The sequence below is a fragment of the Methylobacterium sp. 092160098-2 genome, from assembly GCF_028920805.1.
Lineage (GTDB): Bacteria > Pseudomonadota > Alphaproteobacteria > Rhizobiales > Beijerinckiaceae > Methylobacterium > Methylobacterium fujisawaense.
Genome location: NZ_JAQPZJ010000001.1, coordinates 3,142,501 through 3,198,364 on the forward strand (window position 1 = coordinate 3,142,501; position 55,864 = coordinate 3,198,364).

General features: G+C 70.0%; 56 protein-coding genes (2 of these 56 running past the window's edge). 38 read left to right on the forward strand and 18 right to left on the reverse strand.

All coding sequences use genetic code 11. The annotated features are described in order from the left end of the window. On the forward strand, window positions 1-990 hold the 3' portion of the coding sequence (locus tag PQI07_RS14790) for a sensor histidine kinase (RefSeq protein WP_274926857.1). 519 nt of this gene lie to the left of the window's left edge; only the last 990 of its 1,509 coding nucleotides appear in the window; its start codon lies off the left edge, out of view; the stop codon is at window positions 988-990. 74 nt (window positions 991-1,064) lie between these two features. After that, entirely contained in the window at window positions 1,065-1,850 is a 786-nt protein-coding gene (locus PQI07_RS14795; RefSeq protein ID WP_075380728.1) for a 3-hydroxybutyrate dehydrogenase, read from the forward strand. A 171-nt stretch (window positions 1,851-2,021) separates the two neighbouring features. Here PQI07_RS14795 and PQI07_RS14800 read toward each other — a convergent pair whose 3' ends face one another. Beyond that, entirely contained in the window at window positions 2,022-2,399 is a 378-nt protein-coding gene (locus tag PQI07_RS14800; protein WP_274926858.1) for a CsbD family protein, read from the reverse strand. A gap of 144 nt (window positions 2,400-2,543) precedes the next feature. Beyond that, a complete protein-coding gene (meaB, locus tag PQI07_RS14805; protein WP_043387707.1) occupies window positions 2,544-3,530 on the reverse strand; it encodes a methylmalonyl Co-A mutase-associated GTPase MeaB in 987 nt (328 codons plus the stop codon). A gap of 190 nt (window positions 3,531-3,720) precedes the next feature. Between meaB and PQI07_RS14810 the strand changes: the two genes are divergently transcribed. After that, window positions 3,721-4,749: an alpha/beta hydrolase gene (locus tag PQI07_RS14810; RefSeq protein ID WP_043354580.1), complete on the forward strand. Its 1,029-nt coding sequence runs from the start codon at window positions 3,721-3,723 to the stop codon at window positions 4,747-4,749. Window positions 4,750-4,760: 11 nt separating this feature from the next. On the opposite strand, the gene PQI07_RS14815 is transcribed toward PQI07_RS14810, so the two are convergent. Further along, window positions 4,761-5,645, reverse strand: a complete 885-nt coding sequence (locus PQI07_RS14815; RefSeq protein WP_043387706.1) for a transglutaminase-like domain-containing protein — start codon at window positions 5,643-5,645, stop codon at window positions 4,761-4,763. A gap of 250 nt (window positions 5,646-5,895) precedes the next feature. On the opposite strand from PQI07_RS14815, the gene PQI07_RS14820 reads away from it, so the two are divergent. From PQI07_RS14820 to PQI07_RS14830, 3 genes are all read left to right on the forward strand, one after another. Beyond that, window positions 5,896-6,231 carry a hypothetical protein gene (locus tag PQI07_RS14820; RefSeq protein ID WP_043387705.1) on the forward strand — a complete coding sequence of 112 codons (336 nt, stop codon included), beginning with the start codon at window positions 5,896-5,898 and terminating at the stop codon, window positions 6,229-6,231. A gap of 69 nt (window positions 6,232-6,300) precedes the next feature. Next, the gene (locus PQI07_RS14825) at window positions 6,301-6,813 is read left to right on the forward strand and encodes a tellurite resistance TerB family protein (protein ID WP_075380727.1); all 513 of its coding nucleotides are present in this window, start codon (window positions 6,301-6,303) and stop codon (window positions 6,811-6,813) included. Between the two features lie 162 nt (window positions 6,814-6,975). Continuing rightward, window positions 6,976-7,986 carry an alpha/beta hydrolase family protein gene (locus PQI07_RS14830; RefSeq protein WP_274926859.1) on the forward strand — a complete coding sequence of 337 codons (1,011 nt, stop codon included), beginning with the start codon at window positions 6,976-6,978 and terminating at the stop codon, window positions 7,984-7,986. A 125-nt stretch (window positions 7,987-8,111) separates the two neighbouring features. On the opposite strand, the gene PQI07_RS14835 is transcribed toward PQI07_RS14830, so the two are convergent. Continuing rightward, window positions 8,112-9,338 carry a pyridoxal phosphate-dependent aminotransferase gene (locus PQI07_RS14835; protein ID WP_274926860.1) on the reverse strand — a complete coding sequence of 409 codons (1,227 nt, stop codon included), beginning with the start codon at window positions 9,336-9,338 and terminating at the stop codon, window positions 8,112-8,114. A gap of 23 nt (window positions 9,339-9,361) precedes the next feature. Further along, entirely contained in the window at window positions 9,362-9,553 is a 192-nt protein-coding gene (locus tag PQI07_RS14840; RefSeq protein ID WP_043354407.1) for a hypothetical protein, read from the reverse strand. Window positions 9,554-9,802: 249 nt separating this feature from the next. Between PQI07_RS14840 and PQI07_RS14845 the strand changes: the two genes are divergently transcribed. Continuing rightward, entirely contained in the window at window positions 9,803-10,036 is a 234-nt protein-coding gene (locus PQI07_RS14845; RefSeq protein ID WP_236952712.1) for a hypothetical protein, read from the forward strand. Between the two features lie 6 nt (window positions 10,037-10,042). On the opposite strand, the gene PQI07_RS14850 is transcribed toward PQI07_RS14845, so the two are convergent. Beyond that, entirely contained in the window at window positions 10,043-11,440 is a 1,398-nt protein-coding gene (locus PQI07_RS14850) for an ATP-binding protein (RefSeq protein WP_274927728.1), read from the reverse strand. 276 nt (window positions 11,441-11,716) lie between these two features. Between PQI07_RS14850 and PQI07_RS14855 the strand changes: the two genes are divergently transcribed. From PQI07_RS14855 to PQI07_RS14870, 4 genes are read left to right on the forward strand one after another with little or no spacing between them, the layout of a single operon-like run. Further along, window positions 11,717-12,040, forward strand: a complete 324-nt coding sequence (locus PQI07_RS14855; RefSeq protein ID WP_043354401.1) for an XdhC family protein — start codon at window positions 11,717-11,719, stop codon at window positions 12,038-12,040. Next, a complete protein-coding gene (locus PQI07_RS14860) occupies window positions 12,040-12,741 on the forward strand; it encodes an XdhC family protein (RefSeq protein WP_274926861.1) in 702 nt (233 codons plus the stop codon). Before PQI07_RS14855 ends, PQI07_RS14860 begins: the two co-directional genes overlap by 1 nt. Beyond that, entirely contained in the window at window positions 12,738-13,781 is a 1,044-nt protein-coding gene (locus PQI07_RS14865) for a molybdopterin-binding protein (protein ID WP_274926862.1), read from the forward strand. The genes PQI07_RS14860 and PQI07_RS14865 overlap by 4 nt, the downstream gene beginning before the upstream one ends. A 20-nt stretch (window positions 13,782-13,801) precedes the next feature. Then, a complete protein-coding gene (locus PQI07_RS14870) occupies window positions 13,802-14,401 on the forward strand; it encodes a nucleotidyltransferase family protein (RefSeq protein ID WP_274926863.1) in 600 nt (199 codons plus the stop codon). Between the two features lie 76 nt (window positions 14,402-14,477). Here the strand turns inward: PQI07_RS14870 and PQI07_RS14875 are convergent, their stop codons facing one another. Together PQI07_RS14875 and PQI07_RS14880 are read right to left on the reverse strand one after the other, a co-directional pair. Further along, window positions 14,478-14,684, reverse strand: a complete 207-nt coding sequence (locus PQI07_RS14875; RefSeq protein ID WP_179697045.1) for a DUF2256 domain-containing protein — start codon at window positions 14,682-14,684, stop codon at window positions 14,478-14,480. Window positions 14,685-14,700: 16 nt separating this feature from the next. After that, complete coding sequence (locus PQI07_RS14880) at window positions 14,701-15,894, reverse strand: OpgC family protein (protein ID WP_274926864.1); 1,194 nt, start codon at window positions 15,892-15,894, stop codon at window positions 14,701-14,703. 286 nt (window positions 15,895-16,180) lie between these two features. Here PQI07_RS14880 and PQI07_RS14885 point away from each other — a divergent pair, with 286 nt between their 5' ends. After that, a complete protein-coding gene (locus tag PQI07_RS14885; protein ID WP_274926865.1) occupies window positions 16,181-17,128 on the forward strand; it encodes an NAD-dependent epimerase/dehydratase family protein in 948 nt (315 codons plus the stop codon). 329 nt (window positions 17,129-17,457) lie between these two features. Here PQI07_RS14885 and ettA read toward each other — a convergent pair whose 3' ends face one another. The 4 genes from ettA to PQI07_RS14905 form a co-directional block, all read right to left on the reverse strand. Then, entirely contained in the window at window positions 17,458-19,110 is a 1,653-nt protein-coding gene (ettA, locus tag PQI07_RS14890; RefSeq protein WP_043354390.1) for an energy-dependent translational throttle protein EttA, read from the reverse strand. 182 nt (window positions 19,111-19,292) lie between these two features. Next, window positions 19,293-19,595, reverse strand: coding sequence for a hypothetical protein (locus PQI07_RS14895; protein ID WP_043758810.1), 303 nt, complete (start codon window positions 19,593-19,595; stop codon window positions 19,293-19,295). 8 nt (window positions 19,596-19,603) lie between these two features. After that, window positions 19,604-20,485, reverse strand: coding sequence for a DNA/RNA non-specific endonuclease (locus tag PQI07_RS14900; RefSeq protein ID WP_078947301.1), 882 nt, complete (start codon window positions 20,483-20,485; stop codon window positions 19,604-19,606). Further along, window positions 20,485-20,739 carry a hypothetical protein gene (locus PQI07_RS14905; protein ID WP_274926866.1) on the reverse strand — a complete coding sequence of 85 codons (255 nt, stop codon included), beginning with the start codon at window positions 20,737-20,739 and terminating at the stop codon, window positions 20,485-20,487. Before PQI07_RS14905 ends, PQI07_RS14900 begins: the two co-directional genes overlap by 1 nt. A 202-nt stretch (window positions 20,740-20,941) precedes the next feature. Between PQI07_RS14905 and dxs the strand changes: the two genes are divergently transcribed. The 15 genes from dxs to dxr all read left to right on the forward strand — a co-directional run bounded on the left by dxs (window position 20,942) and on the right by dxr (window position 35,243). Further along, the gene (dxs, locus tag PQI07_RS14910; RefSeq protein WP_274926867.1) at window positions 20,942-22,921 is read left to right on the forward strand and encodes a 1-deoxy-D-xylulose-5-phosphate synthase; all 1,980 of its coding nucleotides are present in this window, start codon (window positions 20,942-20,944) and stop codon (window positions 22,919-22,921) included. A gap of 312 nt (window positions 22,922-23,233) precedes the next feature. Next, the gene (locus PQI07_RS14915) at window positions 23,234-23,983 is read left to right on the forward strand and encodes a pyridoxine 5'-phosphate synthase (RefSeq protein ID WP_274926868.1); all 750 of its coding nucleotides are present in this window, start codon (window positions 23,234-23,236) and stop codon (window positions 23,981-23,983) included. Continuing rightward, window positions 23,980-24,390 carry a holo-ACP synthase gene (gene acpS / locus PQI07_RS14920; RefSeq protein WP_043382779.1) on the forward strand — a complete coding sequence of 137 codons (411 nt, stop codon included), beginning with the start codon at window positions 23,980-23,982 and terminating at the stop codon, window positions 24,388-24,390. Before PQI07_RS14915 ends, acpS begins: the two co-directional genes overlap by 4 nt. Before the next feature lie 191 nt (window positions 24,391-24,581). Further along, window positions 24,582-25,367, forward strand: coding sequence for a signal peptidase I (lepB, locus tag PQI07_RS14925; RefSeq protein WP_100793996.1), 786 nt, complete (start codon window positions 24,582-24,584; stop codon window positions 25,365-25,367). Beyond that, window positions 25,364-26,143: a ribonuclease III gene (rnc, locus tag PQI07_RS14930; protein WP_100793995.1), complete on the forward strand. Its 780-nt coding sequence runs from the start codon at window positions 25,364-25,366 to the stop codon at window positions 26,141-26,143. The genes lepB and rnc overlap by 4 nt, the downstream gene beginning before the upstream one ends. Further along, entirely contained in the window at window positions 26,140-27,138 is a 999-nt protein-coding gene (gene era, locus PQI07_RS14935; RefSeq protein WP_043351189.1) for a GTPase Era, read from the forward strand. Before rnc ends, era begins: the two co-directional genes overlap by 4 nt. Before the next feature lie 149 nt (window positions 27,139-27,287). Beyond that, complete coding sequence (locus tag PQI07_RS14940) at window positions 27,288-28,193, forward strand: class I SAM-dependent methyltransferase (RefSeq protein WP_043351191.1); 906 nt, start codon at window positions 27,288-27,290, stop codon at window positions 28,191-28,193. After that, window positions 28,190-28,930, forward strand: a complete 741-nt coding sequence (locus PQI07_RS14945; RefSeq protein WP_274926869.1) for a pseudouridine synthase — start codon at window positions 28,190-28,192, stop codon at window positions 28,928-28,930. The genes PQI07_RS14940 and PQI07_RS14945 overlap by 4 nt, the downstream gene beginning before the upstream one ends. 265 nt (window positions 28,931-29,195) lie before the next feature. Then, window positions 29,196-30,263 (forward strand): 30S ribosomal protein S2, encoded by a 1,068-nt coding sequence (locus tag PQI07_RS14950; protein WP_012320390.1) that lies wholly within the window; start codon window positions 29,196-29,198, stop codon window positions 30,261-30,263. Between the two features lie 118 nt (window positions 30,264-30,381). Continuing rightward, window positions 30,382-31,308 carry a translation elongation factor Ts gene (gene tsf / locus PQI07_RS14955; protein WP_043382788.1) on the forward strand — a complete coding sequence of 309 codons (927 nt, stop codon included), beginning with the start codon at window positions 30,382-30,384 and terminating at the stop codon, window positions 31,306-31,308. A gap of 115 nt (window positions 31,309-31,423) precedes the next feature. Next, on the forward strand, window positions 31,424-31,567 hold the full coding sequence (locus tag PQI07_RS14960; RefSeq protein WP_158498464.1) for a hypothetical protein: 144 nt from the start codon (window positions 31,424-31,426) through the stop codon (window positions 31,565-31,567). A 198-nt stretch (window positions 31,568-31,765) separates the two neighbouring features. Next, on the forward strand, window positions 31,766-32,488 hold the full coding sequence (gene pyrH, locus PQI07_RS14965) for a UMP kinase (protein ID WP_043351203.1): 723 nt from the start codon (window positions 31,766-31,768) through the stop codon (window positions 32,486-32,488). 115 nt (window positions 32,489-32,603) lie between these two features. Continuing rightward, the gene (gene frr / locus PQI07_RS14970; protein ID WP_043351205.1) at window positions 32,604-33,167 is read left to right on the forward strand and encodes a ribosome recycling factor; all 564 of its coding nucleotides are present in this window, start codon (window positions 32,604-32,606) and stop codon (window positions 33,165-33,167) included. Between the two features lie 20 nt (window positions 33,168-33,187). Next, window positions 33,188-34,045, forward strand: coding sequence for a phosphatidate cytidylyltransferase (locus PQI07_RS14975; RefSeq protein ID WP_043758800.1), 858 nt, complete (start codon window positions 33,188-33,190; stop codon window positions 34,043-34,045). A gap of 19 nt (window positions 34,046-34,064) precedes the next feature. Then, window positions 34,065-35,243 (forward strand): 1-deoxy-D-xylulose-5-phosphate reductoisomerase, encoded by a 1,179-nt coding sequence (dxr, locus tag PQI07_RS14980; RefSeq protein WP_043351207.1) that lies wholly within the window; start codon window positions 34,065-34,067, stop codon window positions 35,241-35,243. A 9-nt stretch (window positions 35,244-35,252) separates the two neighbouring features. Here the strand turns inward: dxr and PQI07_RS14985 are convergent, their stop codons facing one another. Next, window positions 35,253-35,891 (reverse strand): TetR/AcrR family transcriptional regulator, encoded by a 639-nt coding sequence (locus tag PQI07_RS14985; RefSeq protein ID WP_179697041.1) that lies wholly within the window; start codon window positions 35,889-35,891, stop codon window positions 35,253-35,255. 138 nt (window positions 35,892-36,029) lie between these two features. On the opposite strand from PQI07_RS14985, the gene PQI07_RS14990 reads away from it, so the two are divergent. The 9 genes from PQI07_RS14990 to lpxB all read left to right on the forward strand — a co-directional run bounded on the left by PQI07_RS14990 (window position 36,030) and on the right by lpxB (window position 47,765). Then, window positions 36,030-37,271, forward strand: a complete 1,242-nt coding sequence (locus tag PQI07_RS14990; protein WP_274926870.1) for an HlyD family secretion protein — start codon at window positions 36,030-36,032, stop codon at window positions 37,269-37,271. 8 nt (window positions 37,272-37,279) lie between these two features. Continuing rightward, on the forward strand, window positions 37,280-38,890 hold the full coding sequence (locus tag PQI07_RS14995; RefSeq protein WP_274926871.1) for a DHA2 family efflux MFS transporter permease subunit: 1,611 nt from the start codon (window positions 37,280-37,282) through the stop codon (window positions 38,888-38,890). A 166-nt stretch (window positions 38,891-39,056) separates the two neighbouring features. Next, window positions 39,057-40,211 (forward strand): M50 family metallopeptidase, encoded by a 1,155-nt coding sequence (locus PQI07_RS15000; protein WP_043351211.1) that lies wholly within the window; start codon window positions 39,057-39,059, stop codon window positions 40,209-40,211. A gap of 420 nt (window positions 40,212-40,631) precedes the next feature. Then, window positions 40,632-43,202 carry an outer membrane protein assembly factor BamA gene (gene bamA, locus PQI07_RS15005; RefSeq protein WP_053609505.1) on the forward strand — a complete coding sequence of 857 codons (2,571 nt, stop codon included), beginning with the start codon at window positions 40,632-40,634 and terminating at the stop codon, window positions 43,200-43,202. 50 nt (window positions 43,203-43,252) lie between these two features. Beyond that, the gene (gene lpxD / locus PQI07_RS15010; RefSeq protein ID WP_043351214.1) at window positions 43,253-44,314 is read left to right on the forward strand and encodes a UDP-3-O-(3-hydroxymyristoyl)glucosamine N-acyltransferase; all 1,062 of its coding nucleotides are present in this window, start codon (window positions 43,253-43,255) and stop codon (window positions 44,312-44,314) included. 109 nt (window positions 44,315-44,423) lie between these two features. Continuing rightward, window positions 44,424-44,900 (forward strand): 3-hydroxyacyl-ACP dehydratase FabZ, encoded by a 477-nt coding sequence (gene fabZ, locus PQI07_RS15015; RefSeq protein WP_043351216.1) that lies wholly within the window; start codon window positions 44,424-44,426, stop codon window positions 44,898-44,900. Beyond that, the gene (lpxA, locus tag PQI07_RS15020; RefSeq protein ID WP_043351218.1) at window positions 44,897-45,715 is read left to right on the forward strand and encodes an acyl-ACP--UDP-N-acetylglucosamine O-acyltransferase; all 819 of its coding nucleotides are present in this window, start codon (window positions 44,897-44,899) and stop codon (window positions 45,713-45,715) included. Before fabZ ends, lpxA begins: the two co-directional genes overlap by 4 nt. A gap of 11 nt (window positions 45,716-45,726) precedes the next feature. Then, window positions 45,727-46,590, forward strand: coding sequence for an LpxI family protein (locus PQI07_RS15025; protein WP_274926872.1), 864 nt, complete (start codon window positions 45,727-45,729; stop codon window positions 46,588-46,590). Then, on the forward strand, window positions 46,587-47,765 hold the full coding sequence (gene lpxB / locus PQI07_RS15030; protein WP_274926873.1) for a lipid-A-disaccharide synthase: 1,179 nt from the start codon (window positions 46,587-46,589) through the stop codon (window positions 47,763-47,765). Before PQI07_RS15025 ends, lpxB begins: the two co-directional genes overlap by 4 nt. Before the next feature lie 9 nt (window positions 47,766-47,774). Here the strand turns inward: lpxB and PQI07_RS15035 are convergent, their stop codons facing one another. Both PQI07_RS15035 and PQI07_RS15040 read right to left on the reverse strand, forming a co-directional pair. Next, a complete protein-coding gene (locus PQI07_RS15035; RefSeq protein ID WP_274926874.1) occupies window positions 47,775-48,461 on the reverse strand; it encodes a peptidase inhibitor family I36 protein in 687 nt (228 codons plus the stop codon). 22 nt (window positions 48,462-48,483) lie between these two features. Next, the gene (locus tag PQI07_RS15040; protein ID WP_043382815.1) at window positions 48,484-49,116 is read right to left on the reverse strand and encodes a 2OG-Fe(II) oxygenase; all 633 of its coding nucleotides are present in this window, start codon (window positions 49,114-49,116) and stop codon (window positions 48,484-48,486) included. A gap of 290 nt (window positions 49,117-49,406) precedes the next feature. Between PQI07_RS15040 and PQI07_RS15045 the strand changes: the two genes are divergently transcribed. Further along, a complete protein-coding gene (locus tag PQI07_RS15045; RefSeq protein WP_043758785.1) occupies window positions 49,407-49,724 on the forward strand; it encodes a hypothetical protein in 318 nt (105 codons plus the stop codon). Window positions 49,725-49,873: 149 nt separating this feature from the next. Then, window positions 49,874-51,985 carry an ABC transporter ATP-binding protein/permease gene (locus tag PQI07_RS15050; RefSeq protein ID WP_043382818.1) on the forward strand — a complete coding sequence of 704 codons (2,112 nt, stop codon included), beginning with the start codon at window positions 49,874-49,876 and terminating at the stop codon, window positions 51,983-51,985. Window positions 51,986-52,190: 205 nt separating this feature from the next. Here PQI07_RS15050 and eda read toward each other — a convergent pair whose 3' ends face one another. The 3 genes from eda to PQI07_RS15065 form a co-directional block, all read right to left on the reverse strand. Beyond that, complete coding sequence (eda, locus tag PQI07_RS15055; protein WP_170867496.1) at window positions 52,191-52,826, reverse strand: bifunctional 4-hydroxy-2-oxoglutarate aldolase/2-dehydro-3-deoxy-phosphogluconate aldolase; 636 nt, start codon at window positions 52,824-52,826, stop codon at window positions 52,191-52,193. Window positions 52,827-52,848: 22 nt separating this feature from the next. Next, entirely contained in the window at window positions 52,849-54,675 is a 1,827-nt protein-coding gene (gene edd / locus PQI07_RS15060) for a phosphogluconate dehydratase (RefSeq protein WP_274926875.1), read from the reverse strand. Window positions 54,676-55,014: 339 nt separating this feature from the next. Beyond that, window positions 55,015-55,864 carry the 3' portion of a type II asparaginase gene (locus tag PQI07_RS15065; protein ID WP_043350954.1) on the reverse strand. The gene runs 272 nt beyond the window's last position, so 850 of the gene's 1,122 nt are visible here — the last part of the coding sequence; the start codon falls outside the window, past its right edge; its stop codon occupies window positions 55,015-55,017.

Here is a 55,864-nt window from a genome sequence, read left to right on the forward strand (position 1 = left end):
GGGCGCGCCTTCCTCACCTCGCTCGCCGCCGTCGTGCTCCTCGGCGTGATCGGCGGCTGGCTGGCAGCGAGCCGGGTGCTGCGCCGGGTCGATGCCATGACCCAAACCACCCGCGCGATCATGGCGGGCGATCTCGACGACCGGCTCCCTGTGGCGGGAAACGGCGACGAACTCGACCGCCTCGCGTCGAGCCTCAACCTGATGCTGGAGCGGATCGGCGAGCTGATGCGCGGCATGCGGGAGGTCTCCGACAACATCGCCCACGACCTCAAGACGCCGTTGACCCGCCTGCGCAACCGCGCCGACGAGGCCCTGCGCCGGGCCTCGACGACGGAGGAATTGCGCGCGGCGCTGGAAGCCGTGATCGACGAAGGCGACGGATTGATCCGGGTGTTCAATGCCCTCCTGATGATCGCGCGGCTCGAAGCCGGGTCTGCCGGGGAGATGCTGGGACCGCTGGATATCGGCCAGACGGTGCGGAGCGTCGGCGAACTCTACGAGGCGGTCGCCGAGGATCAGGGGCTGACGCTCGCGGTGCGCGCGCAGGACGACCTCACCATCGCGGGCAACCGCGAGCTGATCGGGCAGGCCCTCGCCAACCTGATCGACAACGCCTTGAAATATGGGGCCGAATCCGCCGGAGCGGAGGCCAGCGTGACGCTGGAGGCATGGCGCGACGGCGAGACGATCCGCCTTGCCGTGTCCGATCATGGACCGGGCATCCCCGAAGCGGAGCGGGCCCGCGTCCTCGGTCGCTTCGTGCGCCTGGAGGATGCCCGTTCGCGACCGGGCTTCGGGCTGGGCCTCAGCCTCGTCAACGCCGTGGTGCGCCTGCATCACGGGACCCTGCGGCTCTTCGACAACGCCCCAGGGCTGCGGGTCGAGATCGGCCTTCCGGCTTCACCGCGCCCGCAGACGGAAGCCGGTGACATCCTGCCCGCACCGGCATCGGGCGACCCTGTGCCGGCGTCCCCGTCCCGCGCTAGTTAGGTCGCGACCTGTCCCGCTGCGACCGCGCCGTCTTCCCATTCGCTCGGCAGCGCGCCCGAGTTCCAGGAGGCTCCATGACCCTCAAGACCAAGACCGCCCTCGTCACCGGCTCGACCAGCGGCATCGGACTTGCCATCGCGCGCGCCCTTGCGGCCGAGGGAGCCAACGTCGTGCTCAACGGGTTCGGGGACGCGACCGCCATCGAGGAAACGCGAGCCGGGATCGAAAGCGCCTACGGGGTCAAGGTCCACTATTCGTCCGCCGACATGAGCAAGCCCGAGGCGATCAACGCCATGGTGCGCGAGGCGGAGGGCGCTTTCGGATCCGTCGACGTGCTGGTCAACAATGCCGGGATCCAGTTCGTATCGCCGATCGAGGACTTTCCGGCCGAGAAGTGGGAGCAGATCATCGCGATCAACCTGTCCTCGGCCTTCCACACGATGCATGCGGCAATTCCCGGGATGAAGGCACGCGGCTGGGGCCGGATCATCAACACCGCTTCGGCCCATTCGCTGGTGGCCTCGCCGTTCAAGTCGGCCTACGTGGCGGCCAAGCACGGGATCGCGGGCCTGAGCAAGGCGGCGGCACTGGAACTCGCGCCCCACAAGATCACGGTGAACTGCATTTCGCCCGGTTACGTCTGGACGCCCCTCGTGGAGTCGCAGATTCCCGACACGATGAAGGCCCGCGGTCTGACCAAGGAGCAGGTGATCGAAGACGTGATGCTGAAGGCGCAGCCGACCAAGGAATTCGTCACCGTCGATCAGGTCGCCGCACTGGCGGTGTTCCTGTGCTCCGATGCGGCGAGCCAGATCACCGGCGCCAATATCAGCATGGATGGCGGCTGGACCGCGCAGTAGCGGCGTCCACTGATGCGTTCCGGAAGGCAGCGCCCGTCGCCCGGGGCCTGACACCTTTCCGTATCGACACCTTCGGTATCATGGGCGTTCCGCAGCCGTCAGATCAGCCGCCACGGTCGGGCGGAGCCTCTGGGATGGCCCCGCCCGGCTTCAGGTGGGGCCGCTCCTCGGTCAGCGGCGGCCGTGGACCAGCAGGGCGAGGCCGTAGCCCACCGCGCCGGCGATCAGCAGGGCGACCAGGGGATTCTCCTCCACGCGGGCGCCGACGGCGGCACGCCCGTCGCGCAGGTAGGAACCGCTCCGCTCATAGGCCTCACCCGCGATGTCGCCGGCGCGGTCATACGCGTCGCTGGCGACGTCGCCGGCCCGGTCGGCGATGTCGCGCGCCTTGTCCTTCACCTGGCCGTAGACGTTCTGCGCCTCGCCCTGGGCCTCGCGGAACCGACCCTCGACCGAGTCGCGGTTCGAGCCCGCTAAATCTCCGGCCGCGCCCTGAACCTTGCCGACGGCCTCCTTGGCGCCGCCGACGATCCGATCCGTATCCACCATGGCACTCTCCTGGACGTGAGCGCGGCGCCGCGACGCGGGCGTCGCTCGTTACGCCGTCGTCCACCGAACGCGCGAGATGGCGTTTGTGCCCCCGGCCGCCATGAAATTATGCGCGGCCAGCGTCTCCGCGGTAGACGGGACAGGTCAGAGGCCGATCAGCTCGGCGATGGCCGCGGCGCCGGCGGCGGGGGATGTCTCGCCCCGCGCCACACCCGCCTCCGCCTCGGCCGTGCGGCGCCGGACCTCCGGGGACCCGACGAGGCGCTGGTGCAGACGCTCGTCCACTAGCGCCCACATCCACTTCACGTCCTGGGTCCGGCGCTTCGCCTGGATCTCTCCGGTGGCGGTGAGCTTCTCCCGGTGGTCGACGATCTTCGCCCACAGCGCGTCGAGACGCAGATTGTGGAAGCCCGAGATCGTCACCACCGGCGGCGTCCAGGTGGCGGAGGCCGGGGTGAGGATGTGCAACGCCGCACGGTATTCCGAAGCCGCTGCATTGGCCCGCTGCTCGGCCTCGCCAACATCGGCCTTGTTGACCGCGATCATATCGGCGAGTTCGAGGATGCCCTTCTTGATGCCCTGGAGCTCGTCGCCCGCTCCGGGCAGCATCAGCACCAGGAAGAAGTCGGTCAGGTCGGCCACCGCCGTCTCCGACTGGCCAACGCCGACCGTCTCGACGAGGATCACGTCGAAGCCCGCGGCCTCGCAGAGAAGCATGGTCTCGCGGGTCTTGGCCGCCACGCCGCCGAGCGTTCCGGAGGACGGGGAGGGGCGGATGAAGGCGTTGGGATCGTGCGACAGCCGCGCCATCCGGGTCTTGTCGCCCAGGATCGAGCCGCCGGTCCGGGAAGAGGACGGATCGACCGCCAGCACCGCCACCTTGTGGCCGGCCTCGGTCAGGTTCGAGCCCAGGGCGTCGATGGTGGTCGACTTGCCGACGCCGGGCACGCCGGTGATCCCGACGCGGATCGCCCGACCGGTTTCGGGCAGAACCGAATCGATGAGATCCGCCGCCAGGGCCCGGTGATCGGCGCGCTTGGACTCGGCCAGCGTGATGGCCCGGGCCAGCGCGGCGCGGTCGCCGCGCAGCAGGCGCTCGCGAAGGCTCTGAATGTCGATGGACGGCGTCATGGTCCCTTCATGGCCGCGGCGACGGCTGCCGTCGAGGGGGAGGGCACCGGCACCGGGGGATGGGCCGGCTGTGGCCCGTCCACCACAAGCCCGGTCATGCCCGCTATTCACGCCGACCTGCCGTGATCGTGCCCCGCGATGGTCACGATCCTGGGCGACGGAGGGCACCCCGCCCGAGCGCAACCGGATCATGTCGAGCCAGATCGTCTCACGTCGCGTCCTTCTCCGGTTCGGAGCTCTCGCGGGCGCCGCGGGTCTCGCCCCGTCGCTCGGCGCCTGCGTCACCGACGATCTCGGGACCGGCGCGGCCTTGCCCGAAAAGCAATCGGCCCTCGACGTCATGCCGGTGTTGCTGGTCGCCACGACCCGCAAGCCCGTGGGCAATCCGCCCCGGCCGCCGTATTTCAGCAGCGACCGCGGCCGCGGCCTGAGCTTCGCGGAGGTGCGCCTGTCGCCGCCCGACCGCTCGCTCCTCGGCAAGGTCTCGTCCGTCATCACCGGCGACTGGACGATCGGCGCGGTGCCGAAATTCGAGACGGGATCCGGTGCCGCCACAGCCTTCTCGCAGGCGGCCCTCGGGCGGGACGTGCTGATCTACGTCCACGGCTACCGCGAATCGTTCGAATCGGCCGCGATCAGCGCGGCCAGGCTCTCGGACGGCATCCGCTTCGGCGGCGTCTCCGGCCTGTTCACGTGGCCGTCGGCGGCTGCGACCCTCGATTACAATTACGATCGCGAGAGCGCCCTCTGGTCGCGCGACGCCTTCGAGGACCTGCTCAAGGCGCTGGCCGCCTCGCCGAGCGGCGGCCGCATCAACATCGTCGCGCACTCGATGGGCACGCTTCTCACGCTCGAGACCCTGCGCTTGCTCCGCGCCGAGGCCGGCGAGGCCGCGATGGCGCGGATCGGAGCCGTGGTGCTGGCCGCACCCGACATCGATTTCGACCTGTTCTCCAACGGCGTCGCCCGCCTCGGACCCGACGTCTCGAAGATCACGGTGATCTCCTCCACCAACGACCGGGCGCTCGAACTCTCCGCCGCCCTGGCGGGGGGCGTTCGGGCGGGCGCGGCCGATCGCGCCAAGCTCGAGGCACTCGGCGTGCGCGTCGCCGACGCCTCCGATTACGGCGGCGGCCTGATCAACCACGACCTGTTCCTCTCGAATCCGGATGTGCAGGGGGTGGTCAAGCGCGCCATCGCCCGGGGCGCCGGGGTGTAGGCGCGCGGCGCTCACCCCATCCGGGTCGTCATGCTCTGCGGCGGCAGGGGTTCCTCCGGCAGGATCGGCGCGTCGCCGGAGGCGTCCAGATGGTCGATCCGGTCGGCCCAGACCCGGAAGCCCACGAGGGGATTCGGTCCGAACGTGTGGGTCAGCGGCACATCCGCGGCGTCGCGACCGTAGGCGACCATGACCCGGCCGATCCGCGGGGCGTTGTTGCGCGGGTCGAACACGTGCCAGCGCCCGCCGAGATAGACCTCCATCCAGGCGGCGAAATCGCCCGCCGGGTGCGGCTCGGGCTCGCCGATGAAGCTGACATAACCGGTGCAGTAGCGGGTCGGGATGTTCAGCGCGCGACAGAAGGCCACGGCCAGGTGGGTGAAGTCCCGGCAGACGCCGCGGCGACCCGCATAGGCATCCTGCGCCGTGCGGTCGCCGTGAGCGAATTCGTAGCCGAACGCGATGTGGTCGTGCACAAAATCGCAGACCGCCTGCACCCGGCTCCAGCCGGGCTCGGTATGACCGAACAAGCGCCACGCCTCGTCGGCCAGCAGATCCGATTCGCAGTACCGGCTGGGCAGCAGGAACACGATGGTTTCGGCCGGCAGGTCCTCGATCGCGTGCTGCTTGGCCTCCGGGTGCACCGGGTCCGGGCGCCCGTCATCGTCGATCACTGCGTCCGTGCCGATCGTGAAGCTCCCGGCCGGCGCGCTCAGCCGCGCGCACAGGTTGCCGAAGCCGTCGCGATAGAGGTCGACCGGCACGGGCGGCTCGGTGCGCAGCGTGTCGGGGGCCTCCAGGGCGCCCGCCCGGGTGGGATGCACGTTCAGCATGACCACCATCGGTACGGGATAGGGGAAGGCGTAGCGCATCTCGCAGCCGAGCCTGATCCGCATCCGCGGTGATCCTTCTTCGCGTCCGAGTTTCATCGCCACCGCTGCCCCGCAGGATCCGCGCCATGGCTTTCGGGCCGGTGGAGGCGGGATGGGCTTGGCGGCCGTCCGGTTCACCCCTACAGCATCCGCGCGCGGCGCTCATGGCTGCCGGGGGGAGCATCCGTGATTCTTCCCGGGGCAGCGCGTCGCACCCGTGGGTCAGCCTGCTGAATGGGCGCGCCTGAGGACGGTTACGAGAAGGATGCCGGCCATGTTCACGCTCGAGATCGACGGCACCGCCGTTGCGGTGATCAACAGCGACGAGGCGTCCGCCAAGGACCTCTTCACCTGTGACGGATTCAAGGAAGACATCCGGACCATGACGACGGGCGGCAAGCCGCTCTGGAACGGCACGTCGCCGCTCAAGGTCCGGGCGGCCACCGAGGACGAGGTCGAGATCTTCGAGGACGCGCTGGCAGAGGACGACGGCGAGGGCGATTTCGTCGACGATCCCCATCACACCGAGACCGATTCGGACGACGCCGATGAGGCCGACATCGTCTTCTTGGTGGATATCGACGAGGACGAGGATGAGGCCGATGCCTGAGCGCGGCTGAACCCGAGCGCCTCCCGGGTTGTTTCCGATCCGAATCGGATTCAATCCAGGGAGGTTGGCATGGCTGACAGCAGACGGATCGTCGACGCACTGGTGCGTTCCAGGAGCGGCGGTCTAGCCGCCGGCGTGGCCCTCGGAGGCTTGGCGCTGATCGGCAGCCTCGCCTACCGGGCCTTGCGCGGTGCCCCACCGCCCGAGTCGGGCGGCCCGGACTTCACCGAGATCGATGAGGACGAAGCCCGGCTGATGCTGCGAGCCATGGTGGCGGCCACGACGGCCGACGGCATGGTCGACGCGGCCGAGCGGAAGCGCCTCGATACGGCCGTCGCGGATGCGGGCCTCGATCCCGACGGGCGATCCTGGCTCGATCGGGAACTCGCGGATCCCGCCGACGTCGACGAGATCGCCGAGCGGGTCGCAAGTCCCGATGCGGCGGCGCGGATCTTCGCGGCGGCGCGGCTCGCCATCGATCCCGATACGCTCCAGGAGCGTCAATTCCTGAAGATGCTGGCCGAGGCCCTCGATCTTCCCGCCGACGCGATCGACCGGGTCGAGCGCAACATCGCGGCCTGACCGGCAACCGGACGGGCGCGGGGAACTCCCATTGCCGCCGAGCTTCATGCTAGGCTTCCGGTCGGGAACGGGTCCGGACTGGCCCTTCGCGGGAGGACGGGACATTTCATGTCGGGACTGTCAGTGCCTGCGCGCGGGCGCGTCTGGCGGAGCGCCTGTGCCTTGGTCAGTGCGATGCTGATCGGCGGCGGAATCGCCCGTGCCGCCGAACCGGCCGCCGGCCCCCTGACCATTGCCGAGCAGGGCAGTTTCTTCGTCGGCGGCCGTGACGTTCAGTCCGACACGCTGTCGACGCTGCCGGCCTACGCACCCTCCGGCACGATCAGCGTCGACCAAATCTATGTCCGCTATCAGGTTCCGGTGACGACCGGACGGCCGCCTCTGGTGCTGATCCACGGCTGCTGCCTCACCGGCAAGACCTGGGAGACGACGCCGGACGGACGCATGGGCTGGGACGAGTACTTCGTCCGGCGCGGCTTCCCGACCTACGTGATCGATCAGGCCTGGCGCGGTCGCTCGGCGGCGAGCCCGGCCCAGATCAACGCGGTGAAGATGGGGCGGGCCGACCCGAACGCGCTGCCGCCGGTCTTCTCGGCCGGGCGCGAGCCTGCCTGGGCGATCTTCCGGTTCGGGCCGGAATACCCGAAGGTGTTTCCCGACATGCAGTTCCCCCTGGAGGCCCAGGGCGAGTTCTGGAAGCAGATGGTCCCGGACTGGTCGGCCGCCCTCCCGGTGCCGAACCCCACTGTGCCGGCCCTGTCGGAACTGGCCAAGAAGCTCAAAGGTGCGGTGCTGATCTCCCACTCTCAATCGGGGATCTACCCGTTCCAGACCGCGTCCCTCGACCGGTCGGGCATCCGCGCCATCGTCGCCATCGAGCCGGCCGCGTGCCCGGACCCGGCGAAGGACGATCTCGCGCCCTACAGGGACCTGCCGATCCTCGTCCTCTTCGGCGATTACGTCGACGCCTCGCCCCGCTGGGCGCCGCGGCTCAAGCAGTGCCGCAGCTTCGTGGCGGCGGCGAATGCCGCGGGCGGCCGGGCGGAGCTGATCCTGCTGCCGGAGATCGGCATCCACGGCAATTCGCACATGCTGATGCAGGACAAGAACAGCCTCGATATCGCCGATTGGCTGTCGGGCTGGATCGACAAGCGGGCCCCCGGCAAGTCGTAGGGAAGCCCGGTCGGATACCCGGTCGATCCCACCCGTCGCCGCGCCTGCGGCAGCGGGCCTCAGGGGGGGCAGGAATCATCGAGGGATCCGGAAGCGCCTTCAGGCCTCCCCCGCGCTTCGGCGCCTCAGGGTGAGGGCGCGACGAGGGGCTTTTCCGACCCGTCGGAAAAACAGGCCGGCTTCTGCTCGCTGAGGAACGTGCTCATCCGGTCCAATGCACGTCGGATGTTCTCGGCCGAGTTGGCATAGGACAGACGGATGTAGCCCTCGCCGTGGACGCCGAAATCCGGGCCGCCGATCACCGCGACGCCCGCTTCTTCCAGAAGGGCCGACGCCAGCGCCTTCGCCTTCCAGCCGGTCCGGGAGATATTCGGGAAGGCGTAGAACGCGCCCTTGGGCGCGATGCACGACACGCCCGGCAAGGCGTTCAGACCGTCCACCACGATCGTCCGGCGCCGGTCGAATTCGGCGACCATCTCGGTCACGCAGTCCTGGGGGCCGTCCAGCGCCGCGATGCCGGCCCACTGGGTCGCCGCGTTGACGCAGGAATGCGCGTTGACGGCGAGCTTGCGGGCTGCGTCATAGAGCGGCTTCGGCCAGACCGACCAGCCGAGGCGCCAACCGGTCATCGCGTAGGTCTTGGACGCGCCGTCGAGGTAGACGAGCCGGTCGCGGATCTCGGGATACTTGAGCAGCGAGTGATGGGTCTCGCCGTCGTAGGTCATGGTGCCGTAGATCTCGTCCGACAGCACGGCGACCTCGGGGTGCTCGGCCAGGCCCTTCACCAGGGCGTCGATCTCGGCTTTCGGTGTCACGCCGCCCGTCGGGTTGGCGGGTGAGTTGACGATCAGCAGCCGGGTCTTCGGCGTGATCAGCGCCAGGGTCTCGGTCGCCGAGAAGGCGAAACCGTTCTCCTCGCGGATCGGCACGGGGACCGGCGTCGCGCCCGTGAACTCGATCATCGAGCGGTAGATCGGGAAGCCGGGGTCCGGATACAGGATCTCGGTTCCGGGCGCGCCGAACATCAGGATCGCCATGAACATGGTGACCTTGCCGCCGGGCACGATCATCACGGATTCGGGGGAGACCTCGACGCCGTGGCGGCGATGGATGTCGCGGGCCACCGCCTCGCGCAGCGGCGGAATGCCCACCGCCGGCGTGTAGCCGTGGTGGCCGTCGCGCAGGGCCTTGATGCCCGCCTCGACCACGTGCGCGGGGGTCGGCATGTCCGGCTGGCCGATACCGAGGTTGATCACGTCCCGGCCCTGCGCGGCGAGGGCTTGGGCGCGGGCCAGCACCGCGAAGGCGTTTTCCTCGCCGATCCGCGAGAAGGCCGGAACCACCTGCAGCATCGCGCCCTCCGGGCGGTGCGATCTCAGTGCTTGGACCGCTCGGAGAGCTTCATCGCACCGAACGACATCGCCACCGCGATCGCGCCCAGGATCACGAAGGTCTTCACCGAGGCGTAGAACAGGTCCGGGTTGATGCCTTCGTCGGTGTAGAGCACGAGCCCGATGGCCGCGAGCGGCAGCGAGAGCAGGATGAAGAGCGGGACGAGCGGGTTCATGTGCGGCACTCGAAATCCGGCGCGCGGCTGACCGCGGCCCTGGGAAAACGACCCTGCATACCACCGTGCTGCGAAGGTTGGGACCCCGGAATCGGCAGTTTTTCGCCGGCTCGTCCGAACGCTCATGGATGTGCAATCATTTGGCGCGAGAGTATCGCCTCTCAAAGGCGGGCATGTATGCGTCGGGCATCGGTCAGTGGGAATGGGAAGGGCACGGGGGCTTCGGACCCCGCGACCTCCGGCGTCGACATGCTGGTCCTCCATATCGGGAAGCTGCTGCGCCACCCCGCCTACCGGCGTGAATCGATCGTGAGCGCCCTCCTGCTGCGCCACCTGCCGCACGATGCCGGCTACGCGTGGCACGGTGAGGCGAGCCTGCGCACCCGGCTCGTCGGCGCCGGCCTCGACGAGGCCAGCCTCGATCATCTCATCCGGAATGTGCAGGCCGAGCACCTGCGCCTGCGCCGGCCCGCCGATGCCTGATCCGGCCTAGGCCGGAACCCGGACGGTGGCCCGCAGACCCCCCAGGGGGCTGTCGTGCAGGGTGATGTCGCCGCCATGGGCGCGGGCGATGTCCCGCGCGATCGAGAGGCCCAGCCCGGAGCCGCCGGCGTCCTGGCGGGCGTCGTCGAGCCGCAGGAACGGCTTGAACACGTCCTCGCGGCTCTCGGCCGGAATGCCCGGCCCGTCGTCGTCGATGGAGACGAAGAAGGTCCGGGCCTCCAGTCGGCCGGAGATCGCCACCGTCTCGCCGTAGCGCACGGCGTTGGCCGCGAGGTTGAACAGGCAACGCCGGAAGGCGCCCGGACGGACCGTGACCTCGGGCGTGCCGACGAGCTCCACGGCGGAGACATGGGCGCCGAGGCGCTCCACGTCGGTCTGCAGGTCCTCCAGCAGGGCGCGCATGTCCGTGGGCGTCGCGGGCTCGGCCGAGTCGCCCCGCGCGAAGGCGAGGTAGCCCTCCAGCATCCGGCTCATCTCATCCACGTCGCGGCTGAGATCCTCGATCTCGCTGGTCTGCTCGACCAGTGCCAGGGACAGGCGGAAGCGGGTGAGGATGGTGCGCAGGTCGTGGCTGACGCCGTTCAGCATCGTCGTGCGCTGCTCCATCGCTCGCTCGATCCGCCGCTTCATCTCGATGAAGGCGTGACCGGCTTGGCGCACCTCGCGGGCGCCGCGCGGCCGGAACTCGATCTCCCGGCCCTTGCCGAAGCCCTCCGCCACCGCGGCGAGGCGGAGGATGGGCTTGATCTGGTTGCGCAGGAACAGGATCGCGACCCCGAGCAGCACCAGCGAGGAGCCGATCATCCAGACGAGGAAGATGTGCGAATTCGACGCGTAGGCTTGGCTGCGCCGCGCGGTGATGCGCATCACGCCGTCGGGAATCGCCACCCGGATCTCGATCAGGTTGGAGCGGCCGACCGTGTCGATCCAGAAGGGCCGGCGGATCTGGCGCTTGATCTCGTCCGAGAGGGCCTCGTCGAGGATCGAGAAGAACGGGCGCGGGCCCGGCGGCGGGAGCTTGGCCCCCTTGAGGATGTCGAGGTCGAGGTTCAGCCGTTCCCCGGCGATGCGCGAGAGGGTCTCGGCATCCTTGTCCTGCGGGTAGCTCTCGTAGATGTCGATCAAGGCGGCCACGTCTGCGGTCACCGCCGCCGACAGGCGCTTGGTCACGAGCTGCCAGTGCCGCTCCATGAAGGTGTAGGCGATCACCGACTGGAGCAGGACGACCGGCGCGATGATGATGATCAGCGAACGGGCGTAGAGGCCTTTCGGCAGGACGTCGCCGATCGCCCGGCTGATGCGCCGCCACAGGCGGTGCGGCGCGGAGCGCGGCGGCGGATCCTTGCGCAGCCTGCGCGCCAGAGCGGGATCGGGGGCGTTCACGTCACCCGGAGCACGCGCCGCTCCCTCCCGCGAAAGCAGGGGCGGGTCGTCTGGCATGAACTCCGTTCGACGGTGGCGGACATGGTCTGAGCGGGGACGCTTGGCCGGCCTGTTATCGCATCCGCGCCGGGATCGGCCAAGGCGCGCGCACGGCCACAGGCCCGGTGCCCCGGGCGGTGGGCATGGTGTGCGAGTGGGAGGGCGCCTTGCACGGCGGCGCGTGGGCCATACCTGTGGGAAGCGGGGGCCACCCGCCGGCCGAAAGTCCACGAGGCCATGCTCAGCACCGATACAGACATCCTCTCCGCCGCCCAGTCCTGGCGGCGCGACGGTCGCGCCGTGGCGCTCGCCACCGTGATCGAGACCTGGGGCTCGGCGCCCCGGCCCGTGGGCAGCCACCTCGCGGTCGACGGCGACGGCAACTTCCTCGGCTCCGTCTCGGGAGGCTGCGTCGAGGGCGCGGTCATCACCGAGGCCCTCGAGGTGATCGAGGCCGGCACGCCGCGCGTCCTCGAATTCGGCGTCGCGGACGAGACGGCCTGGCGGGCCGGCCTGTCCTGCGGCGGGCGGATCCGGGTCTTCGTCGAGCGGGTCGACTGATGCGCAGCGACATCCTTGCGGCGCTGAACGACGAGCGCGCGGCCCGCCGCGCCGCGATCCTCGTCACCGACATCGCCGACGGCGCGCAGCGCCTCGTGCGCGAGTCGGACCTCGCCGTCGACCCCCTGGCCGACGTCCTGGCGAAACACCTTGCGTCCGGCAAGAGCGGCCTCGTCGAGGCTGACGGGCGGACCCTGTTCCTCACCGTGCAGGTGCCGCCGGTGCGGATCGTGGTCGTCGGCGCCGTCCACATCTCGCAGGCCATGGCGCCGATGGCGGCCGGGCTCGACCTCGCGCTCACGGTGATCGACCCCCGCACCGCATTCGCCACGCCGGAGCGTTTCCCGGGCATCGCGCTGGTCGCCGAGTGGCCGGACGCCGCCCTCGGCACAACCGTCCCGGTGCTGGATCGCTACTGCGCCCTCGCAGCCCTGACCCATGATCCCAAGATCGACGATCCTGCGCTGAAGGCGGCCCTGGCGGCCGAGTGCTTCTACGTGGGCGCCCTCGGCTCCCGGAAGACCCACGCGGCCCGCGTCGCGCGGCTCACCGAGGCGGGGTTCACGCCCGCGCAGATCGGCCGGATCCACGCGCCGATCGGGCTCCCGATCGGTGCCGTCAGTCCCGCCGAGATCGCGCTGGCCGTGCTCGCCGAGGTGGTGGCGTGCCTGCGCCGCGCGCCCCGTCCGGAGGTCGCGTGAGGTTCGGGACCGTCCCGCTCGCCGAGGCGGGCGGACTGATCAGCGCGCATACGGTCCGGCGGGCTGACATCACCCTGCGCAAGGGGGCGGTGATCGGCCCGGAGGAGGCCGCCGGTCTCGCGCGGACCGGCCTCTCGGAGATCGTGGTGGCCGCCCTGGAGCCGGGCGATGTCGGCGAGGACGACGCGGCCGCGCGGCTCGCCGGTTGTCTTCGCGGGCCGAACCTGCGCGTCGAGGCGCCCTTCACCGGCCGCTGCAACCTGTTCGCCGAGAGGCCCGGGGTGCTGACGCTCGACCCGACCCGGATCGAGGCCGTCAACGCCGTCGACGAGGCGGTGACGGTGGCGACGCTGCCGCGCTTCCGGCCGGTGATCGAGGGCGAAATGATCGCCACCGTGAAGATCATCCCCTACGCCGTGCCGGGCGCCGTGCTGGCCCGCGCCTGTGCGGCGGCCGGAGCCGACGCGCTGGCGGTGGCGACCTATCGCCGCCGCCGTGTGGGCGTGGTCTCGACGCGGCTGCCGAGCCTTAAGGAGGCCACCATCGACAAGACGCTCCGGGTTTTGGCCGAACGTCTCGCCCCCACGGGCGCCGCGATCGTCGCCGAAGCCCGGATCCCCCACACCGACGACGCCGTGGCTGCTGCGGTGACCGATCTCATCGACGGAGCCGGGGCGGACCTCGTGGTTGTGTTCGGTGCCTCGGCCATCGCCGACCGCCGCGACGTCATCCCGGCCGGAATCGAGGCGGCTGGCGGGCATGTCGCCCACCTCGGCATGCCGGTCGATCCCGGCAACCTGCTCCTTGTCGGTGCCCGGGGCGACGTGCCGGTGGTCGGCGCCCCGGGCTGCGCGCGCTCGCCGAAGGAGAACGGATTCGACTGGATTCTGCACCGTCTGCTCGCAGATCTGGCCGTAACCCGCGCCGACATCGTCGCCCTCGGTGTCGGCGGTCTGCTGATGGAGATCGTCTCGCGTCCTCAGCCCCGCGCCGGCGGCGCGGTGACGGGGGACGCGCGCGATCCGGCGACAGACGTTTGAGGCGGGAGAGGATCTCGGGGATGTCGGAGGTCGGCACGGTTCTGCTCGCCGCGGGCCTCGGCAGCCGGTTCGGCTCCGCGCCGAAGCTGCTCGCCCCCCTCGACGGCAAGCCGCTGGTGCGCCACGCCGCGGAGGCCGCCCTCGAGGCTTGTCCCCGCCCTGTGGTGGTCGTGCTGGGCGCGCACGCGGAGGCGGTCCGCGCGACGCTGGCCGGGCTGGACCTGATCCGGATCGACAATCCGGATTACCGTACCGGATTGGCATCCTCGCTGCGCGCCGGTCTCGCGGCGTTGCCACCCCGCTGCACGGGCGCCGTGATCGTGCTGGGCGACATGCCGCGGGTGACGGCCGCCCATATCGACCGTCTCGTGAGCGCCTTCACGGGGGCTGCGGTGGCTCCTGCTGCCGTGGTGCCGGTGCAGGACGGGCGGCGCGGCAATCCCGTACTGCTCAACCTGCGTCGTCTCGGGGAGGAGATCGGCCGCCTCGCCGGCGACCACGGGGCCGGACCGCTGCTCAGGGGGCGGCCCGACGTGCTGGAGATCCCAGGCGATCCGGCCACCGCCCTCGACATCGACACGCCGGCCGGGCTCGCCGCCCTGAGCCGTGGTCCGGCCTGAACCATCGGCGCCCTCGGTGTGGGACGGATCGCGCCGACGGCCGTCCGTGCCTGCGGTGGATCCGGCGGCGCGCCGCCTATCCCTGTCGCGCGGTCGTGGGGCGGGTTTCTGCGCTCGCCCCGACGGTGCGCCCGCGCCCTGCCTTGGCCTCGGCCCGGCATCGGTCGGAGCAGTAGCGGACCTCGTCCCAGACGCGTGCCCACTTCTTGCGCCACGCGAACGGGCGGCCGCACTGGGCACAGACCTTCTCGGGCAGGTCGCCCTTGCGGCGCATCGGCGGCATCGTCTCTCCTCGCGTCCTATCCCGGGCGGCGCAGGTCCGGGCCCGGAGCGGCGGCACCGCGGCGGCGCGCATCCAGGAGGTGCGCCAATCCGAGCATGACCGCGAGCCCGCCGAGATTGACCGCGATCTGCAGCGGCCATGTGGCGTCGAAGGTCCGATAGAGAATGCGGCCGATGAGCGCCGCCAGGCATCCGGCTGCGAAGATCTCGAGCGAGTGCCGGCCGCAGGCATCGATCAGGCGCAGCCGCCGCCACCGGCTGAGACGCGCCACCGCGGGCATGCTGAACAGCAGGTAGGCCAGGGTCAGCATGTTGATCAGGCGCAGGGGGCCGACATGGCTCTTGTCGGGGACCCCGATCGCCAGCGGCCGGAGGTCCGGCAGCCCCCATTCCGCCCAGGAGCCGCCCTGGAAGAAGGCGAAGGCGAGATAGGCCGAGGCCATGGCGACGGCCCAGCCACGCCACGGCAGCAATCCGTCCTGGGCCTGGACCCAGACGGCGAGGGCCGCTCCGAGCACGAACAGGAATTGCCACGCGAAGGGATTGAAGTACCAGCCCTCATCGACCGCCGCGGCGTTCGGCAGGTTCAGCTGATGATCGACGTTGGCGGCAATCCACAGGGTCGCCGACAGCGCCAGGACGCCCCAGATCCCGCGCCGCATCCCGAGATAGATCAGCGGGAACAGTGCCAGAAGGAGAATGTAGAGCGGCAGAATATCGAGGTAATTCGGGAGCGCGTTCAGCGCGAGGCCGCGCAGCAGGCCCGGCAGCAGCCCCATCTGCAGCAGGGGCGCGACGCCGAACCGCGGCGTGAGACCGGTGATGTCCATCCAGATCCGGACGATGACCAGGGTCGCCAAAAGCAGCCCCGCCTGGAACAGGTAGATGCGCAGACAGCGCTGCGCGATGCGCACCAGCGCCGTCCGGACGCCGGCTCGGCGGAAGAGGCCGCCATAGGCGATCATCGAGGAATAGCCGGCGAGCAGAACGAAGATCTCGGCCGCATCCGAGAATCCGAAATTGTGCAGCGTCAGCAGGGCCGGCGCGTTGCGCGGGATGTGGTCGACGAAGATCGTCAGCAGCGCCAGCCCGCGCACCACGTCGACCCGCGCGTCACGGACGGGCTTCGTGGGCCGCGTGCCGGCTTCCGGCGCGGGGATCGTCCGCTGCTTCGTGGCAGCGGGCCGCTCAAGATCGTCGACGCGCGTCACTCAGTTCATCACCGCGGCGGTCTCCGACCGGATGTGGGATACGGCAGAGTCCGCGGTGCAACAATAGCGCGCCTGCGGTGCGCGGCTGCGCCGATCACGCGCCTGTGTTCGGCCCGGCGCAGGGATCCGTCGCCCCGATGGTCCGACGCTCCGCGGAGCGCCTCGGGCCTCTCGCATCGCGGCCGAGCCCGGTATAGAGGCGGTGGGCGATCCCGGCTTTCCTCGCCCGCCACCGGGAGGGCCCAGGCCCGGGGCGCGCTACAGGGCAAGGTTCAGGGCAACGGCCATGCGCGTCCTCGTCACCGGAGCCGGAGACTATCTCGGCCGCCGCCTGCTCGAGGCGCTGCACAGGGGACTTCCGCCCGGCAGCTCCATCCTCGGCCTGGATCGGGCTCCGCAACCGCCCCTCGGCGGCGTGTCGCTGAGAGCCGTCGATCCGTTCGATGCCCACGAACTCGCCGAGACGATCGCCGCCTTCGACCCCACCATCGTGTTCCACTTGGCGGCGCTGGCGTCCGTGGCCCAGTCGAGCGAGACACCGTCCTATGCCTGGCGGGCCGAACTGCTCGGCACGCTGAACCTGGCCGAGGCGGTGGCGAAGACCCGCGCGGCCCTGGTGTTCCTCAGCTCGACCGTCGTCTACGGGGAGGCGTTCCGCGAGCAGGCACGTCCGGACGAGACCGTGACGCCGCGTCCCGACACCATCGCGGGCCGAACCAAGAACGCCTGCGAGTACATCCTGCGCGATGTCCTGGCGAATGCCGGCGTCAAGCATCTGGTGCTGCGACCATCGAACTACATCGGTGCGGGTCAGAGTGAGACGTTCGTGGTCGCCTCCTTCGCGGGGCAGATCGCCCGTATCGAGCGAGGCTTGGTGCCCCCGAGCCTGGAGGTTGGCGACCTCTCCGCCGGGCGCGATTTCGTCGACGTGGCCGATGTCACCGCGGCGTGCCTGCGCGTGATCGGACAGATCGACGATCTTCCGAATGGCGGAATCTTCAACGTGGGATCGGGGGTCGTGACGCCGGTCGCCGAGATCCTGGAGATGTTCCGCGGCATGACGGGCGCGCGCTTCACCCTTCGGGTCTCGCCCGATCGGGTCCGGGCGGCGGGCGTGCGTAGCGAGGGCTGTGATTCCACGGCCTTCGCAACCGCCACCGGATGGACTCCAGCCATCGCGCTCTCGCGAAGCCTGTCCACGATTCTGTCGGAGGCCCGGGCGCAACTCGGATGAGGGCATATCGGGCGGGCGGGCGTCGATGCCGTCCCGGTCCCCGGGGTGGCACGCTCCGGCTCTGCAAGCGCTCCGGGAGCCCGCGCATCCGCCTTTCCCCCCGGGCGCAGGGGGGCACGACATCCGATCTCCCGGTCGCTCCGGCAATCTGCATCGCCGGAGCGCCGCAGAGGCTTTGAACCGAGGTCAGGGACCGCGCGACCGGCCGATGGATTCCTCCCGGCCGTGTTCAGAGCGTACCCGGGCGAGGTCCAGGGCTGGACCTCGCCCGGGTACGGCTATTCGGTTCCGGTCTCGCCGTTACGGCCCCGGAACGACGGGGCCGGTCCTCAGCGCGAGAACCGCTTGTACTTGATCTTCTTCGGCATGATCGAATCCGCTCCGAGCCGGCGCACCTTGTCGGCTTCGTATTCGGAGAAGTTGCCCTCGAACCATTCCACGTGGCTGTCGCCCTCGAAGGCGAGGATGTGCGTCGCGATGCGGTTCAAGAACCAGCGATCGTGGCTGATGATGACGGCGCAGCCGGCGTAGTCCTCCAGCGCGTCTTCGAGGGCGCGCAGGGTCTCCATGTCGAGGTCGTTGGTCGGCTCGTCGAGGAGCAGCACATTGGCGCCGCCCTTCAGGGTCCGCGCGAGGTGCACCCGGTTGCGCTCGCCGCCCGAGAGCGTGCCGACCTTCTTCTGCTGGTCGGGCCCCTTGAAGGCGAAGGCCGCGCAATAGGCACGCGAATTGATTTCGCGCTTGTTGAAATAGATGATGTCGTTGCCGCCCGAGACCTCCTGCCAGACCGTGGCGTTCGGATCGAGGGCGTCGCGGGACTGGTCGACGTAGCCGAGCTTCACCGTCTCGCCGATGTCGATCTTCCCGTTGTCGGGCTTCTCCTGGCCGGTGATCATCTTGAACAGCGTGGTCTTGCCGGCGCCGTTCGGGCCGATCACCCCGACGATGCCGCCCGGCGGCAGCTTGAACGACAGATCCTCGATCAGCAGCCGGTCGCCGAACGCCTTGCTGAGATGCTCGAACTCGATGACGTTGTTGCCGAGCCGCTCGTCGATCGGAATGACGATCTGGGCCGCGGCGTCGATTTTCTGCGCCTGCTTGGCCACCAGCTCCTCGTAGCGGGTGATGCGGGCCTTCGACTTGGACTGGCGCGCCTTCGGGGAGGCGGCGATCCACTCCTGCTCGCGGGCGATGGAGCGCTGCCGGGCCATGTCCTCACGGCCCTCCTGCTCCAGGCGCTTCTGCTTCTGGACCAGCCACGCCGAATAGTTGCCCTCGTACGGGATGCCCTTTCCGCGATCGAGCTCCAGGATCCAGCTCGTGACGTTGTCGAGGAAGTAGCGATCGTGGGTCACGATCAGGATCGCGCCGGGATACTGGCGCAGGTGGCCCTCCAGCCAGTTCACCGTCTCGGCGTCGAGGTGGTTGGTCGGCTCGTCGAGGAGGAGCAGTTCCGGCTCCCACAGGAGGAGGCGGCACAGGGCGATGCGGCGCCGCTCGCCGCCCGACAGGGTGGCCACCGGCTGCTCGTCGCTCGGGCAGCCCAGGGCCTCCATGGCCTGATCGACCTTCGAATCGAGCTCCCAGAGACCTAGCGACTCGATCCGGTCCTGGAGCTCGGTCATCTCGTCGGCCGTCTCCTCCGAGTAGTTCATGGCGAGTTCGTTGTAGCGGTCGAGCATGGCCTGCTTCTCGGCCACGCCCTCCATCACGTTCTCGCGGACGGTCTTGTTCGGATCGAGCTGGGGCTCCTGCGGCAGATAGCCGACGCGCGCACCCTGCGCGACCCAGCCGTCACCGGTGTATTCCTTGTCGAGGCCCGCCATGATCTTGAGCAGCGTCGACTTGCCGGCGCCGTTGATGCCCAGGACGCCGATCTTGGCGTCCGGGTAGAACGACAGGTTGACGTTATCCAGGACCTTCTTGCCGCCGGTATAGGCCTTGGTCAGGCCCCGCATGTGGTAGATGAATTCGCGAGCCATCGCGGATCGTCCTCGGCGCGTTGTTCGGGACTGCGCGGATCGTGCCAGCGGCACGGGTCAGGCACGGGGCATCAGTCCCCGTCCTGGACGCGCGTCCCTAAGATATAGGAATGACCCTGTCGGAGTATCAGGCCCGCCGGGAAGCGGCAAGGACGGCCCGGCCGTCGCCGGGCGCCGATCTCTCAGGCGAACGGGTTCTTCACCGATCGCGGCGGCGCGTCCGGCGCCTCCGCCACCGCTTCGGGCAGATCGGAGGCCTCCAGGGTCTTCACGATCGCGTCCAGCGTCTTCCGGAGAAGCCGGGCCTGCTCCAGCCCGGTCCTGTCGCGGGTGATGTCGAGGGATCCGTGCAGGGCGATCCGGTCCGTGCCGTTCTCGAAGCTCAAGCTGCCGATGGTGCGCACGCCGGCATCGTCCGCGAAGGGCGTGAAGGCTTTCGGATCTTCCGTCGCGCCTCCGGAGGCGCGTTGCGTGTCCTTGGGCATGGGTCCTCTCAGAAGAACGAACGCAGCAGGTCGCGCAGGAATTTCCGCGCCGCTCGGGCCAGCTCGCGCTCCAGCCATTCCTGCCAGGTCTGCTCGTGCCGGGGCCGGCGCTCGTCCGCGCGGGCGGAGGCCTGGGGATCCGGGAGGCTCATCGCGGTCGCGCGAGCCGCTTGCGGCAGGCCGGGAAAGACGTCGATGCCGGATTCCCGGCGCAGATCGTCGATCGACAGCACGCGCCAATCCTTCGAATCGTCGTTCCGGGCGAGGTATGCTCCGGCCTCGCCGCTGGCCGGATCGTAGAGGGCCTTGAACAAGTGGGTCGGGACGAGCACGCCGCCCTTGATCTGCTGCACCGCGTCGCCGGAGAAGATCACCCCGGTGACCACGAAGAGCGCACCGCGCCGGCTGGTCAGGCGCCGGGTGCCCTCCTCGATATCGGCCCAGAGCCCCCGGTTCAGGACCCGGTTCTGCGGCGTGATGTTGGCGAGGCTGAACGACTCGGCCTGGGCGCTTGCCGTCGGCATGTCGCCGGCCGGCGCGAGATGGCCCCGGTCGAACCCACTGCGGACATAATCCTCAAGGGCGGCGCGCTGGTCTTCCGGCAGGCGCGCCTCTTCGTGGAAGGAATCGTCGCGTGCCACCGCGCGGGCCGCGGCGATGCTGGCGCGGGTGAGGTGCTCGGCGGCGTAGAGGGGCGTGCGGGTCACGCCGGAATGCAGCACCGCGAAGGCCTCGAAGCACAGGGGGGTCGCCCGAACGGCGAGCTTCGGATTGGTGAGGACGGGCATCCGCCCATCGGCGAACAGCCCCGGACAGGCATCCTGGGCGCCGACCGGAACCGATCCGAGCGCGAGAACCAGGGCTGTGGCGATGAGAGCCGGCGCGCGCATCACCAGCAGACGCGGACCCGGCGCACACCCTCCGGGGTCGGGCGATCCCGCCAGGCGCAGGGCCGGCCGAGGGTGCCGTTGAACGGGCGGACATCGCGGTCCGGGCCGCCCGGGGCGACCCGGGCCGGGCACTTGCCCAGGAAGTTGCACGCGAAGTCGAGATTGCCGTCCAGCGGCTGCGCCGCGGCGTAAGCTTGACCGTAAACCGTAATCGCGAGCGCGAGCAGGATTGTGCACAGACGAGCCGGATTCAAAGGCGAACCTCTTGTGGCGTTAAGGGCACGTGATTCAAAAAAGCGACGGCCCGACATTGATCGCGCCGCCGTTCATCCGTACCTGGCACTATCATGACAGCGGCGGACGGGCGGGTTCTAGCATGAACGCGTGCTCCCGGGGTGCTGGCGTTGCGGTTGCCACGGGCCCGTGACGGAGCCGTCGCCATATTCGAACGAACGGATGCGACCATTGGCACTCTCCCCTGAGCAATCGGCGTTGCTGGACCGTGTCCCGAATCCTGCGGCGCTGCGGCGTCTTCCGGAATCGGATCTTCCGGCTGTTGCGGAGGCGGTGCGCGCCGAGATGATCGACGCGGTGTCGATCACCGGCGGCCATCTGGGCTCGGGGCTCGGCGTGGTCGAGCTGACGGTGGCGCTGCACCACGTGTTCGACACCCCCGACGACCGCATCGTCTGGGACGTCGGCCACCAGTGCTACCCGCACAAGATCCTGACCGAGCGCCGCGACCGCATCCGGACCCTGCGCCAGGGCGGGGGGCTGTCGGGCTTCACCAAGCGCAGCGAGAGCGTCTACGACCCGTTCGGCGCCGCCCATTCCTCGACCTCGATCTCGGCGGCGCTGGGCATGGCGGTCGCGCGCGACCTCGACAACGCCACCGCCAAGGTGAAGGGCCGCCCGCAGAAGCGCCGCAACGCCATCGCGGTGATCGGCGACGGCTCGATGTCGGCCGGCATGGCCTACGAGGCGCTCAACAATGCCGGCGCCCTGCACTCGCGCCTGATCGTCATCCTCAACGACAACGACATGTCGATCGCCCCGCCGGTGGGCGCCATGTCGGCCTATCTGGCGCGGCTGGCCTCGGGGGGCGCCTACCAGTCCCTGCGCGAGACCGCCAAGCAGCTCGGCAAGCTGCTGCCGAAGGCGCTCTACCAGCGCGCCGCGGCGGCCGAGGAATACGCCCGCTCGCTGGTGGTCGGCGGCGGCACCATGTTCGAGGAGATGGGCTTCCACTATGTCGGCCCGGTGGACGGGCACAATCTCGACCACCTGCTGCCGGTGCTCAAGAACGTCCGCGACGCCGAGCACGGCCCGATCCTGCTGCACGTCGTCACCCAGAAGGGCAAGGGCTACGCGCCGGCCGAGGCGAGCGCCGACCGCTACCACGGCGTGGTCAAGTTCGACGTGATCTCGGGCGTGCAGGCCAAGGCCAAGCCGAACGCGCCGGCCTACACGCGGGTGTTCGGCGAGAGCCTGATCAAGGCGGCGGATGCCGACGACAAGGTGGTGGCGATCACCGCGGCGATGCCGGGCGGCACCGGCATCGACCTGTTCGGCAAGGCGCATCCGGACAAGACCTTCGACGTGGGCATCGCCGAGCAGCACGCGGTGACGTTCGCGGGCGGGCTGGCCACCGAGGGCTACCGGCCGTTCGTGGCGATCTACTCGACGTTCCTGCAGCGGGCCTACGACCAGGTGGTGCACGACGTGGCGCTGCAGAACCTGCCGGTGCGGTTCTGCCTGGACCGGGCGGGTCTGGTGGGCGCGGACGGGGCGACGCATGCCGGCGCGTTCGACCTGGCGTATCTGTGCTGCCTGCCGAACATGACCGTGATGGCGGCCTCCGACGAGGCCGAGCTGGTGCACATGGTGGCCACCGCCCACGCGCATGATTCGGGGCCGATCGCCCTGCGCTACCCGCGCGGCGAGGGCGTGGGGGTCGAGCTGCCGGAGCGGGGCGCGGTCCTGACGATCGGCAAGGGCCGGGTGGTGCGCCGGGACGCGGAGGCGCGGGTGGCGATCCTCAGCCTGGGCACGCGGCTGGCCGAGGCCTCGAAGGCGGCGGACACGCTGTCCGAGCAGGGCGTGGCGGTGACGGTGGCGGATGCGCGGTTCGCCAAGCCGCTGGACGAGGCGCTGATCCTGGATCTGGCGCGGGACCACGAGGTCCTGCTGACGATCGAGGAGGGCTCGCGGGGCGGGTTCGGCGCGATGGTGCTGCACCTGCTGTCGGAGACGGGGGCGCTGGACGCGGGCGGGGTCCGGGTGCGGACGCTGACGCTGCCGGACACCTACCAAGACCACGACAGCCCCGAGAAGATGTACGCCGAGGCGGGCCTCGACGCCAAAGCCATCGTCAAGGCCGCCCTCGATGTCCTGCCCGAGCGGAAGGACGGCCGGTCGCGCCTGCGCCTCGCCTGAGCGGGAGGGCCCTTCGGCCCCTTGGATGACCGGGCGGGCCGCCTGTCGGGAAGGCCCGCCCAGGGATCTTGCTCCCTCGGCGCCGCCAATCCCGGCGGCGCCAGATCCCCGGAGTGACGATCCTCGTCCCCCGGATCGCCGTCTTCCGCGATGACGGGCGCGCCAGCCGATCGGTAAGTGTCGCGGCCCCGGCCGTCTTGCCGGCGCGCGCGATCCTCCGCATATCGCCGACACGGGGTGAGGGCGCGCCGCGCCTTCCGAACCCTGCCGGTAAGCCTGTCGCATCGCGCCGACACGGGGACGAACGAGCGGATGACCTCCGAAAAGCTGCGCCTCGGCGTCAACATCGATCACGTCGCGACCGTCCGCAACGCCCGCGGCGGCGATTACCCGGACCCGGTGCGGGCGGCGCTGCTCGCCGTCGAGGCGGGCGCCGACGGCATCACCGCGCATCTGCGCGAGGACCGGCGCCATATCCGCGACACCGACATCGCCGCGCTGAAGCGCGGACTGTCCGTGCCGCTCAATTTCGAGATGGCGGCCACCGACGAAATGGTGGCGATCGCGCTGGCCACGCGGCCCCATGCCGCCTGCCTCGTCCCGGAGAAGCGCGAGGAGCGCACCACCGAGGGCGGGCTCGACATCGTCGGCGGCCGGGAGCACCTCGCGCCGCGCATCCGGACCCTCGCGGAAGCCGGTATCCGCGTCTCGCTGTTCGTCGAGCCGGAGCCCGCGGTGATGGACGCCGCCCATGCCCTGGGGGCGCCGGTGGTCGAGTTGCACACGGGCAGCTACTGCGAGGCCGCCCTTGAGGACGATGAGGGCCGCACGGCCCACGAACTCGCCCGCCTCCGGCGCGCAGCCGAGCACGGGGCCGGCCTCGGCTTAGAGATCCATGCGGGTCACGGGCTGACCCTCGGCAGCGTCGGGCCGGTGGCGGCGCTGCCGCAGATCTGGGAGCTCAATATCGGCCATTCGCTGATCGCCGACGCAATCTTCGTGGGGCTCGACCAAGCGGTGCGCGACATGCGGGCCGCCATGGATCGGGCCCGGCTCGCATGATCGTCGGGATTGGGTCGGATCTCTGCGACATCCGTCGGATCGCCCGGACCCTGGAGCGGCACGGCGCGCGCTTCACCCACCGGGTCTTCACCGAGGGCGAGCGGGCCCGCTGCGACCGGCGGGCCGCCCGTGCCGAGGGCTACGCCCGACGCTTCGCCGCCAAGGAGGCCTGCGCCAAGGCGCTGGGCACGGGTTTCAGCGCCGGCGTGTTCTGGCGCGACATGGAGGTGGTGAACCTGCCCTCCGGACAGCCGACCCTCCGGCTGGCGGGCGGTGCGGCCGCGCGGCTCGCGGACCTTCTGCCGGCCGGACACGCGGCGCGCCTGCATGTGAGCCTCACGGACGATCCACCGATGGCACAAGCCTTCGTGATCATTGAAGCCCTGCCGGTCTCTGTCGCCGGTTGAGGCGGCCATCGCGGATTAGCCGGCCCCGGTCGCGCGTTGCGGGGGGCTCGCGCATGGTCTAGACCGCCGCCTACAGCGGACACGATTGCGGCGCATTCCTCGGGCCAACCGCACATCAGCAAGCCGCGCGCGGCGGGGCTGCGCCCCGCTGGCGGCAGGTGACGAACCTCAACCAAAGACGGAACGCGCGCGTGGATTACGACGGCAAGCCGCTCAGGAAACCCGCCGAGACCGGCACCTGGGCCAGCATCCGCGAGACGCTGAAGGTCGGCATCCAGGCGCTGCTGATCGCCCTGGTGGTGCGGACGCTGCTGTTCCAGCCGTTCAACATCCCCTCAGGGTCGCTGGTGCCGACCCTGCTGATCGGCGATTACCTGTTCGTATCGAAATATTCCTACGGATACTCCAAGTACTCGCTGCCGCTGTCGGAATACATTCCGATTCAGGCCGAGGGCCGGATCTGGGGCGCCGATCCGAAGCGCGGCGACATCGCTGTGTTCAAGCTGCCCAAGGACAATTCGACCGACTACATCAAGCGCGTGATCGGCCTGCCGGGCGACAAGATCCAGATGATCGACGGCGTGCTCAACATCAACGGCAAGGCGGTGAAGCGCGAGCGGATCGCCGATTACGAGACGACCGATCCCTACGGGCAGCCCACCAAGGTGCCGCAATATATGGAGACCCTGCCCAATGGCGTGGTCCACCGGGTGATCGAGCGCGACGGCGATAATGGTTTCTGGGACAAGACCGAGCTGTACACGGTCCCGCCCGGTCACTTTTTCATGATGGGCGACAACCGCGACAACTCCACTGATTCGCGCGACCTCGCCAATGTCGGCTACGTGCCCTTCGCCAATCTGGTCGGGCGCGCCGAGATGATCTTCTTCTCGATCGACGAGGGGACCCCGGCGTGGCAGGTCTGGAACTGGCCGGCCCACGTGCGCTGGTCGCGCCTGTTCACGACGATCCATTGACCGGTTCGGACTTGGACGACGCCGCGCAGCCCCGGGCCAACGCCCGATCCCGTCGGGCCCACAAGCCGCGGCCGCCCCTGAGCGCGCTCGAGGAGCGGATCGGGCACAGCTTCGCCGATCAGGACCTGCTCACCCGTGCCCTGACCCATACCAGCAAATCCAGCGGTCGGGGCGGCAGCTACCAGCGCCTGGAATTCCTCGGCGACCGGGTGCTCGGGCTCGCGGTCGCCGATCGCCTTTACGGCGCCTTTCCGGAGGCCGACGAGGGCGATCTCTCCCGGCGGCTCGCCGCTCTGGTCCGGCGTGAGACCTGCGCGGTTGTGGCCGCGTCCTGGGAGGTCGGACCGCACCTGATCCTCGGCCAGGGCGAGGTGATGGGTGGCGGCCGGCGCAATCAGACGATCCTCGCCGACGTCTGCGAGGCGATCCTGGGGGCGATCTACCTCGACGCCGGCTTCGACGCCGCCCGGGCGGTGGTCGAGGCGCATTTCCGCCCGGGCGAGCCGACGGCTGCGGCACGGGGCCGTGACGCCAAATCGGCCTTGCAAGAATGGGCCATGGGCCGCAGCCTGCCGATCCCCACCTATGCGGTGGTGGAACGCACGGGTCCCGACCACGCGCCCCGGTTCCGCATCGCCGTCCAGGTCGAGGGCCTCGAGCCCGGTCTCGGCGACGGCACCTCGAAGCGGATCGCCGAGCAGGCCGCCGCCCGGGCGCTGATGGAGCGAGAGGGAATCGGAGCCTCCGCGGATGCGGGGCCGACGGAGACAGCATGAACACGCACGAACCGGACGATCACGACGCGCAGGACGGCCCCGGCGCCATGCCGGGCCAGGAGCCCGCGCGCGATCCGTCCATGCTCCCGGGCACGCCCGCCGACGCCCGGGCCGGCTTCGTCGCGCTGATCGGCGTGCCGAATGCCGGCAAGTCGACCCTGCTCAACAACCTCGTCGGCACCAAGGTCTCGATCGTCTCCCGGAAGGTGCAGACGACCCGGGCGCTGGTGCGGGGCATCCTCATCGAGGGCTCGGCCCAGGTCGTGCTCGTCGACACCCCCGGCATCTTCGCGCCCAAGCGCCGCCTCGACCGGGCGATGGTGCATTCGGCCTGGAGCGGCGCCGCCGATGCCGACGCGGTCTGCCTGCTGGTCGATGCGCGCAAGGGCGTCGATGCGGAGGTGGAGGCCGTGCTCGGGCGGCTCGGCGAGGTGAAGCGCGAGAAGCTGCTGATCCTCAATAAGATCGACCTGATCCCGCGCGAGCGCCTGCTCGACCTCGCCGCCAAGCTCAACGCCGCGGCGCCCTTCGCCGAGACCTTCATGATCTCGGCGCTGAACGGCGACGGCGTGGACGATCTGCGCCGCGCCCTCGCGGCCCGGATGCCGCCGGGCCCCTGGCTCTATCCGGAGGATCAGGTCTCGGACGCGCCGCTGCGCATGCTCGCCGCCGAGATCACCCGCGAGAAGATCTACGACCGGCTTCACGAGGAACTGCCCTATCGCTCGACGGTGGAAACCGACCAGTGGCAGATCCGGCCCGACGGGTCGGTTCGGATCGAGCAGACGATCTTCGTCGAGCGGGAGAGCCAGCGCTCCATCGTGCTCGGCAAGGGCGGCCAGACCATCCGGTCGATCGGGCAGGCGGCCCGCGTCGAGATCGCCGAGGCGGCCGACGCCAAGGTCCACCTGTTCCTGCACGTGAAGGTGCGGGAGAACTGGGCCGACGATCCGGCCCGCTACCGCGAGATGGGCCTCGAATTCCCGCGCGGCTGACGACGGGGCCGCGCCCGGGAGGCTGGGCTTCCCGGCCGGTTCCGGTATAAGCGCGGTGTTCCCCCGGATGAACCGAGTCGGGCGCGGGCTTGCCCCGCTCCGCCGCGGATTCGCGTTCCGGCGTTGGCTCTCCAGATCCCGAACCGTTCATGCGCCATGCCGTCTACGGCCTGCCGCCGGCCGACCTCGCTGAGGTTCCCGGCGACGCCGTCCAGCTTTCCCCCATGATCCCCGGCGCCGCACGGCTTGAGGATCTGTCCGAGAACAGCCTCGACGCGGCCACGGTGCTCGCGCCGCCCGGAACGGTCGAGCGGCGCTACGTGCTGGCCCAGGTGCTGCGCGCCCTCGGGCCGGGCGGGCGCATGGTCGCCCTGGCCCCGAAGGACCGGGGCGGCACCCGTCTCGCCAAGGAACTCACGACCTTCGGCTGCGCCGCCGCCGACCAGCCGCGCCGGCATCACCGGATCTGCACGGCGGAGCGTCCGACAGAGCCGGCCGGACTCGCCGAGGCGATCGACGAGGGCGGTCCGCGCCATGTCGACAACCTCGCCCTGTGCACGCAGCCCGGAATCTTCTCGTGGGACCGGCTGGATGCCGGCACGGCGCTGCTCCTGGCGAATCTGCCGGCCTTCAAGGGCCGCGGCGCCGATTTTGGCTGCGGCCTCGGGATCCTGTCCCGAGCGGTGCTGGGCTCGGACGCGGTCACCGCCCTGACGCTGGTGGAGATCGACCGCCGGGCCGTCGAGATGGCCCGGCGCAACGTCGCCGACCCGCGGGCCACGATCCACTGGGCGGATGTCCGGACGCCCGGCGTGGTGCCGGACCAGCTCGACTTCATCGTCACCAATCCGCCGTTTCACGAGGCCGGAACCGAGGACCCGTCCCTCGGCCGCGCATTCATCGCCCGGGCATCCGAGGTTCTGCGGCCGGGCGGCACGCTCTGGCTGGTGGCCAACGCGCATCTGCCTTACGAGGCGCCCCTGCGCGCGGCGTTCCGGAGCGTCTCCGTCGCCGTGCAGGCGAACGGCTTCCGCGTCTACGAGGCGCGCCGGTGAGCGCAGCCAAGTCCGTCCGGCTCGACAAGCTCCTCGCCAATCTCGGCTACGGCTCGCGCCGCGAGATCCAGACCCTCGCCCGCGCCGGCGCGATCCGCCTCGATGGCGCGGATCTGGTCGATGCCGGCGACCGGATCGCCCTCGACCCGGATCTGCCGGACCGGCTGACGATCGACGGCGCGCCCGTCGATCCGCTGCCCGGCCTGTGTCTGATGCTGCACAAGCCGCTCGGCGTGACCTGCTCGCACAAGGAGGCCGGTCCGCTGGTCTACGGGCTTCTGCCGGAGCGCTGGCGCCGCCGTGACCCGCCGCTCTCGACCGTCGGGCGGCTCGACAAGGAGACCTCGGGCCTCCTGCTGCTGACCGACGATGGCGCTCTGCTGCACCGGATCATCAGCCCGAAGGCGCAGGTGGCCAAGCGCTACCGTGTCACCCTCGACCGGCCGCTGAGCGGCGGGGAGGCGGCGGTCTTCGCCGCCGGCACGCTGATGCTCGAGGGTGAGGACCGCCCGCTGCTGCCGGTGCACCTCGACGTCGCCGATGCCACACATTGCGCGGTGACGCTGACGGAGGGCCGCTACCATCAGGTCCGCCGGATGTTCGCCGCCGTCGGCAACCACGTCACGGCCCTGCACCGGGATCGGGTCGGCGGCCTCGACCTGCCGGCGGATCTGGCGGCGGGGGATTACCGGGTGATGACCGCCGGGGACGTGGCGGCGGTGTTTGCGGCTGCGTGAGCCGTCCCGTGTTCGAGGGCGACCAGCGCGGCGACCGGGCAAGATTGACGCAAGATTGACGATTGCGCCGACGACGGCCGGGGCCTGGATGCCGATCGCGCGGGCCCCATTCCGCACCTTGCCTTCGCACCCGGCCTCTGCTAAGCGCCGGCCCATCCCACACGCGGAGCCGGCCTCATGCCTGAATGAGGCGTTTCCGGTGGTCGTCCGAGATCTCGGCCGGCCGCATCCCTCCGCGGCGGATATAACCGGAGAGTACACAGACATGGCCGTCGATTTCTCTATGCGTCAGCTCCTCGAGGCGGGGGCGCATTTCGGTCACCAGGCGCACCGCTGGAACCCGAAGATGCAGCCCTACATCTTCGGAACGCGCAACAACATCCACATCATCGACCTGGCCCAGACCGTGCCGGCGATGCACCAGGCGCTGCAGGCGGTGAGCGACACCGTCGCCAAGGGCGGCCGCGTGCTGTTCGTCGGCACCAAGCGCCAGGCGGCCGACACGATCGCCGAGGCGGCCAAGCGCTCGGCCCAGTACTATGTCAACTCCCGCTGGCTGGGCGGCATGCTCACCAACTGGAAGACGATCTCGGGTTCGATCTCGCGCCTGCGCAAGGTCACCGAGACGCTGGAGACCGGCGGCCCGGGCCTGACAAAGAAGGAGCGCCTGATGCTCTCCCGTGAGAAGGAGAAGCTCGAGAAGGCGCTGGGCGGCATCAAGGACATGGGCGGCGTCCCCGACCTGCTGTTCGTGATCGACACCAACAAGGAGCAGCTGGCGATCAAGGAGGCGAACCGCCTCGGCATCCCGGTGGCCGCCATCGTCGACACGAACTGCAACCCGGACGGCATCAGCTACATCGTCCCGGCCAACGACGATGCGGGCCGCGCCATCGCGCTCTACTGCGACCTGATCGCCAAGGCCGCCATCGACGGCATCTCGCGCGCCCAGGGCTCGTCGGGCATGGATCTCGGCGCCTCCGAGGAGCCGATGGCCGAGGAGCTGCCCGCCAACGACGACGCGGCCGTCACGGTCGAGTCCGACGCCCTCGACCCGGCCGACGTGGCGATGCTCGCCGAGTCGACCGAGCATTTCGAGCTGCTCGCCGCCCCGCGCGGCGCGCCGGACGACCTGACCAAGCTCAACGGCGCCGGCCCGCAGATCGTCCAGAAGCTGAACGACGCCGGCATCTACCACTACTGGCAGCTCGCCGCGATGACCCCCGAGGACGTTGCCAAGGTCGATGCCGACCTGAAGCTCAACGGCCGCATCGACCGCGATTCGTGGGTCTCGCAGGCCCGTGGCTTCGTCGAGGCCGCCGCCGCAGCCTGATCCATCGGGACTCCGCGGCGGCACCGTCATCGGGCCGTCGCGGTTCCAGGCATACCGGGCCCGGCCGCTCACCCGCGCGCCGGGCCTCTCGCATCCAGACCACACGAAAGGGACCGCCATGGCCAACATCACCGCCGCGATGGTGAAGGAGCTCCGGGAGAAGACCGGCGCCGGCATGATGGACTGCAAGGGCGCGCTCAACGAGACGCAGGGCGACATCGAGGCCGCCGTCGACTGGCTGCGCAAGAAGGGGCTCGCCAAGGCCGCCAAGAAGGCCGGCCGCGTCGCCGCCGAGGGCCTCGTGGCCGTCGAGTCCGCCGGCCACCACGCCGCCGTGGTCGAGGTGAACTCCGAGACCGACTTCGTCGCCCGCAACGACGCCTTCCAGGCCTTCGTCCGCGAGGCCGCCAAGATCGCGCTCAACACCGACGGCACGCTGGAGGGTCTGCAGGCCGCCCATTTCCCGGGCGCCACCGAGACCGTCTCCGAGAAGCTGCAGAACCTGATCGCCACGATCGGCGAGAACATGAACCTGCGGCGCGTGGCCAAGCTCGAGGTCAAGAAGGGCGTGATCGCCTCCTACGTGCACAACCAGATCTCCGAGGGGCTCGGCAAGATCGGTGTGCTCGTGGCTCTCGAGTCCGAGGGCGACGTCGAGGCGCTCTCGGCCCTCGGTCGCCAGATCGCCATGCATGTCGCGGCGACCAACCCGGTGGCGCTCGACGCCTCGGGCGTCGACACCGCCACGGTGGAGCGCGAGTCGAACATCCTGCGCGAGAAGAACGCCGGCAAGCCGGACCACGTCCTCGCCAAGATCATCGAGAGCGGCCTGAAGAGCTACTACAAGGAGGTCACCCTCCTGGAGCAGCCCTTCGTGCACGACGGCTCGAAGACGGTGAGCCAGGTTCTCAAGGAGGCCGGCTCGAAGGTCGGCGGTCCGGTCACCCTGACGGGCTTCGTGCGCTACGCCCTCGGCGAGGGCATCGAGAAGGAAGAGGGGCCGGACTTCGCCACCGAGGTCGCCCAGCAGGCCGGCCGCGCCTGATCATCGTCCGCGATCGCCCGGCGCGCCGGGCCGCAGAGAGACGAGCCCCGTCCGGCGCGAGCCGGGCGGGGCTTCGCATTTTCGGGCGCGCCAAAGCGTTCCACGCCGGACCGTGTTGCGGCGCACACGCCGTTTCGCGGCGCTGCGCTATGTCGTGCCCATGCCTTTGAAACCCTTCTCCTACCTGATGATCGGCGTGTTCGCCTCAGGTCTCGTTATGACCGTTCTCGGCGCCGTCGGCGTCCTGACCGGCAGCTGAAAACCGGGTGCCGGCCTGATCCACGATCAGGCCGGCGCCTCGCCCGTTGACGGATGGTCCTACCGGGATTGGGCCATCTCTCCCGTATGATTCGACCGATGTGCCCCGCCGGATCGGCCCGAACCCCTCGACGGAACTCCCGCGCCTGACGTAGAAGCCTCCCGGTTTGCGCGACGCGGGATGGAGCCGGGAAACCCGATGCCGGATACGACGCCGTTTCGCCGGATATTGCTGAAGCTATCGGGCGAGGCCCTTGCAGCCCCTGACGGGTACTGGTTGCATCCGCCGACCCTGGCGGGGCTCGCCGAGGACATCGCCCGTACCATCGAGGCCGGCGCCGAGATCGCCATCGTGGTCGGCGGCGGCAACATGATCCGCGGAGCGCGGATCTCGGCGGCCGGCTGGATCGACCGGGCCACCGGGGATTCGCTGGGGATGATGGCCACCGTCATGAATTCCCTGGCTATCGAGACCGCCCTGAACGCCGCGGGCGTCCAGGCCCGCACCATGTCGGCGGTGTCGATGCCGACCATCTGCGAGACCTACGCCCGCCAGCCGGCCTTGCACCACCTCGACAAGGGGCAGGTGGTCGTCCTCGCGGGCGGCACCGGGAACCCGTTCTTCACCACCGACACCGCCGCCGTCCTGCGCGCCGCCGAATTGCGCTGCGACGCGGTTCTGAAGGCGACGCAGGTCGACGGCGTTTACACGGCCGATCCCAAGAAGGATCCGAGCGCGACCCGCTACGACCGCATCACCCATGACGAGGCCATCGCCCGCGATCTCAAGGTGATGGACACGGCGGCCTTCGCGCTGGCCCGGGAGAGCCGGCTGTCGATCCTCGTCGGATCGCTCCATCCGCCGAGCTCGATTGCCGGCATCCTGTCGGGCGAGGCCCCCTCGACCCTCGTGGCTCCCTGACGACGCGGCTGTGATGCCGCCGCGACCGTTTGCGGCCCTGAAAAAATTCGTCCATTGAGGCCGCGATTGCCCGCGCCGGGCTCAAGATACCGTCAGACGTCTCGGGACGACCACCATGGCCACACCGGAATTCGATCTCAACGACCTCAAGCGCCGGATGCAGGGCGCCGTGTCCTCGCTCTCGAAGGATCTCGGTTCGCTGCGCACCGGGCGCGCTACGCCGTCGCTCCTGGATCCGATCCAGGTGGATGCCTACGGATCGATGATGCCGATGGCGCAGGTCGCCACCGTCAGCGTGCCGGAGCCTCGGCTCCTGTCGATCTCGGTCTGGGACCGCAGCATGGTCACCGCCGTCGAGAAGGCGATCCGCGAATCCGATCTCGGACTCAACCCGCAGACCGAGGGGCAGACCATCCGGCTCCGCATCCCCGAGATGAACGAGCAGCGCCGCAAGGAGATGGTCAAGGTCGCCCACAAGTACACCGAGGAGGCCCGCGTCGCCGTGCGCCACGTCCGCCGGGACGGCCTCGACCATCTGAAGAAGCTCCTGAAGGACAGCGCCATCTCGGAGGACGACGAGAAGCGCCAGGCCGCCGACGTGCAGAAGGCGACCGACCAGTTCATCGCCGAGATCGACGGCGTGCTGGCCTCCAAGGAGAAGGAGATCATGCAGGTCTGAGGCGAAGGGACGGGACGCGCGTGACCGCCGCCGCCGCACCGGCCGCGCGTCCCTCGGGACGGCGCGAGCTGTGGCTGCGCGTCGCCTCGGGCCTCGTGCTCGGAGCCGGCGTGCTGGCCGCACTCGTCTATGGGGGCTGGCCCTTCGCGGGGATCTGGCTCGCCGCCGGCATCATCGGATTCGGCGAGTGGATGGTGATGAGCCGCACCGAGCCCCGCGAGGTTCTGATCGCACTGGGCGCTGCGACGCTGGGCGCCCTGCTACTCTGCCAGCGCGGCGGTGCCCCGACACCGGCCTGCATCGCTGTCCTTGTACTCGGCGCCGCGGCCTGCGCCACGGTGGCGCGGACGCCTGGGGGCCGGTTCCGCGCGTTCGCCGGTGTGCTCGGCGCGGCGGCGATCGCGGCGGTGCCCGTGGCCCTGCGCGACGATCCCGCCATCGGTCTCGTCGGTCCGGCCTGGATGTTTGCGGTGGTCTGGTCCACCGACATCGCTGCCTATTTCGCCGGCCGGAAGATCGGCGGCCCGAAGCTGATGCCCCGGGTCTCGCCCAACAAGACGTGGTCGGGGGCCCTCGGCGGCCTCGTCGGCGCGGTCGCGGCCGGGACGCTGGTCCCGGTGGTCGCCGACCTTGCCGGGATGCCTCTGCCCAGCGCCGCCTCTCTGCCGGTTGTGGCAGGCGTCAGCGCGCTCGCCTCCGTCCTGAGTCAGGCGGGGGACCTGATCGAATCCGGTCTCAAGCGCCATTACGGCGTGAAGGATTCCGGAAAGATCATCCCGGGCCATGGCGGCGTCATGGACCGGCTCGACGGATTCTTCGCGGTCGCCGTGCTGGCGGCCCTCTATCTCGCCCTTCGCGGGGGCGGTCTGATCGCGTGACGATGAGGGAGTTGAACCCGTGACCCAGGTCGTCACCGTCTTCGGCGCCACCGGCTCGATCGGCCGTTCCACCGCCGACCTCCTCGCCCAGCATGCCGACCGGTTCCGGGCCGGCGCCCTGGTGGGGGGCAAGGATCCCGTCGCCCTGGCCAAGGTCGCGCGGGAGCTGAATGCGTCCTTCGCGGCACTGGCCGATGAATCCGCCGGCCCGGCCCTCGCCGAGGCCCTGTCGGGCTCCGGCATCCCGAGCGGGGCGGGGGAGGCCGCCGTCATGGAGGCGGCCGCCCGCGACGCCGACATCGTCGTGGCGGCGGTGAGCGGGGCGGCGGGGCTGAAATCGACCCACGCCGCCCTTCGGCTGGGCCGCAAGGTCGCGCTCGCCAACAAGGAGAGCCTCGTCTGCGCCGGCGACGCCTTCATGCGCGACGCCGCGCGCTACGGCGCCACGATCCTGCCGATGGATTCCGAGCACGACGCCCTGAGCCAGGCGCTGGCCGGCCGGCCGCTCGCCGACGTCCGCACCATGATGATCACGGCCTCGGGCGGCCCGTTCCGGACCTGGACCCGCGAGCGCATCGCCGCCGCCTCCGCGGCCGAAGCGGCCGCTCATCCGACCTGGTCGATGGGCATGAAGATCAACATCGATTCGGCGAGCCTGATGAACAAGGGCCTCGAACTGATCGAGGCGCACCATCTGTTCGGGATCGAGCCCGAGCGCCTGGACGTCGTGGTGCATCCGCAATCGGTGATCCACGGCCTGGTCTACTGGCTCGACGGGGCGGTGACCGCCGAGCTGGCGCTGCCCGACATGCGCGTGCCGATCTCGCACTGCCTCGGGCTCGGGGACCGGCTCACCATCGAGCGCGGTCGGCCCCTCGACCTCGTGACGCTGGGTTCGCTCACCTTCGAGGCGGCGGACGAGGCGCGTTTCCCCTGCCTGCGGATCGCCCGGGCGGCGCTGGCCGCCGGCGGCGCGGCGCCGACCGTGATGAACGCGGCCAACGAGATCGCGGTGGCGGCCTTCATTGCCGGCCGGATCGGCTTCTACGGGATCAGCGATCTGGTCGAGCGCGCCTGCACGCACTTCGCCGGCTCATACCGCACCGCACCGGCCGACGTGGACGAGGCGCTCGCCATCGACGCCCACGTCCGGATCTGGAGCGCCGAGGCCCTGCCGGAGCTGCGCGCCGCCGGCTGAACCCCCGCCTCAGCGCGCCTGGCCGTAGCCGGCCAGGAACACCCGCACCGCCTCGTCGATCTGATGGCGCATCTCGGCCTCGCCGGCGATGCCGCCTGCCGCGAACAGCAGGCGCGTCAGCAGACCGGCCTGGCAGAGGTGCAGGAAGTGTCGGGCCGCGAGTTCGGTGTCGGCGATGGTCAGGCGTCCCGCCTGGACCTGCGCGTCGAGATAGCGGGAGAGGCGGTCGACGCCGCAGGCCGGACCGGCCTGATAATAGACCTGCCCGAAGCGGGGAAACTTCTCGCTCGCACCGATCACCATGCGAACCAGCGAGACATGCTCCGGCCGGCACATCTCGGTCAGGAAGCTCACCCCCAGCCGCGTGAGCACGCCCGGCACATCGGGATCATCCGCATCGAGCGTGAACAGGGCTTCGGCGAGGCTGGCCTTCTCCTGCGTCGTCAGCGCCTCGAATAGCGCCTCCTTGCTCTCGAAATAGACGTAGAGCGTGCCCTTCGAGACGCCGGCCGCGCGGGCGATCTCGCCCATGCTGGCACCGTCGAACCCCGCCGACAGGAACACAATCCGCGCACCCTCGAGGATCTGCTGCCGCTTGTCGCCCTCGTGCTGGGCCTGACCTCGCTCCAGAACCGCACCCTGAGCCATCGTCCCGCTCCGCGCCCGTGGCGCCGCCACGCTTGACCGAACCGTTCGGTCAACATAATCTGCGGCTTCTGCGGAGGCACGTCAAGCCGTGCCTCGTGATTGACCGAACCGTTCGGTCATTGAGGTCGAGGCGCTGATATGTCCCTTCGCGAGGACGCGGATCGGCTCAATTCCGGTGTCGAGGCCGGAATCGAGGCCAGAGACGAGGAGCGCGCGGAGCATCCTGCGCAGGCCTCAGTCACGGCACCTCTGCCGAAGCCCGTGCCGGACGAGGCGGTCCCGGCGCGCAAGCGTCCCGTCAGGCGGCTCCTCCTGCTCGGCCTCCTGACGGCCGCACTTGGCGGCGGCGCCTATGAAGGGTGGCAGTGGTGGACCGTCGGGCGGTTCTTCGTCTCGACCGACGATGCCTACGTCCAGGCCGACATCTCCGTCCTCGCGGCCAAGATCCCGGGCTACCTCCAGTCGGTCCCGGTGGTGAACGGCCTCGCGGTGAAGAAGGGCGACGTCATCGCCCAACTCGACGACGGCGACTATCGCCTCGCGCTCCAGGCCGCGCAGGACAAGCTCGCCACGCAGGAGAGCACCATCGCGCGGATCGCCCGGCAAGCCGAGGCGGCCCAGGCGCAGGTCGCACAGGCCGCCGCGCAGCTCGACGCGAGCCGCGCCGACGCCGTTCGCGCCCAGGCCGATTTCACCCGGTCGATGCAGATGCAGGCGGATTACGTCGCCAAGTCGCGCATCGACCAGACCCGCGCCGACCGCGACCGCACCGAGGCATCCGTCAAGGCCATGGAGGCCGGCCTCGTCGCGGCCCGCGCCAATGTCGACGTCCTCCAGGCGCAGAAGCGCGAGGCGGAGAGCCTCGCGGCGGAACTCCGCACCGCCGTCGACCGGGCCCGCCGCGACCTCGACTTCATGGTGATCCGCGCGCCCTTCGACGGGGTCGTCGGCAACAAGGCCGTCGAGGCCGGCGCCTATGTCGGGCCCGGCACGCGGATCGCCGCGCTCGTCCCGCTCCAGAGCGTCCGGATCGACGCGAACTTCAAGGAGACCCAGGTCGAGCGCATGCGTCCCGGCCAGCCCGTGACCGTCACGGTCGACGCCTATCCGGATCGCGAGATCCACGCCGTGGTGGAATCGTTCTCGCCGGCCTCCGGCTCGGTGTTCAGCCTGCTGCCGCCCGACAACGCCACGGGCAACTTCACCAAGATCGTTCAGCGCCTGCCCGTCCGGGTGAGGGTGCCCGAGGACGTCGCCCGCGAGGGCCTGCTGCGGCCGGGCCTGTCGGCGGTGGTGCGGGTCGATACCCGCATCGGCGCGGACCGCTCCGTCCTCGACCGCGCTTCCGCGCCGCGGCCGGTCAACACCGCGAGCCGCTGAGACCCGCGATGGCCGCCAGTGCCGCCACCTCCGCGGGCGATGCCGCCGCCCCGACGCGCGGCGTGACGGCCCGCGCCGCTGAGCCGCCCCTCGACCGCCGCCGCATGGTGGCGTTCGTCTGCATGGTCTTCGGGATGTTCATGGCGATCCTGGACATCCAGATCGTCTCGGCCTCCCTGAACGAGATCCAGGCCGGCCTCTCGGCCTCCGGCGACGAGATCCCCTGGGTCCAGACCAGCTACCTGATCGCCGAGGTCATCTCGATCCCGCTCTCCGGCACCCTGTCGCGGGTGCTCTCGACGCGCTGGATGTTCGCCATCTCGGCGGGCGGCTTCACCCTGATGAGCCTGATGTGCGCCACCTCCTCGTCGATCGGCGAGATGATCGTCTGGCGGGCGCTCCAGGGCTTCATCGGCGGCGGCATGATCCCCACCGTGTTCGCGGCGGCCTTCACGATCTTCCCGCCCTCGAAGCGGACCATCGTGTCGCCGATGATCGGGCTCGTGGCGACGCTGGCGCCGACGATCGGCCCGACGGTGGGCGGCTATCTCACCGATCTCATGTCGTGGCACTGGCTGTTCCTGATCAACGTCGTGCCGGGCATCTTCGTGACCGTCTCGACCTGGATCCTGGTCGATTTCGACGAGCCCAATTACGGCCTGATCAAATCGTTCGACTGGGCCGGTCTCGCCTTCATGGCCGGCTTCCTCGGCTGCCTGGAATACGTGCTGGAGGAGGGGCCGAACCACGATTGGTTGCAGGACGAGGCGGTGTTCGCCTGCGCGGTCATCTGCGGGACGTCGGCGTTGCTGTTCTTCTGGCGGGTCTTCACGGCGAAGCAGCCGATCGTCGATCTGAGGGCCTTCTCGGACCGGAACTTCGCCAGCGGGTGCGTGGCGAGCTTCGTGCTGGGCATCGGGCTCTACGGGCTGACCTACATCTATCCGGTCTATCTGGCCCGGGTGCGCGGCTACTCGGCGCTGATGATCGGCGAGACGATGTTCGTCTCAGGCCTGTGCATGTTCGCCACCGCCCCCATCGCCGGCCGGCTTTCGGGCAAGGTCGATCCCCGCATCATGATGGGCATCGGCTTCGTCGGCTTCGCCTGCGGCACGTGGATCGTCACCGGCCTGACCAAGGACTGGGACTTCTACGAGCTGCTCCTGCCCCAGATCCTGCGTGGCTGCTCGCTGATGCTGTGCATGATCCCGATCAACAACATCGCGCTCGGGACGTTGCCGCCGGCGCGGATGAAGAACGCGTCGGGGCTGTTCAACCTGACCCGCAACCTCGGCGGTGCGGTCGGCCTCGCGCTGATCAACACGATCCTCAACGACCGGTGGGACCTCCATCTCGCGCGGCTGCACGAGCGCTTCACCTGGGCGAACACGGCCGCCCTGGAACGCCTCGACACGATGCAGCGCGGCTTCGAGGCCTATGGCAGTGCCGCGTCGGGCATGGCGCTGAAGGCGATGACCAACACCGTGCGGATCCAGGGCCTGGTCATCGCCTTCGAGGATGTATTCCTGGCCCTGACGGTCCTGTTCCTGGCGATGGCCTGCGCCGTTCCCATGATCCGGCGGCCCCAGGCCGGTGCGGGCGGCGGGGCCGGCCACTGACGGGCTGCCCCGATCCCGGGCGGTCGGCGGGTGCGGAATCGGACCGCGCGTGCGACCTTCCGCAGCCGCCCCGCAGGATTGCGTTGGCGGTCGGCCCCGCCGATCTGCTAGACAGGGCGGATGGCCGGCCCGAGAAGCCGGCGCCGAGACGGCCAGGATACGGCGTATGGACTTCCTCAACGCGATGGGCGGAACCGCCGGCGGCTTCTTCGGCGCAGTGATTCCGTTCCTATTCGTGCTCACCGTCGTGGTGTTCGTGCACGAGATGGGCCACTTCCTGGTCGGGCGCTGGTGCGGGGTCGGGGTTCACGCCTTCTCGCTCGGCTTCGGCCCCGAGCTGTTCGGCTTCAACGACCGCCGCGGCACCCGCTGGAAGCTCTGCGCCATCCCCCTCGGCGGCTACGTGAAGTTCCACGGCGACGTGAACGGCGCCAGCATGCCCGATCCCGAGGCCGTCGCCCGGATGAGCCCGCAGGAGCGGGCGATCAGCTTCCCGACCCAGCCCGTGTCCAAGCGCGCGGCGATCGTCGCCGCCGGCCCTGTGGCGAACTTCATCCTGGCGATCCTGCTCTTCGCCGGCGCGATCTGGCTGGGCGGCCGCTACGAGCTGCCCGCCCGGGTCTCGTCGGTGGAGCCGAACAGCGTCGCCGCCCAGGCCGGCTTCCAGCCCGGCGACGTGATCACCGCCATCGACGGCGAGAAGATCGGCGACTTCAACGCCATGTACCGCACGGTGACCGGCAGCGCCGGGACGCCGCTGACCTTCACGGTGGAGCGCAACGACCAGCCCATCACGATCCAGGCGACGCCCGCCACCTTCGAGGAGAAGACGCCGTTCGGCCGCCACCGGATCGGCCGGCTCGGCATCCGGTCGCCCGCGGGCTCGGAGGCCCGCCTCGTGACTTATGGGGCGCTCGATTCGCTCAATCTCGGCGTGAAGGAGACTTACTTCGTCGTCGAGCGCACCTTCTCGTATCTCGGCAAGCTCGTCACCGGCCGGGAATCCGCCGACCAGCTCTCGGGTCCGATCGGCATCGCCCGCGTCTCCGGCGAGGTCGCCAAGACCGGCGGCGTCGGCGGTCTGGTCGGGCTCATCGCGCTGCTCTCCGTCTCGATCGGCCTGCTCAACCTGTTCCCCGTGCCGTTGCTCGATGGCGGACACCTGCTGTTCTACGCCTTCGAGGTGGTGCGCGGCCGTCCGCTCAGCGAGCGGGCCCAGGAGATCGGATTTCGTATCGGTCTCGCCCTGGTGCTGATGCTGATGCTGTTCGCCGCCTGGAACGACATCCTCAATCTCGGCGCCTCCTGGCGGAACACCTGATTGGGGGCCGGCGGGATCCTGTGATTCCGCCGGATCTCCACCGGAAAGGCTGCCCCAATCCCGCCGCGGTCTCGCCCGGACGCCGCCCGGATGGCACCGCTCCGACGGGGTGAAACCGGGTTAAGATCCTGTTCACGGGATCGCGATCGGGTCTGAAAACCTCCGACAGTCCAGACATTTACGTGGCGTTCACCACGATCTGCGGTTTGTCTTCATGCTGACCGCACCGTTAAGTGGCGCGAAGGCCACGACCCCCCAAAATCCCCTGACGATGGCCTCCCGCGCGTTTGCTTGGCTGGGGAATCCCGGTAAGAGCTACGCTTGGACCGAAGCCACGCTTGGACCAGGTGACGGGACGGCCGATCAACGGTCGCCTGTGACGGGCTAACCCCCGCGACCAGAACAGAAACGGGCGATTGCATGATGTCGTTGACGGGGAAGCCCCGACGTAAGTCGGTGCGGAAAACCATCGTCCTAGTCACTGCGGGTCTTGGCGTTGTCCTGAGCGGGGCCGCCCAGGCGCAGCAGATCGTCGTCCAGGGCAACCAGCGCGTCGATGCCGACACGATCCGGTCCTACGTGACCGGGACGGCGTCCGGCTCCGCCGAGGAGGCCCGCCGCAACCTGCTCGCGAGCGGGATGTTCTCCGACGTGAAGGTCGCCCAGTCGGGTGGCCGCACGGTGGTGACAGTCCGCGAGAACAACCTGATCAACCGCGTTGTCTTCGAGGGCAACAAGAAGGTCGAGAAGGCGACCCTCGAGGGGATCGTCGAGGCCAAGGCCCGCGGCCCGTACAGCGAGGCGATCATCAACGCCGACCTCGCGCGCATCCGCGACGTCTACAAGCGCTTCGGGCGCGGCACCGCCAAGGTGACCTACCGGACGGTCGACCTGCCCAACGGCCGCGTCGACGTGATCTACCAGATCGACGAGGGCGATAAGACCGGCATCCTCTCGATCAACTTCGTCGGCAACAACGCCTACTCGGAGCGGACGCTGAAGGGGCTGATGAGCTCCTCGGAGATGAACTTCCTGTCGTTCATCAAGACCTCCGACGTCTACGATCCCGACCGCATCACCAACGACCTCGACCAGGTCCGCCGCTACTACCTGAAGAACGGCTACGCCGACTTCCAGGTGGTCAGCGCCGACGCACGCTACGTCGAGGGCGACAAGTCCGGCTACGTCATCACCATCACGGTGAACGAGGGCGAGCAGTACAAGGTAGGCGCGGTCCAGGTGGATTCGCGTCTGCCGGGCCTCGACACCACGAAGCTCGACACCGACATCGCCACCTCCGTGGGCGACATCTACAACGCCGACGACGTCGAGAAGACGCTCAACAACGTCACCCGTGAGGTCAACCGCGCCGGCTACCCCTTCGCGCAGGTTCGCCCGACCGGGCAGCGCGATCCGGCCAGCCATCAGGTCTCCCTGGGCTTCGTGGTCGAGGACGGCCCGCACGTCTACGTCGAGCGCATCAACATCCGCGGCAACACCCGCACCCGCGACTACGTCATCCGTCGCGAGCTCGATATCGCCGAGGGCGACGCCTACAACCGCGTGCTGACCGACCGCGCCGAGCGGCGCCTGAACGGTCTCGGCTTCTTCAAGAAGGTCCGCTTTTCCAACGAGCCGGGCTCGGCCCCGGACCGCGTGGTCATCAACATCGACGTTGAGGATCAGCCCACGGGTTCGTTCTCGGTGGCGGGCGGCTACTCCACCCAGGACGGCATCATCGGCGAGGTCTCGGTCTCCGAGTCGAACTTCCTCGGCCGCGGCCAGTACGTCCGCTTGGCCGGTACGGGTGGCCAGTACTCGCGCGGCGTCGACTTCTCGTTCACCGAGCCGTACTTCCTCGGCTACCGGCTGGCAGCGGGCTTCGACGCCTTCTACAAGTACTCCGACCTGACCCGGTACTCGCGCTACGAGACCACGGTGTATGGCGGCCAGCTCCGCCTCGGCCTGCCGATCACCGAGGAGTTCGGCATCACGCTGCGCTACTCGCTGTACAACACCGAGCTGAAGGTCCCGAACACCCTCAAGCGGCCGTACAACGACTGCTCGATCCCGATCCCGGGCTACACCGCCACCTACGCGGCGGGCACGATCGACCCGAATACAGGCCGGAACATCGGCGGCCAGTCGATCTACCCGAACTGCGCGTATGACGGCGAAGCCTCGATCGCCATCAAGGGTTCGCAGGGCAACACGCTGACCTCGCTGGCCGGCCTGACGCTCGCCTACTCGACCCTCGACGTGATCGGCGCGCCCCGCAACGGCCTCTACGCCGAGCTGAAGCCCGACGTCGCCGGCCTGGGTGGCGACTCCAAGTTCTTCCGCGTGACGGCCGATGCGCGGTACTACAAGGAGATCTTCGAGGACGTCGTCGGCTTCATCCGCTTCCAGGGCGGCCACATCTCGTCGCTCAACAACGACCCGCTGCGGGTGACCGACCAGTTCTTCCTCGGCCCGTCGCTGGTCCGCGGCTTCGCACCGAACGGCATCGGTCCGCGCGACGTCGGCATCGCCGATGCTCGCTCGAACGCGATCGGCGGCTCGACCTATGTGGGCGGTACCCTCGAGGTGCAATTCCCGCTGCCGGCCGTGCCGCGCGATCTGGGTCTGAAGGGCGCTCTGTTCGCCGATGCCGGCACGCTGTTCGGCTATCACGGCCAGCGGAACTTCAACGTGAACGGCGACGCGTTCATCAACGGCATCTCGCCGACGACCGGGAAGTGCAACTTCAACGCCTTCACGATCGGCGTGGAGCCGGAATGCGTGAACGTCCGCGACACGGCGGCGATCCGCTCCTCGATCGGTGCGTCCATCCTGTGGAACTCGCCGCTCGGCCCGATCCGGTTCGACTACGCCTACGCTCTGACGAAGGACGAGGGTGAGAAGGTGTTCGTCCCGGCCCTCGGCAAGTACGGCCATATCGGCAAGGATCAGACCCAGGCGTTCCGCTTCTCCGGCGGCTCGCGCTTCTGATAAAAATTGCGCGCGCCGGCCGGGTTGTCCCGGCCGGCGCGTTATCGAGCATGTCAGATCCCATCTTCTTCACCGCCGCCGCCGATGGCCTCACCCTGGCCGAGATCGCGGCAGCCGCCGGCGCCAGCCTCCCCGACGGAGCGGATCCGGAACGCCGGTTCAGCGGCGCGGCCTCCCTGGAGAGCGCCGGTCCGGAGCACCTCGCCTACATGGACAATGCCCGCTACGGCGACGCGCTCGCCGCGACGCGGGCGGGGGTGTGTCTGGTCTCCCCCCGGTTCGCGGCGCGTTGTCCCGCAACCACCGTTGCCCTCGTCAGCCGCGATCCCTACCGCGCCTATGCGGCCTTGCTCGGCCGTCTGCATCCCGATGCCCTGCGTCCCGGCTCCCAGTTCACCGTCCGCGGCGTCGCGTCCGGCGCCCATGTCCATCCGGAAGCCCGGCTCGAGGACGGCGTCACGGTCGATCCCGGCGCGGTCGTCGGGCCGGGTGCCGAGATCGGCGCAGGAACGGTGATCGGGCCGAATGCCGTGATCGGTCCCGGCGTCCGCATCGGGCGGGACTGTGCGATCGGCGCCGGCACCACGCTCAGCCACGCCCTGCTCGGGAACCGGGTGATCATCCACCCGGGTGCGCGCCTCGGCCAGGACGGATTCGGCTTCGCCATGGGCGCCAGCCACCTCAAGGTTCCGCAAGTCGGGCGGGTGATCGTTCAGGACGATGTCGAGATCGGCGCCAACACCACGATCGACCGGGGCGCCTCGCGCGACACGGTGATCGGGGAGGGGACCAAGATCGATAATCTCGTGCAGATTGCCCACAACGTCGTGATCGGGCGGCACTGCGTCATCGTGTCGGGCGTCGGCATCTCGGGCTCGACCACCCTGGAGGATTACGTCGTCCTCGGCGGGCAGGTCGGCGTCGTCGGCCACCTGCGCATCGGCCGCGGTGCGCAGATCGCCGGCTCGTCCAACGTCAACCGCGACGTGCCGCCGGGCAGCCGCTGGGGCGGAACGCCCGCCAAGCCGGTCCGGGCCTGGTTCCGGGAGTTGACGACGCTGGCCCGCCTCGCCGAGCGCGGCGGCAAGGACCTGAGCGGCGAGGACACCTGACCGGGAAGGCCTTGCGCTTCCGGCGATTTCTTCCGAAGAGGGCGTTCGGCCCGCCAAGAGCGGCCGGATTGCAAGCCGCCCCGGGCGGCAAGTCGAGGTGCGGATTTCGATGAGTGAGGCGGCGCGCGAGACCGGCACCGAGCTGGGCATAGCCGATATCCAGACGTTGCTGGAATTGCTGCCACACCGTTACCCGTTCCTGATGGTGGATCGCATCGTCGAGATCGACCGGGACGAGTCCTGTGTCGGGATCAAGAACGTCACGGCGAACGAGCCGCAGTTCATGGGACACTTCCCGGACATGCCGGTCTTCCCGGGCGTGCTCCTGATCGAGGGCATGGCGCAGACGGCAGGCGCGATCTGCTGCCGCCACATCCGGGCGGACGGACGGAACACCAAGCAGGTGTTCTTCATGACCATCGACAAGTGCAAGTTCCGCAAGCCCGTCACCCCCGGCGACCAGGTGCGCTTCCACATGACGAAGCTGAATCAGCGCCGGACCATGTGGTGGTTCCGCGGCGAGGCCCGGGTCGACGGCAACCTCGTCGCCGAGGCCGAGATCAGCGCCATGCTGGTGACGGAGTGACCGCGCCGTTCATCCATGCGAGCGCCGTGATCGAGTCCGGCGCCCGGATCGGCGACGGGGCCCGGATCGGCCCCTTCTGCCATGTCGGCCCCGAGGTCGTGCTCGGGCCGGATTGCGAACTCATCAGTCACGTCGTCCTGGCGGGCCGCACCACGATCGGACCCCGCACCCGGATCTTCCCCTTCGCGTCGATCGGCCACCAGCCGCAGGACCTGAAGTACCGGGGCGAGGCCTCGACCCTGACGATCGGCGCCGATTGCCTGATCCGCGAGGGCGTCACGATGAACCCGGGCACCAGCGGCGGCGGCCTGGAGACCGTGGTCGGCGATCACTGCACCTTCCTGGCGAATTCGCATGTCGGCCACGACTGCCGGGTCGGCGCGCATGTGATCTTCTCCAACAACGTGATGCTGGCGGGCCATTGCAGCGTCGGCGACTACGCGATCCTGGGTGGCGGCGCCGCCGTGATCCAGTTCGCGCGCGTCGGTGCGCACGCCTTCGTGGGCGGCCTGTCGGGCCTGGAGAACGACTGCATCCCGTACGGTATGGTGCTCGGCAACCGGGCCTACCTGTCGGGGCTCAACATCATCGGGCTGCAGCGCCGCGGCTTCGCCCGCGACGACATCCACGCCCTGCGGCGCGCCTACCGCCTGCTCTTCGCGCCCGAGGGCACGCTGATGGAGCGGGTGGAGGACGTGGCCGCGACCTTCGAATCCCACGCGGCGGTCCGCGAGATCCTCGACTTCATCCGCCTCGGCGGCAAGCGCTCGATCTGCACGCCGCGCGAGATCCCGACGCCCATCAGCGCCGCCTGAGCGGCCGGGCCGTGACCCAGGCCGATCCGCACCCCGAGGGGGCCCTGGTTCTGATCGCCGGGGCCGGCCGGCTGCCGGAACTCGTCGCCGAGTCGCTGCGCCGGGCGCGCCGGCCCTTCCGCGTGATCGCCCTGCGCGGTTTCACGGGGGCGACCCTGCGGGCCAGTGCCGACGCCACGGTCGACCTGCTCGACCTCGCCGCCACCCTGAAGCTTCTGCGGCGCTGGGGGCCGGCGGTCGTGGTACCGGCCGGCGGCGTCTCCCGGCCGAGCCCGGCCGCGATCCTCAATGCCGGAGCCGCCCTGCGCAACCGGGAGGCCCTGCGGGCGATCGCCGGCGGGGGCGACGACCGCCTCCTGCGCGCCGCCGTCACGCTGGTGGAAGAGGACGGCCACAGGGTCGTGGGCGTCCACGAGGCCGCGCCGGACCTGCTCTGCCCGGAGGGGCCCCTCGGGCGCCGGGTTCCGGATGCCGAGGCGGCTGCCTCGATCCGCGCAGGGCGCGGGGTCCTCGACGCCCTCTCGCCCTACGATCTGGGACAGGCTGTGGCCCTGGCCGGCGACCGGATCCTGGCCGTGGAGGGGCCGGAGGGCACCGATCGCATGCTGGCCCGGGCGCGGGCCCTGGGGCGCCGTCCGTTCGGGTTCGGCCGGGCGATGCCCGCCACCGTGCTGGTGAAGGCCCCCAAGGTCGGCCAGGACCGCCGCATCGATCTCCCGGCCATCGGACCGCGCACCGTGCGCAACGCGGCCCAGGCAGGTTGCGTCGGCCTGGCGCTGGAGGCCGGCGGGACCCTGGTCATCGACAGGGTGGCCACGGCCGCCGAAGCCGACCGCCTCGGTCTCTTCGTCGTGGGCTACGGAGGGACGCCGTGACCGGCCGGCCCCGGACCATCTGGCTCGTGGCCGGCGAGGATTCCGGCGATCAGCTCGGCGCCAAGCTGATGCGGGCCCTGCGCGAGGCGGCGCCCGACGTGGTCTTCGGCGGCGTCGGCGGCGAGGCCATGGCGGAGGCGGGGTTCGCATCCCTGTTCCCCCTCGATGACGTGGCGGTGATGGGCTATCTGCCGGTCCTCGCCCGGGCCCGGACCCTGCTCCGGCGCATCCGCGAAACCGTCTCGGCGGCGGTTGACGCCCGGCCGGACGTGCTGGTGATCATCGACAGTCCGGGTTTCACCCACGCGGTGGCGCGGCGGGTGCGCAAGGTGGCCCCCGGCATCCCGATCATCGATTACGTGTCGCCGAGCGTCTGGGCGTGGCGGCCCTGGCGGGCGAAGGGGATGCGACCGTTCATCGACCACGTCCTGGCCCTGCTGCCCTTCGAGCCGGACGCGCATCTGCGGCTCGGCGGGCCGCCCTGCACCTATGTCGGACACCCGCTGATCGAGCGCCTTCCGGAACTGCGGCCCACCGCATCCGAGCAGCGGCGGCGCGATTCCGTTCCCTACAGCCTCGTGCTGCTGCCGGGGTCCCGCCGGTCCGAGATCGAGCGGCTGATGCCGGTCTTCGGTGCGGCGCTGGCGCGGGTGGCGGAAGGCCTCGCGGTCGAGGCGGTGCTGCCCGCCGTGACGCGTCACAGGGCGCTGATCGAGCGGCTTTCCGCGGAGTGGACGGTGCCCGTCCGCATCGTCACCGGCGAGGCGCCGAAATACGCCGCCTTCCGGGAGGCCCGGGCGGCGCTCGCCGCCTCCGGCACGGTCACACTGGAACTCGCCCTCGCGGGCGTCCCGATGGTCGTCGCCTACAAGGTCTCGCGGGCGGAGGAATTCATCGCCCGCCGGCTGATCCAGGTCCCGAGCATCGTGCTGCCGAACCTGATCCTGGCCGAGAACGCCATGCCGGAATTCGTCCAGGCCGACTGCACGCCGGAGCGCCTGGCAGGCGCCGTGCGGTCGCTCCTGGCAGGCGGTGCGGGCCGCGACGCACAGCTCGCTGCCCTCGCCCGGATCGACGGGCTGATGCGGCTCGCCGCGAATGACACGCCGAGCCGGGCCGCCGCGCGCATCGTCCTGCGCGCGGCAGAGCGCCACGCGTCCGATCCGAGGGCGTGACGGGGCCGCTCAGCCGGCGCGGCGACTGCAGCGGGTGTAGGTCGATGTCCCGCGATTACTCGACCACGTCAGGTGCTCGCCATCCACCAGCAGGCGGACCTGCGACGACCAGCGCCGGCCACGGTCGCTGCACTCGGCGGCGGCGACCCAGGCGCTGCCGACCCGTCGCATGTCGTGGAAGAGGCAGATCGTGCGGCCGGCGCGGGCGCGATCCTGCGTGATCGTGGCGGGGATGTAGCCCCGGCGCCGGGATCGGGTCCCGCAGGCTTCGGGAGTCGGACCCCAGACGCCAACATACTCGGCCGCAGCGGGGGCCGGGGCGGGGGCCGGGGCGGGGTGCGGCGCCGGACGGGCATTCGCCAAGGCGCCCGGCATCGCGGTGGCCGCCTGGGGCGGCGGCGGCGCCGTGGGCGCCGCCATGGCGGTCTGGCCGGGCGGATCTTCCGCAGGGGCACCCGGGTCGGGCGCGTCGAGCATCACGACCCGCCGCGCCGTGGCGCGCGGACCGGCGGCGCCCCCTGCGGAGGGGCTGGCCTCCGGCGCCGTCGGGCGAAACGGCAGGTCCTCGGTCAGGTAGGCCGCGCTGTAGGCGAACAGGCCGACCCAGCCGAGGACGAGGAGCGCCGGCAGGGCGAAGCGACGCCAGGAGCCGGAACGCGCCCCGCCGCCCGGATCCGCCAGCACGACCGCACCCATGGTCCGCCCCCTTCTCGTTCGATCAGCGGCCGAAGATACCCTTCAGGAACTGCGCCGTACGGTTGCGCTTGCGCTTGCGCTCCAATTCCGATGCGTCCCTGAGCCACGCGACCTGCACGACCCGACGCTCGCCCTCGAAGGGCTCGTGGCCGTGCCAGGAATTCTCCGCCCGCAGGAAAGCGAACATCGTGCCCATGGTGGGCGGCACCTCGACCGCGAAGGGCTCGTAGTTGCGCCCGTCGTAAAGCACCCGCAGGCGCCCCGCGGCCGGGGCGTCCCAGGCGTCGTTCATGTAGACGAGCAGCGTCAGCACCTTCGACGGCCCGTCGGTGTGGATCGAGCCGTATTTGAGCTGGCTGCGCCGCATGATCGTGGTCAGTCGCGGGCAGGAGACGAGGTCGATGCCGAACTTCTCCCCGAGGATCTTGGAGAAGGCGTCGCTCTCCAGCTCGTCGATCAGCGCCTTGAACCGGCCCTTCAGGGCGACCTCGTCGACCGTGAGGTAGCCGGGCTTGGCGATCTCGGGGAAGTCGCGGCGGATGTCGTCGATCGCGTCGGGCTTCAGGACGTTGCTGCCGAGCGTGTAGGCGTAGGGCTCGTGGGAAACGGGCGCGGCGCGCACGGCGGAGATGTCGAGGATCGAGAGAGCGGACATCGCTGGGTCCCTTGACTCCGGCGCCGGTCGGCCGGCACGCCGGGCGCCGGAGACGCGTGCCGGAGGGCCGGTCGAGCCATCGTGCCCGGGTCGCCGCGCAGGCGTCCACGATCACAAATCTAAAGCGGCTTTCGGCAATCCCGGAATCTCCTAATCCGCCGATTGCGGCGGTCCGACGGCGAAAGCGGCCCGGTGGCGCATTCCGGTGACAGTCTCGGGCGGTCCGCTTGTGCAGGATGGTGCCAGACCCGCGGGCTTTCTTCCCGGGTGCGTACCGGAACCCGTTCCCGATGAGGCCGTGGGCCCTCGCCTTGCTGTTCAGCCACCTCGCCGTCGTTGCGGTCGGGTTGGAGGCCCGTGCGCAGTCGCGGCCGCCCCGCGGCTCGATGACGGCCCGCATGACCTGCTCCGAGGCCATGGCCCTGGTGAGGAACGAGGGTGACGTCATCATCGCCGCCGGGTCGGCCCCGGAGCGTTTCGTGAGCAATCCCGGCCAATGCAGCGCCTCCGAGATCGCCGAGCTGCGCTTCGCCCCCACGCGCGACAACCCGCAATGCCCGATCGGCTATCATTGCCGCGAGCCGGGCTTCGAGGAGTGGAACTGGTAGCCGCGCCGACCGCGTAAATCGCCGCACCGTCGGAACGTGACCAAAGTTTCACGCGACAGCCTGGGGCAAGTGCCACTATCTGGCCATCAGCCGGGGTCAAGGCCGCCGGCGGCGTCCCCAGCGGGCGCGCACGGATGGGGGATCGACGCGTGGCAGCACTCAGGACCGGACTGGGAATCCAGGCCGTGCTCACGGCTCTGGCCGCGCTGATCCTGCTGGCATTTCCCGGTATTCCGAGCCCGCCGCTCTATGTCTCGCTCGCCGGCTTCGCCATGGCGGGCATCCTGATCGCCGCGAACGGCATCTCGGCCTACCTGAAGGTCTTCGTCTCGGTTTACGGCGTCGGCTACCTGCTGCTGGCCGGATCGAAGACGATCGCCGCCATGGGCCTGCTGCCGCCGGTGATCGCGGCGCTTCTGCCGCCCGCCTTCGCCGCCACCGGTGCGGTGGTCTTCGCCGCCATCGTGCTCGGCATCTCGCATCTCGAGCCGATCCGGGCGATCACCAACATCGCCGACCCGTATTTCGCCAACCGCGACAAGCCCACCAAGGAGATCGGCCTGTTCCGGTGGTTCGGCACCACGGAGGGCCGGATCGGCCGCAACCTCGTGGCCCTGTCGATCTTCGTGAACTTCGCCGACGTTGCGCTGACGTTGCGGTTCAACTTCTTCTACCGCGACATCTACAACTCGCTTCAGGAATACGACGCGAACGCCTTCTGGTATCAGCTGCTCTGGGTGTTCGTGCCGCTGGCCACGCTGAACATCGCCATCGGCATGTTCGACCTGTTCGTGGATTCCTCGCTGCTGATCCGCTGGCGCACGTGGCTGACGCACAGCCTGTACGAGCGCTGGCTCGGCAACGGCACCCATTACCGGATCCCGTTCACCGACGAGGAGGCCGACAACCCGGATCAGCGCATCCAGGCCGACGTCAACAGCTTCATCGTGCAGACCACGACGCTGTCGATCCGGTTGCTGAGCCAGGCCGCGCAGCTCGTCTCATTCATCGTGATCCTCTGGACCCTGTCGCGGGACTTCGTGGTGCCGTTCACCGACACGGTGATCCCGGGCTTCCTGGTCTGGCTGGTGATCGCCTACGCGGTGGTCGGCACGTGGCTCACCCACCTCATCGGCCGGCCGCTCATCGGGCTCGACTTCCGGCAGGAGCGGGTCGAGGCCGATTTCCGCTTCGCGCTGGCCCGCAACCGCATCTACTCCGAGCAGATCGCCCTGCTGCGCGGCGAGCGGGCGGAGGCCTCGCGGCTCTCGACGCTGTTCCACAGCGTCATCGACAACTACGTCGGGATCATCTTCCGCCGCATCAAGCTGATCGCCTTCACGTTCAGCTACCGGCAGGCGAGCGTGATCTTCCCGATGGTGCTGGCGGCCCCGTCCTTCTTCGCCAAGAAGATCACGCTGGGTGCCCTCCAGCAGACCTCGCAGGCCTTCAGCCAGGTGCAGAGTTCGCTGTCGTTCTTCGTGGATTCCTACACGACGCTCGCGGCCTACAAGGCCAACACCAACCGTCTCGGATCCTTCCGCCGGGCCATGACCAAGGCCGAGGCCCTCGAAGCCGCAGGCTACGGCTTGATCCAGGGCAACGAGAGCACGGGCGACGTCACCGCGCGCGGACTCGTCCTCGCCCTGCCGGACGGGCGCCCGATCGTGACCGCCGACACGCTGACCCTGCCGCGGGGCGGCGCGACCCTGGTCACGGGTCCCTCCGGCTCGGGCAAGTCGACCCTGTTCCGCGCGATCGCTGGGATCTGGCCGTTCGGCAAGGGCCGGGTCGACGTGCCCGCCGGGCAGTCGGCGCTGGTGCTGCCGCAGCGGCCTTACATCCCCCAGGGGACACTGCGTGGCGCCGTGGTCTACCCGAACACGACCGATCAGTTCTCGGACGCGGCGATCAAGGATGCGCTGACGGCCGCCCAGCTGCCGCACTTGGTCGACCACCTCGACCAGACCGACACCTGGGAGCGGCGGCTGTCGGGGGGCGAGCAGCAACGGCTGGCCATCGCCCGTGCGCTTCTGTCCAAGCCGGAATGGCTGTTCCTCGACGAGGCGACGGCCTCGCTCGACGAACCCTCCGAGGCGGCCCTCTACCGGATGCTGCGCGAGCGCCTGCCCGGGACGACGATCGTGTCGATCGGCCACCGCTCGACGCTGGACGCGTTCCACGAGCGGCGCATCACGCTGGAGCCGGAGGGCGGTGTGTTCGTGCCGCGGGCGCGGCGGGAGGCGTTGCCGGCGGAGTAGCGGGCGGCGCCGCAGCGCGCCTTCGGCGGCAGAGGGCTGCGAGCCTAAACGTCGCCGCCGGACGCCAGCGTCTCCGGGACACGCACGATCTTCATCCGCCGCACCGGCTGGCGGCGACATCTATCGGGATCGGCAGGAGACGCCGGAGACGCCGCGGCTCTCCCTCCCCCGCGAGGGAGGAGGGTCGCCCTTCGGATGCGGCGATTTAGCGGTGAGCTCCTGTCCGCAGCCCCGCAGCGGCCCGGGCTGCCTGCTCGATCGCCGCCGGATCGGGCGTGCCGGGCTTCACCACCCAGCTGCCGCCGACGCAGAGCACGGACGGGAGCGCCAGCCAGTCGGGGGCGGTCGCCTCGGTGATCCCACCCGTCGGGCAGAACCGCACCGCGCCGAACACCGCCGCGTGCGCCTTCAGCGCCTTGATCCCGCCCGCAGCCTCGGCCGGGAAGAACTTGAACCGGTCGAGCCCGTGATCGAGCCCGCGCATGATGTCGGCCGCCGTGGCGACGCCCGGCAGATAGGGGACGCCGTTGGCCTTGGCGGCGTCGGTCAGCGGGTCGGTGAGCCCCGGCGAGACGATGAACTCCGCCCCCGCCCCCAGGGCGTTCTCCAGGTCGCGGGGGTTGAGCACCGTCCCGGCGCCCACAACCGCGCCCTCGACCCGGGTCATCTCCCGGATGATATCGAGGGCGGCCGGAGTGCGCAGGGTGACCTCCAGGGCGGTCAGGCCGCCCTTCACCAGGGCTTCGGCGATGGGCCGGGCCTGAGCCACGTCGTCGATCACCAGGACCGGAATGACGGGCACGGAGCGCATCAGCGCGTCGATGCTGGTCAGATCATTCATGGTCTGCACCTCCTCTACGAACTCAGAGACCGGCGGTGGCGAGCATCGCCGAGGCGCCCCGCTCCGCCGTATCGGCCCCCTGGCGCATGAACGCGAACAATTCCCGACCGGTGCCCTGCGCCGGCTCCGGAGCCTCGGCCTCCGGCCGGGCGGCCAGCTCCGCGTCGTCGACGAGCACCTCCAGCAGCCCGTCCGCCGCGCTCAGGCGGACGATGTCGCCGTCGCGGATCCGCCCGATCGGACCGCCGCCCAGCGCCTCGGGGCTCAGGTGGATCGCGGCCGGAACCTTGCCCGAAGCCCCCGACATGCGCCCGTCGGTCACCAGCGCGACCTTGTGGCCGCGGTCCTGCAGCACGCCCAGCGGCGGGGTGAGCTTGTGCAGCTCCGGCATGCCGTTGGCCTTCGGGCCCTGGAAGCGGACCACCACCACGACGTCCCGCTCCAGCTCGCCGGCCTTGAAGGCTTTGAGCACATCGTCCTGGTCCGAAAAGACCCGGGCCGGTGCCTCGATGGTCCGGCGGTGCTCCTCCACGGCGCTGGTCTTGAACGTCGCCCGGCCGAGATTGCCCTTCACCAGCCGCATGCCGCCATCCGGCTGGAACGGGTTCGCGGGCCGGCGGAGCATCGCGTCGTCGAGGCTCTCCGGCACGGCGTCCTCGAAGACCAACTCCTCGCCGGCGAGCTTCGGATCGCGGGCGTGATCGCGCAGCGACTGGCCCGCCACGGTGAGGATGTCGTCGTGCAGCAGGCCGGCATCCAGCAGCGCGGCCATGACGAAGCTCATGCCGCCGGCCGCGTGGAAGTGGTTCACGTCGCCGGAGCCGTTCGGATAGACGCGGGCGATCAGCGGAACCGCGCTGGAGAGGCGATCGATATCCGCCCAGTCGATCACGATGCCGGCGGCGCGGGCGATGGCCGGCAGATGGATCGCGTGGTTGGTCGAGCCGCCGGTGGCGAGCAGGCCGACCGCGGCGTTCACGATCGCCTTCTCGTCGACGCACAGGCCGAGCGGCCGGTAATCGTTGCCGGCGGCGCCGATCTCGGTGAGCCGGTGGATCGCCGCCCGGGTCACGGCCTGGCGCAGCTTGGTGCCGGGATTGATGAAGGACGCGCCGGGCATGTGCAGGCCCATCATGTCCATCATCATCTGGTTCGAGTTGGCGGTGCCGTAGAACGTGCAGGTCCCGGCGCCGTGGTAGGAGGCCGACTCGGATTCGAGCAGTTCCGCGCGGCCGACCTTGCCCTCGGCGTAGAGCTGGCGGATCCGCTGCTTCTCCTTGTTGGCGAGGCCGGAGGGCATGGGCCCGGCCGGGATCAGGATCGTCGGCAGGTGGCCGAAGCGCAGCGCGCCGATCAGCAGGCCCGGCACGATCTTGTCGCAGATGCCCAGCAGCGCCGCGCCGTCGAACATGCCGTGGCTCAGGGCCACCGCGGTGGACAGGGCGATCGTGTCCCGGGAGAACAGCGACAGCTCCATGCCGGTCTGCCCCTGGGTGACGCCATCGCACATGGCCGGCGTCCCGCCCGCCACCTGCGCGGTGGCCCCGCGCTCCCGGGCGAACAGCTTGATCTGGTCCGGATAGCGCCCGTAGGGCTGATGAGCCGAGAGCATGTCGTTGTAGGCGGTGACGATGCCGATATTCATCACCGTCCGTTCGTCGCGGATCGCAGCCTTGTCCTCGCCGGAGGCCGCGAAGCCGTGGGCGAGGTTGCCGCAGGCGAGCTTGCCGCGCCGGACCCCCGACTCGCGCTCACGGGCGATCAGGTCGAGATAGGCGCGCCGGGTCTCGCGGGAGCGCGCCACGACGCGCTCGGTGACCGCCGCGACCTCGGGATGAAGCTCGGTCATTCTCGTTCCTCCAGGCTCGGTGCCGACGGGCGCGGGGCTGAGGCCGTGATTCGGGCTCGGTCCGGCGGCCGCGTCGGTGGCTGGTATCTAAGGAGTGCACCGCGGGATGTAACCCGGGCGGCGCGCGGGCGCGCCCGGCCATTTCGCGAGCCGGCGTCCGATTCACGGCCTCATCCTGAGGCGCCGGGGCGCTCCAGGCATCGGGCGGCTCGCCGGAGCGCTCCTGCGAGGCGACGTCGCCGCACCTCAGAATGAGGCGCGGCTGATGGGACCGCCCGGGTTGCAGCGGCGCCGGAATCCGCGCCTGCGACCCGGGCGGCACGCGTCCGTCGCCGACCCTCAATACTCCCAGAAGATGCGCTGCAACTCCTTGGTGTCGGTCGTCTTGGTAAGCGCCACGGCCGCCAGGACCTTGGCCTTGGCGGGGTTCAGGTCGTGGGCGACCACCCAGTCGTACTTGTCGTCGGGCTGCTCGGCGTTGCGCAGGACGAATCCGTCCGGCACCCGTGAGGAACGGATCACGAGCGTCCCCTTGGAGCGGATGTCCTTGAGCTTGTCGACGAGGTAGCCGGGGACCGAGCCGTTGCCGGTGCCGGCGTTGACGATCGCCTTGGCGCCCGCTTGGACCTCGGCATCGTAAACGCCCGGGATCATGTTGCCCGAGCCGTAGACGATGCCGACCAGCGGCAGGCTGTCGATCTGGTCGATGTCGAATTCCGAGCTCATGTTGTGCCGCTTCGTGAGCGAGCGGAAGAAGTAGGTCTTGCCCTCGACGACCATGCCGAGCGGGCCCCATTGGCTGTAGAAGGCGCTGGGCACGATGTTGGTCCGCTTGTTCACGTCGCGGCCGGACTGGATGTAGTCGTTCATCGTCACGGTGACGCCCTGGCCGACCGCCTCCTTGCTGGCGGCGACCGTGACGGCGTCGAGCAGGTTGAGGGCACCGTCCGCCGAGATCGCCGTGCCCGGCCGCATCGAGCCGACCACCACGATCGGCTTGTCGCTCTTCACCACGAGATCGAGGAAGAACGCGGTCTCCTCCAGGGTGTCGGTCCCGTGGGTGATGACGACGCCGTCGACGTCATCCTGCTTCAGAAGCTGGGACACGCGCTTGCCGAGCTGGACGAGCTGGGCGTCGGTGAAGCTCTCGGAGGCGATCTGGAAGACCTGTTCGCCGCGGACATTGGCG

Excerpts from the sequence above, each read along its gene's own strand:
- meaB (WP_043387707.1), bottom strand. The coding sequence starts at position 3,530 with ATGACGCCGTCCATCGACATTCAGAGCCTTCGCGAGCGCCTGCTGCGC.
- PQI07_RS14825 (WP_075380727.1), top strand. The coding sequence starts at position 6,301 with ATGGCTGACAGCAGACGGATCGTCGACGCACTGGTGCGTTCCAGGAGC.
- eda (WP_170867496.1), bottom strand. The coding sequence starts at position 52,826 with ATGAATGATCTGACCAGCATCGACGCGCTGATGCGCTCCGTGCCCGTC.
- PQI07_RS14815 (WP_043387706.1), bottom strand. The coding sequence starts at position 5,645 with ATGCGGATCAGGCTCGGCTGCGAGATGCGCTACGCCTTCCCCTATCCC.
- PQI07_RS14795 (WP_075380728.1), top strand. The coding sequence starts at position 1,065 with ATGACCCTCAAGACCAAGACCGCCCTCGTCACCGGCTCGACCAGCGGC.
- dxs (WP_274926867.1), top strand. The coding sequence starts at position 20,942 with ATGCGACCATTGGCACTCTCCCCTGAGCAATCGGCGTTGCTGGACCGT.
- PQI07_RS15045 (WP_043758785.1), top strand. The coding sequence starts at position 49,407 with ATGAGGCCGTGGGCCCTCGCCTTGCTGTTCAGCCACCTCGCCGTCGTT.
- PQI07_RS14840 (WP_043354407.1), bottom strand. The coding sequence starts at position 9,553 with ATGAACCCGCTCGTCCCGCTCTTCATCCTGCTCTCGCTGCCGCTCGCG.
- PQI07_RS14875 (WP_179697045.1), bottom strand. The coding sequence starts at position 14,684 with ATGCCGCCGATGCGCCGCAAGGGCGACCTGCCCGAGAAGGTCTGTGCC.
- PQI07_RS14845 (WP_236952712.1), top strand. The coding sequence starts at position 9,803 with ATGCTGGTCCTCCATATCGGGAAGCTGCTGCGCCACCCCGCCTACCGG.
- PQI07_RS14835 (WP_274926860.1), bottom strand. The coding sequence starts at position 9,338 with ATGCTGCAGGTGGTTCCGGCCTTCTCGCGGATCGGCGAGGAAAACGCC.
- PQI07_RS14950 (WP_012320390.1), top strand. The coding sequence starts at position 29,196 with ATGGCCGTCGATTTCTCTATGCGTCAGCTCCTCGAGGCGGGGGCGCAT.
- era (WP_043351189.1), top strand. The coding sequence starts at position 26,140 with ATGAACACGCACGAACCGGACGATCACGACGCGCAGGACGGCCCCGGC.
- PQI07_RS14990 (WP_274926870.1), top strand. The coding sequence starts at position 36,030 with ATGTCCCTTCGCGAGGACGCGGATCGGCTCAATTCCGGTGTCGAGGCC.
- PQI07_RS14995 (WP_274926871.1), top strand. The coding sequence starts at position 37,280 with ATGGCCGCCAGTGCCGCCACCTCCGCGGGCGATGCCGCCGCCCCGACG.
- pyrH (WP_043351203.1), top strand. The coding sequence starts at position 31,766 with ATGCCGGATACGACGCCGTTTCGCCGGATATTGCTGAAGCTATCGGGC.
- PQI07_RS14895 (WP_043758810.1), bottom strand. The coding sequence starts at position 19,595 with ATGCCCAAGGACACGCAACGCGCCTCCGGAGGCGCGACGGAAGATCCG.
- PQI07_RS14885 (WP_274926865.1), top strand. The coding sequence starts at position 16,181 with ATGCGCGTCCTCGTCACCGGAGCCGGAGACTATCTCGGCCGCCGCCTG.
- ettA (WP_043354390.1), bottom strand. The coding sequence starts at position 19,110 with ATGGCTCGCGAATTCATCTACCACATGCGGGGCCTGACCAAGGCCTAT.
- PQI07_RS14870 (WP_274926863.1), top strand. The coding sequence starts at position 13,802 with ATGTCGGAGGTCGGCACGGTTCTGCTCGCCGCGGGCCTCGGCAGCCGG.
- PQI07_RS14855 (WP_043354401.1), top strand. The coding sequence starts at position 11,717 with ATGCTCAGCACCGATACAGACATCCTCTCCGCCGCCCAGTCCTGGCGG.
- PQI07_RS15000 (WP_043351211.1), top strand. The coding sequence starts at position 39,057 with ATGGACTTCCTCAACGCGATGGGCGGAACCGCCGGCGGCTTCTTCGGC.
- bamA (WP_053609505.1), top strand. The coding sequence starts at position 40,632 with ATGATGTCGTTGACGGGGAAGCCCCGACGTAAGTCGGTGCGGAAAACC.
- PQI07_RS14985 (WP_179697041.1), bottom strand. The coding sequence starts at position 35,891 with ATGGCTCAGGGTGCGGTTCTGGAGCGAGGTCAGGCCCAGCACGAGGGC.
- edd (WP_274926875.1), bottom strand. The coding sequence starts at position 54,675 with ATGACCGAGCTTCATCCCGAGGTCGCGGCGGTCACCGAGCGCGTCGTG.
- tsf (WP_043382788.1), top strand. The coding sequence starts at position 30,382 with ATGGCCAACATCACCGCCGCGATGGTGAAGGAGCTCCGGGAGAAGACC.
- PQI07_RS14800 (WP_274926858.1), bottom strand. The coding sequence starts at position 2,399 with ATGGTGGATACGGATCGGATCGTCGGCGGCGCCAAGGAGGCCGTCGGC.
- PQI07_RS14810 (WP_043354580.1), top strand. The coding sequence starts at position 3,721 with ATGTCGAGCCAGATCGTCTCACGTCGCGTCCTTCTCCGGTTCGGAGCT.
- PQI07_RS15040 (WP_043382815.1), bottom strand. The coding sequence starts at position 49,116 with ATGTCCGCTCTCTCGATCCTCGACATCTCCGCCGTGCGCGCCGCGCCC.
- PQI07_RS15035 (WP_274926874.1), bottom strand. The coding sequence starts at position 48,461 with ATGGGTGCGGTCGTGCTGGCGGATCCGGGCGGCGGGGCGCGTTCCGGC.
- PQI07_RS14820 (WP_043387705.1), top strand. The coding sequence starts at position 5,896 with ATGTTCACGCTCGAGATCGACGGCACCGCCGTTGCGGTGATCAACAGC.
- PQI07_RS14860 (WP_274926861.1), top strand. The coding sequence starts at position 12,040 with ATGCGCAGCGACATCCTTGCGGCGCTGAACGACGAGCGCGCGGCCCGC.
- acpS (WP_043382779.1), top strand. The coding sequence starts at position 23,980 with ATGATCGTCGGGATTGGGTCGGATCTCTGCGACATCCGTCGGATCGCC.
- fabZ (WP_043351216.1), top strand. The coding sequence starts at position 44,424 with ATGAGTGAGGCGGCGCGCGAGACCGGCACCGAGCTGGGCATAGCCGAT.
- frr (WP_043351205.1), top strand. The coding sequence starts at position 32,604 with ATGGCCACACCGGAATTCGATCTCAACGACCTCAAGCGCCGGATGCAG.
- PQI07_RS14900 (WP_078947301.1), bottom strand. The coding sequence starts at position 20,485 with ATGCGCGCGCCGGCTCTCATCGCCACAGCCCTGGTTCTCGCGCTCGGA.
- PQI07_RS14915 (WP_274926868.1), top strand. The coding sequence starts at position 23,234 with ATGACCTCCGAAAAGCTGCGCCTCGGCGTCAACATCGATCACGTCGCG.
- PQI07_RS14940 (WP_043351191.1), top strand. The coding sequence starts at position 27,288 with ATGCGCCATGCCGTCTACGGCCTGCCGCCGGCCGACCTCGCTGAGGTT.
- lpxD (WP_043351214.1), top strand. The coding sequence starts at position 43,253 with ATGTCAGATCCCATCTTCTTCACCGCCGCCGCCGATGGCCTCACCCTG.